The organism is Bradyrhizobium ivorense, assembly GCF_900696085.1.
Lineage (GTDB): Bacteria > Pseudomonadota > Alphaproteobacteria > Rhizobiales > Xanthobacteraceae > Bradyrhizobium > Bradyrhizobium ivorense.
On record NZ_CAADFC020000009.1, the window covers coordinates 346030 to 401434 of the forward strand.

Annotated in this window: 56 protein-coding genes and 1 riboswitch (2 of these 57 running past the window's edge); of the genes, 28 read left to right on the top strand and 28 right to left on the bottom strand. The window is 64.9% G+C overall.

Translation table 11 applies throughout. From position 1 onward, the window contains the following. The 7 genes from CI41S_RS14015 to CI41S_RS14045 form a co-directional block, all read right to left on the bottom strand. Nucleotides 1–222, bottom strand: partial view of a flavin reductase family protein gene (locus CI41S_RS14015; protein WP_139486300.1) — the start only. Its footprint begins 369 nt before the window's first position; the window shows 222 of its 591 coding nt (coding positions 1–222); its start codon is at nt 220–222; its stop codon lies off the left edge, out of view. Between the two features lie 7 nt (nt 223–229). Beyond that, the gene (locus CI41S_RS14020) at nt 230–1069 is read right to left on the bottom strand and encodes an ATP-binding cassette domain-containing protein (RefSeq protein ID WP_139486301.1); all 840 of its coding nucleotides are present in this window, start codon (nt 1067–1069) and stop codon (nt 230–232) included. A 9-nt stretch (nt 1070–1078) separates the two neighbouring features. After that, complete coding sequence (ssuC, locus tag CI41S_RS14025) at nt 1079–1885, bottom strand: aliphatic sulfonate ABC transporter permease SsuC (RefSeq protein ID WP_139859701.1); 807 nt, start codon at nt 1883–1885, stop codon at nt 1079–1081. Continuing rightward, nucleotides 1882–3063, bottom strand: coding sequence for an FMNH2-dependent alkanesulfonate monooxygenase (gene ssuD / locus CI41S_RS14030; RefSeq protein WP_139859704.1), 1182 nt, complete (start codon nt 3061–3063; stop codon nt 1882–1884). Before ssuD ends, ssuC begins: the two co-directional genes overlap by 4 nt. After that, nucleotides 3045–3998 (bottom strand): sulfonate ABC transporter substrate-binding protein, encoded by a 954-nt coding sequence (locus tag CI41S_RS14035; RefSeq protein ID WP_139859706.1) that lies wholly within the window; start codon nt 3996–3998, stop codon nt 3045–3047. The genes ssuD and CI41S_RS14035 overlap by 19 nt, the downstream gene beginning before the upstream one ends. A 29-nt stretch (nt 3999–4027) precedes the next feature. Next, nucleotides 4028–4978 (bottom strand): sulfonate ABC transporter substrate-binding protein, encoded by a 951-nt coding sequence (locus CI41S_RS14040; protein WP_139859708.1) that lies wholly within the window; start codon nt 4976–4978, stop codon nt 4028–4030. 475 nt (nt 4979–5453) lie between these two features. Further along, the gene (locus CI41S_RS14045) at nt 5454–6659 is read right to left on the bottom strand and encodes an LLM class flavin-dependent oxidoreductase (protein WP_139859710.1); all 1206 of its coding nucleotides are present in this window, start codon (nt 6657–6659) and stop codon (nt 5454–5456) included. Nucleotides 6660–6868: 209 nt separating this feature from the next. On the opposite strand from CI41S_RS14045, the gene CI41S_RS14050 reads away from it, so the two are divergent. From CI41S_RS14050 to msrB, 3 genes are all read left to right on the top strand, one after another. Beyond that, the gene (locus CI41S_RS14050; protein WP_139486306.1) at nt 6869–7978 is read left to right on the top strand and encodes an ATP-dependent DNA helicase; all 1110 of its coding nucleotides are present in this window, start codon (nt 6869–6871) and stop codon (nt 7976–7978) included. Between the two features lie 290 nt (nt 7979–8268). Further along, nucleotides 8269–8985, top strand: coding sequence for a peptide-methionine (S)-S-oxide reductase MsrA (gene msrA, locus CI41S_RS14055; RefSeq protein ID WP_139859712.1), 717 nt, complete (start codon nt 8269–8271; stop codon nt 8983–8985). Between the two features lie 111 nt (nt 8986–9096). Continuing rightward, complete coding sequence (gene msrB / locus CI41S_RS14060; RefSeq protein ID WP_139859715.1) at nt 9097–9510, top strand: peptide-methionine (R)-S-oxide reductase MsrB; 414 nt, start codon at nt 9097–9099, stop codon at nt 9508–9510. 18 nt (nt 9511–9528) lie between these two features. Here the strand turns inward: msrB and CI41S_RS14065 are convergent, their stop codons facing one another. After that, complete coding sequence (locus CI41S_RS14065; protein WP_139859717.1) at nt 9529–9807, bottom strand: hypothetical protein; 279 nt, start codon at nt 9805–9807, stop codon at nt 9529–9531. A 55-nt stretch (nt 9808–9862) separates the two neighbouring features. Between CI41S_RS14065 and CI41S_RS14070 the strand changes: the two genes are divergently transcribed. From CI41S_RS14070 to CI41S_RS14080, 3 genes are all read left to right on the top strand, one after another. Then, complete coding sequence (locus tag CI41S_RS14070; RefSeq protein WP_244626507.1) at nt 9863–10174, top strand: hypothetical protein; 312 nt, start codon at nt 9863–9865, stop codon at nt 10172–10174. Between the two features lie 253 nt (nt 10175–10427). Further along, nucleotides 10428–10592, top strand: a complete 165-nt coding sequence (locus CI41S_RS14075) for a DUF3309 family protein (RefSeq protein ID WP_139486309.1) — start codon at nt 10428–10430, stop codon at nt 10590–10592. A gap of 221 nt (nt 10593–10813) precedes the next feature. Next, nucleotides 10814–11104, top strand: a complete 291-nt coding sequence (locus CI41S_RS14080; protein ID WP_016844322.1) for a hypothetical protein — start codon at nt 10814–10816, stop codon at nt 11102–11104. Between the two features lie 75 nt (nt 11105–11179). On the opposite strand, the gene CI41S_RS14085 is transcribed toward CI41S_RS14080, so the two are convergent. The 4 genes from CI41S_RS14085 to CI41S_RS14100 form a co-directional block, all read right to left on the bottom strand. Next, nucleotides 11180–11716, bottom strand: a complete 537-nt coding sequence (locus CI41S_RS14085; RefSeq protein WP_139859920.1) for a DUF4112 domain-containing protein — start codon at nt 11714–11716, stop codon at nt 11180–11182. 232 nt (nt 11717–11948) lie between these two features. Next, nucleotides 11949–12380, bottom strand: coding sequence for a DUF5413 family protein (locus tag CI41S_RS14090; protein ID WP_139859719.1), 432 nt, complete (start codon nt 12378–12380; stop codon nt 11949–11951). A 112-nt stretch (nt 12381–12492) separates the two neighbouring features. After that, nucleotides 12493–14049: a hypothetical protein gene (locus CI41S_RS14095; RefSeq protein ID WP_139859721.1), complete on the bottom strand. Its 1557-nt coding sequence runs from the start codon at nt 14047–14049 to the stop codon at nt 12493–12495. Nucleotides 14050–14084: 35 nt separating this feature from the next. Further along, complete coding sequence (locus CI41S_RS14100) at nt 14085–15377, bottom strand: adenylosuccinate synthase (protein WP_139859723.1); 1293 nt, start codon at nt 15375–15377, stop codon at nt 14085–14087. A 347-nt stretch (nt 15378–15724) separates the two neighbouring features. Between CI41S_RS14100 and ybaK the strand changes: the two genes are divergently transcribed. Continuing rightward, nucleotides 15725–16207, top strand: coding sequence for a Cys-tRNA(Pro) deacylase (gene ybaK / locus CI41S_RS14105; protein WP_139859726.1), 483 nt, complete (start codon nt 15725–15727; stop codon nt 16205–16207). Between the two features lie 138 nt (nt 16208–16345). Here ybaK and CI41S_RS14110 read toward each other — a convergent pair whose 3' ends face one another. Further along, nucleotides 16346–16606, bottom strand: a complete 261-nt coding sequence (locus tag CI41S_RS14110) for a hypothetical protein (protein ID WP_139486314.1) — start codon at nt 16604–16606, stop codon at nt 16346–16348. A 122-nt stretch (nt 16607–16728) separates the two neighbouring features. Here CI41S_RS14110 and CI41S_RS14115 point away from each other — a divergent pair, with 122 nt between their 5' ends. From CI41S_RS14115 to CI41S_RS14125, 3 genes are all read left to right on the top strand, one after another. Then, on the top strand, nt 16729–17502 hold the full coding sequence (locus CI41S_RS14115; RefSeq protein WP_139859728.1) for a LuxR family transcriptional regulator: 774 nt from the start codon (nt 16729–16731) through the stop codon (nt 17500–17502). A gap of 360 nt (nt 17503–17862) precedes the next feature. Then, nucleotides 17863–18930, top strand: a complete 1068-nt coding sequence (locus CI41S_RS14120) for a LysR family transcriptional regulator (RefSeq protein WP_244626508.1) — start codon at nt 17863–17865, stop codon at nt 18928–18930. Beyond that, nucleotides 18927–19271 carry a hypothetical protein gene (locus tag CI41S_RS14125; RefSeq protein ID WP_139859730.1) on the top strand — a complete coding sequence of 115 codons (345 nt, stop codon included), beginning with the start codon at nt 18927–18929 and terminating at the stop codon, nt 19269–19271. Before CI41S_RS14120 ends, CI41S_RS14125 begins: the two co-directional genes overlap by 4 nt. A gap of 191 nt (nt 19272–19462) precedes the next feature. Here CI41S_RS14125 and CI41S_RS14130 read toward each other — a convergent pair whose 3' ends face one another. From CI41S_RS14130 to CI41S_RS14140, 3 genes are all read right to left on the bottom strand, one after another. Then, the gene (locus tag CI41S_RS14130; protein ID WP_139859732.1) at nt 19463–20215 is read right to left on the bottom strand and encodes a transposase family protein; all 753 of its coding nucleotides are present in this window, start codon (nt 20213–20215) and stop codon (nt 19463–19465) included. Between the two features lie 14 nt (nt 20216–20229). Then, a complete protein-coding gene (locus CI41S_RS14135; protein ID WP_139859734.1) occupies nt 20230–20814 on the bottom strand; it encodes a helix-turn-helix domain-containing protein in 585 nt (194 codons plus the stop codon). A gap of 283 nt (nt 20815–21097) precedes the next feature. Next, nucleotides 21098–21790: an ArsR/SmtB family transcription factor gene (locus tag CI41S_RS14140; RefSeq protein WP_139859737.1), complete on the bottom strand. Its 693-nt coding sequence runs from the start codon at nt 21788–21790 to the stop codon at nt 21098–21100. Between the two features lie 298 nt (nt 21791–22088). On the opposite strand from CI41S_RS14140, the gene CI41S_RS14145 reads away from it, so the two are divergent. Both CI41S_RS14145 and CI41S_RS14150 read left to right on the top strand, forming a co-directional pair. Continuing rightward, a complete protein-coding gene (locus CI41S_RS14145; RefSeq protein ID WP_210241785.1) occupies nt 22089–22541 on the top strand; it encodes a DMT family transporter in 453 nt (150 codons plus the stop codon). A gap of 275 nt (nt 22542–22816) precedes the next feature. Further along, complete coding sequence (locus tag CI41S_RS14150) at nt 22817–23110, top strand: HdeA/HdeB family chaperone (RefSeq protein ID WP_139859739.1); 294 nt, start codon at nt 22817–22819, stop codon at nt 23108–23110. 890 nt (nt 23111–24000) lie between these two features. On the opposite strand, the gene CI41S_RS14155 is transcribed toward CI41S_RS14150, so the two are convergent. Then, nucleotides 24001–24465: a PaaI family thioesterase gene (locus CI41S_RS14155; protein ID WP_139484760.1), complete on the bottom strand. Its 465-nt coding sequence runs from the start codon at nt 24463–24465 to the stop codon at nt 24001–24003. A gap of 258 nt (nt 24466–24723) precedes the next feature. Then, on the bottom strand, nt 24724–26199 hold the full coding sequence (locus tag CI41S_RS14160; protein ID WP_172628031.1) for an amidase: 1476 nt from the start codon (nt 26197–26199) through the stop codon (nt 24724–24726). Between the two features lie 146 nt (nt 26200–26345). On the opposite strand from CI41S_RS14160, the gene CI41S_RS14165 reads away from it, so the two are divergent. The 3 genes from CI41S_RS14165 to CI41S_RS14175 all read left to right on the top strand — a co-directional run bounded on the left by CI41S_RS14165 (nt 26346) and on the right by CI41S_RS14175 (nt 27229). Further along, nucleotides 26346–26477: a peptidylprolyl isomerase gene (locus CI41S_RS14165; RefSeq protein WP_139484761.1), complete on the top strand. Its 132-nt coding sequence runs from the start codon at nt 26346–26348 to the stop codon at nt 26475–26477. A 98-nt stretch (nt 26478–26575) separates the two neighbouring features. Next, nucleotides 26576–26896, top strand: a complete 321-nt coding sequence (locus CI41S_RS14170; protein ID WP_139859741.1) for a hypothetical protein — start codon at nt 26576–26578, stop codon at nt 26894–26896. A gap of 102 nt (nt 26897–26998) precedes the next feature. Next, nucleotides 26999–27229: a hypothetical protein gene (locus CI41S_RS14175; protein ID WP_139859743.1), complete on the top strand. Its 231-nt coding sequence runs from the start codon at nt 26999–27001 to the stop codon at nt 27227–27229. 28 nt (nt 27230–27257) lie between these two features. Here the strand turns inward: CI41S_RS14175 and CI41S_RS45315 are convergent, their stop codons facing one another. Next, the gene (locus CI41S_RS45315; protein WP_430650018.1) at nt 27258–27656 is read right to left on the bottom strand and encodes a hypothetical protein; all 399 of its coding nucleotides are present in this window, start codon (nt 27654–27656) and stop codon (nt 27258–27260) included. A gap of 708 nt (nt 27657–28364) precedes the next feature. On the opposite strand from CI41S_RS45315, the gene recA reads away from it, so the two are divergent. The 4 genes from recA to CI41S_RS14200 all read left to right on the top strand — a co-directional run bounded on the left by recA (nt 28365) and on the right by CI41S_RS14200 (nt 32580). Beyond that, entirely contained in the window at nt 28365–29453 is a 1089-nt protein-coding gene (gene recA, locus CI41S_RS14185) for a recombinase RecA (RefSeq protein ID WP_139484768.1), read from the top strand. 95 nt (nt 29454–29548) lie between these two features. Further along, nucleotides 29549–30556 (top strand): hypothetical protein, encoded by a 1008-nt coding sequence (locus CI41S_RS14190; protein ID WP_244626509.1) that lies wholly within the window; start codon nt 29549–29551, stop codon nt 30554–30556. 18 nt (nt 30557–30574) lie between these two features. Beyond that, on the top strand, nt 30575–31567 hold the full coding sequence (locus tag CI41S_RS14195) for a hypothetical protein (RefSeq protein ID WP_139484769.1): 993 nt from the start codon (nt 30575–30577) through the stop codon (nt 31565–31567). Between the two features lie 26 nt (nt 31568–31593). Further along, entirely contained in the window at nt 31594–32580 is a 987-nt protein-coding gene (locus tag CI41S_RS14200; protein ID WP_244626510.1) for a hypothetical protein, read from the top strand. Between the two features lie 37 nt (nt 32581–32617). On the opposite strand, the gene CI41S_RS14205 is transcribed toward CI41S_RS14200, so the two are convergent. The 4 genes from CI41S_RS14205 to gcvT form a co-directional block, all read right to left on the bottom strand. Beyond that, a complete protein-coding gene (locus tag CI41S_RS14205; RefSeq protein ID WP_139484770.1) occupies nt 32618–33055 on the bottom strand; it encodes an acyl-CoA thioesterase in 438 nt (145 codons plus the stop codon). A gap of 183 nt (nt 33056–33238) precedes the next feature. Continuing rightward, nucleotides 33239–36127, bottom strand: a complete 2889-nt coding sequence (gcvP, locus tag CI41S_RS14210) for an aminomethyl-transferring glycine dehydrogenase (protein ID WP_139859746.1) — start codon at nt 36125–36127, stop codon at nt 33239–33241. 10 nt (nt 36128–36137) lie between these two features. Next, nucleotides 36138–36503 carry a glycine cleavage system protein GcvH gene (gene gcvH, locus CI41S_RS14215; protein WP_139484772.1) on the bottom strand — a complete coding sequence of 122 codons (366 nt, stop codon included), beginning with the start codon at nt 36501–36503 and terminating at the stop codon, nt 36138–36140. Between the two features lie 9 nt (nt 36504–36512). Next, entirely contained in the window at nt 36513–37658 is a 1146-nt protein-coding gene (gene gcvT, locus CI41S_RS14220) for a glycine cleavage system aminomethyltransferase GcvT (RefSeq protein WP_172628032.1), read from the bottom strand. Nucleotides 37659–37799: 141 nt separating this feature from the next. Then, nucleotides 37800–37889, bottom strand: a riboswitch (glycine riboswitch). A gap of 202 nt (nt 37890–38091) precedes the next feature. On the opposite strand from gcvT, the gene alaS reads away from it, so the two are divergent. Then, on the top strand, nt 38092–40764 hold the full coding sequence (gene alaS, locus CI41S_RS14225) for an alanine--tRNA ligase (RefSeq protein ID WP_172628033.1): 2673 nt from the start codon (nt 38092–38094) through the stop codon (nt 40762–40764). A gap of 15 nt (nt 40765–40779) precedes the next feature. Next, nucleotides 40780–42033: a cyclic nucleotide-gated ion channel gene (locus CI41S_RS14230; protein ID WP_139859751.1), complete on the top strand. Its 1254-nt coding sequence runs from the start codon at nt 40780–40782 to the stop codon at nt 42031–42033. Nucleotides 42034–42259: 226 nt separating this feature from the next. Here the strand turns inward: CI41S_RS14230 and CI41S_RS14235 are convergent, their stop codons facing one another. Then, nucleotides 42260–43141, bottom strand: a complete 882-nt coding sequence (locus tag CI41S_RS14235) for a LysR family transcriptional regulator (RefSeq protein WP_139859754.1) — start codon at nt 43139–43141, stop codon at nt 42260–42262. A gap of 128 nt (nt 43142–43269) precedes the next feature. Here CI41S_RS14235 and CI41S_RS14240 point away from each other — a divergent pair, with 128 nt between their 5' ends. Then, entirely contained in the window at nt 43270–43923 is a 654-nt protein-coding gene (locus tag CI41S_RS14240; RefSeq protein ID WP_139859756.1) for a hydrolase, read from the top strand. A 125-nt stretch (nt 43924–44048) separates the two neighbouring features. Here CI41S_RS14240 and CI41S_RS14245 read toward each other — a convergent pair whose 3' ends face one another. The 3 genes from CI41S_RS14245 to CI41S_RS14255 form a co-directional block, all read right to left on the bottom strand. Next, nucleotides 44049–44558: a DUF3455 domain-containing protein gene (locus tag CI41S_RS14245; protein ID WP_172628034.1), complete on the bottom strand. Its 510-nt coding sequence runs from the start codon at nt 44556–44558 to the stop codon at nt 44049–44051. A gap of 35 nt (nt 44559–44593) precedes the next feature. Next, complete coding sequence (locus CI41S_RS14250; RefSeq protein WP_139484777.1) at nt 44594–45805, bottom strand: NADP-dependent isocitrate dehydrogenase; 1212 nt, start codon at nt 45803–45805, stop codon at nt 44594–44596. Between the two features lie 234 nt (nt 45806–46039). Then, on the bottom strand, nt 46040–47743 hold the full coding sequence (locus CI41S_RS14255; protein ID WP_244626511.1) for an alpha/beta hydrolase family protein: 1704 nt from the start codon (nt 47741–47743) through the stop codon (nt 46040–46042). A 338-nt stretch (nt 47744–48081) separates the two neighbouring features. Between CI41S_RS14255 and CI41S_RS14260 the strand changes: the two genes are divergently transcribed. Both CI41S_RS14260 and CI41S_RS14265 read left to right on the top strand, forming a co-directional pair. Next, the gene (locus CI41S_RS14260) at nt 48082–49281 is read left to right on the top strand and encodes a TrmJ/YjtD family RNA methyltransferase (RefSeq protein ID WP_139859761.1); all 1200 of its coding nucleotides are present in this window, start codon (nt 48082–48084) and stop codon (nt 49279–49281) included. A gap of 288 nt (nt 49282–49569) precedes the next feature. Next, a complete protein-coding gene (locus CI41S_RS14265) occupies nt 49570–50298 on the top strand; it encodes an SDR family oxidoreductase (RefSeq protein WP_139859764.1) in 729 nt (242 codons plus the stop codon). Nucleotides 50299–50643: 345 nt separating this feature from the next. Here CI41S_RS14265 and CI41S_RS14270 read toward each other — a convergent pair whose 3' ends face one another. After that, on the bottom strand, nt 50644–51306 hold the full coding sequence (locus tag CI41S_RS14270) for a TetR/AcrR family transcriptional regulator (protein WP_139859766.1): 663 nt from the start codon (nt 51304–51306) through the stop codon (nt 50644–50646). A 277-nt stretch (nt 51307–51583) separates the two neighbouring features. On the opposite strand from CI41S_RS14270, the gene CI41S_RS14275 reads away from it, so the two are divergent. From CI41S_RS14275 to CI41S_RS14290, 4 genes are all read left to right on the top strand, one after another. Continuing rightward, nucleotides 51584–52126: an OsmC family protein gene (locus CI41S_RS14275; RefSeq protein WP_139484781.1), complete on the top strand. Its 543-nt coding sequence runs from the start codon at nt 51584–51586 to the stop codon at nt 52124–52126. A 51-nt stretch (nt 52127–52177) separates the two neighbouring features. Further along, complete coding sequence (locus CI41S_RS14280) at nt 52178–53293, top strand: acyl-CoA dehydrogenase family protein (protein ID WP_172628035.1); 1116 nt, start codon at nt 52178–52180, stop codon at nt 53291–53293. A 49-nt stretch (nt 53294–53342) separates the two neighbouring features. Continuing rightward, nucleotides 53343–54221: a sulfurtransferase gene (locus CI41S_RS14285; protein WP_139859770.1), complete on the top strand. Its 879-nt coding sequence runs from the start codon at nt 53343–53345 to the stop codon at nt 54219–54221. A 106-nt stretch (nt 54222–54327) separates the two neighbouring features. Next, nucleotides 54328–55405: the 5' portion of a CmpA/NrtA family ABC transporter substrate-binding protein gene (locus CI41S_RS14290; protein ID WP_139859772.1), read on the top strand. The gene runs 311 nt beyond the window's last position; only the first 1078 of its 1389 coding nucleotides appear in the window; it begins with the start codon at nt 54328–54330; the stop codon falls past the right edge of the window.

A 55405-nucleotide genomic window follows, 5' to 3' on the forward strand; every position in this document is an offset into this window, starting at 1 on the left:
CGCGATCAGCGGATAGGACGAGGCGGTGCGGTTGATGCTGACCATCAACGACGGCGGATCGACCGACAGCGACGACACCGAGCTCACCGTCATCCCCGAGATGTCCTTGCCCCGCCCGGCCGTGATGACGCTGACCCCGCCGGTGAGGTGGCGCATCGCGCCGCGAAATTCGGCAGCGGAAACGGCAGAGTCGATCGCGATGTTGCGCACGACGGGGTTCATGACGGCCTCACTGCGTGTCTTCACTGCCTTCGAGCAGATGCTTCAGGATCTCGCCCTCCAGCGCGGCAAGCTCCGCCGAGCCGCGGCGGCGCGGCCGCGGCAGATCGACCGTGACATCCTGGGCAATGCGGCCGTCCTCGATGACCAGCACGCGGTCGGCGAGCGCAACCGCCTCGGCGACGTCATGCGTGACGAGGATCGCGGAAAAGCCCTGGTCGCGCCAGACGCGCTCGAGCAGTTGCTGCATGGAGATCCGGGTCAGCGCATCGAGCGCGCCGAGCGGCTCGTCAAACGCCAGCACGCGCGGCTGGCTGACCAGCGCCCGCGCCAGCGCCACGCGCTGCTTCTGGCCGCCCGACAACACCGAGGGCCACTGCCCGCGCTTGTCGCCGAGCCCGACCTCGACCAGCGCGTGCTCGGCGCGCGCCTGCGCATCGGCCGACGCGCGCTCGCGCCCGAGGCCGACCTCGACATTGGAGAGCACGCGCGCCCATGGCAGCAAACGCGGCTCCTGGAACATGACGCGGACGTCCTGCGCCCGCGGCTCCTCGCCGAAGGCGATGCTCCCCGCCGTCGGCTTGTCGAGACCGGCAATCAGCCGCAGCAGCGTGCTCTTGCCGCAGCCGGAGCGGCCGACGATCGCAACGAACTGGCCGGCGGGGATGTGTAGGTCGATGCCGCGCAGCACCTCATTGTCGCCGAACGACTTTCGCAGGCCGCGGATGGTCAGCGACAGCCCGCGAGCCGCATTGTCCGGAGCGCGCCGCAGATGCTGCACCTCGGCGATGAAGTTGGCACGCGCAACCGGCCGGGCATCCACGGGTTGGAAACGAAGCGCTTCTTGCATTCTTCACTCTCACTTGTTCTGGAAGGCGGGATGCCAGGCCAGCGTCAGCCGCTCCAGCGCCCGCGAGGCGCTGTCGGCGAGCTTGCCGAGCAAGGCGTAGATCAGGATCGAGAGCACGACGACGTCGATCAGCATGAACTCGCGCGCCTGCATCGCCATGTAGCCGAGGCCGGACGAGGCCGCGATGGTCTCGGCGACGATCAAGGTCAGCCACATGATGCCGAGCGCAAAGCGCAGGCCGACGAAGATCGACGGCAGCGCGCCGGGGAAGATCACCCGGCGGAACAATTCGCCGTCGCTCATGCCGTAGATGCGGCCCATCTCGATCAGCTGCGGATCGACGGTGCGGATGCCGTGCAGCGTGTTGAGATAGATCGGGAAGAACACCCCGAGCGCCACCAAAAACAGCTTTGCCGACTCGTCAATGCCGAACCACAGGATGACCAGCGGGATCAGCGCCAGATGCGGGATGTTGCGCACCATCTGCAGCGTGGTGTCGGTGAGCTTTGCCGACAGCTGCGACAGGCCGTTGGCGAGCCCGAAGGCGAAGCCGATGCTGCCGCCGATCAAAAAGCCGATCGAGGCACGCCAGAAGCTGACCCAGATGTTCTTGATCAATTCGCCCGACAGCAGCAGCTTCCATCCAGCCACTGCGACGTCGCTCGGCGCCGGCAGCACGCGCGAGGGCACAAAGCCGGTGACGCAGGCAAGCTGCCAGATCAGGATGATGGCGAGCGGCACGATCCACGGGATCAGGCCATCGACCTTCGGCAGCTTCGGTGCGCCGACGCGCGGGAGAGAATCAATCAAGCTCATGATTGCGATGCCTGTTTCTGCGGACGGTAGTCGTTGCCGATGGTTTCACCGAACGGCCCGGTGTTGACGCGGATCGGCGTCACATTGCCCGGCTGCGCCAGCGACAGCAGCGGGAACACCAGCTCGGCGAAGCGATAGGCCTCTTCGAGATGCGGGTAGCCCGACATGATGAAGGTATCGATGCCGATGTCCTGATACTCCTTGATCCGCGCGGCGACGGTCTGGGGATCGCCGACCAGCGCGGTGCCGGCCCCGCCGCGCACCAGGCCGACGCCGGCCCACAGGTTCGGGCTGATCTCGAGCTTGTCACGGCGGCCGCCATGCAGCTCGGCCATGCGCTGCTGGCCGACCGAGTCCATCCGGCCGAAGATCTTCTGCGCGGCGGCAATGGTGTCGTCGGTGACGTACTGGATCAATTCGTCGGCGGCGCGCCAGGCCTCCGCGTTGGTCTCGCGCACGATGACGTGCAGGCGGATACCGAACGACAGCTTGCGGCCGCGCTGCGCGGCGATCGCCTTCACCTTCGCGACCTTCTCGGCAACCTGCGCCGGCGGCTCGCCCCAAGTGAGGTACTTGTCGACGGTGTCGGCCGCGACGTCGATGCCGGCGTCCGACGAGCCGCCGAAATAGAGCGGCGGCCGCGGCGACTGCACCGGATTGAACAGCAGGCGGCCGTCCTCGATCCGGATGTGCTTGCCCTCGACGTTGACGGTCTTGCCGGCAAGCAGATCGCTGTAGACGTTGAGGAACTCGCGCGTGACCGCGTAGCGCTCGTCATGGTCGAGGAAAATGCCGTCGCCCTTGTTTTCGATCGGATCGCCGCCGGTGACGACATTGATCAGCAGACGGCCGTGGGAGAGCCGGTCCAAGGTCGCGGTCATGCGTGCGGCAACGCTTGGCGATTGCAGGCCGGGCCTGACCGCCACGAGATAGCGCAGCCGTTCGGTCCACGGCGCGACGGCGGAGGCCACCACCCAGGAATCCTCGCAGCTGCGCCCGGTCGGCAGCAGCACGCCGTAATAGCCGAGCTGATCGGCGGCCTGCGCGATCTGGCGCAGATAGTTGAAGTTCACCTCGCGGCCGCCGATCGACGTGCCGAGATAGCGGCTGTCACCGTGGGTCGGCAGGAACCAGAGGATGTTGGCGTTGTCTTTGCTGCTCACGTGCCCGGCCTCCATGCGACGTCGGAAATCTTGATCTGTTTGGGAATCAGGCCCAGTGCGAAGAACGTGTCGGCGATCTGCTGCTGGTCGGCGATCACGGTATCGTTGAGCGGCTTGATGCCGTAGGACTGGCGCTTCAGCGCGACCTCGACCACCGGCACCGACAGGCCGATCGTCGGCGCGAGCTGCTCGGCGACGGCGTGGATATCGTGCTTCGCCCAGTCATCGACCTCGCTGAGCTGCGCCAGCACGACGTCGACGACCTTGGGATCGCTCTGCAGGAACTTCTTCGAGGAGAAATAGAACTGGTAGTTCGCGACGATGCCGGTGCCGTCGGCGAGAATGCGGGCGCCGGTGGCGGCTTCCGCCGCCGACTGGAACGGATCCCAGATCACCCAGGCGTCGACCGCGCCGCGTTCGAACGCCGCGCGGGCATCGGCGGGCGCCAGGAACGCCGGCTCGATCTCGGAATATTTGACGCCGGCCTTCTCCAGCGCCTTGACCAGGAGATAGTGGACGTTGGAGCCCTTGTTGAGCGCGACCTTCTTGCCCTTTAGATCAGCCACCGATTTGATCGGGCTGTCCTTCTGCACCAGGATCGCCTCGCCCTTCGGCGCGGCCGGCTCATAGGCGACATACTGGATCGGCGCACCGGCGGCCTGCGCGAACACCGGCGGCGCCTCGCCGGTGTTGCCGAAATCGATCGCGCCGACATTGAGCGCTTCGAGCAGCGGCGGCCCCGAGGGAAACTCGGTCCAGACCGCCTTGTAGCCGACCGCCTTGAGTTTCTCCTCGAGCGTCCCCTTGCTCTTCAACAGCACCAGCTTGCCGTATTTCTGGTAGCCGATGCGGACGACCTTGTCCTCGCCATAGGAGGCGCCGACGGTCGCGGCGACCATGCTGACCGACAGCACCGCGTAGGCAATCCAGCGTCGAAACAAACGCGTCATGTGAGGTCCTCGGATCAATGAGTGCGGGATCAGGTCTGCGGGTTGCGCCAGACGATGTCGCGGACGGCAATCTGCCGCGGGATCAGGCCCAGCTTGAAGAAGCGGTCGGCGACGCCCTGCTGGGTCGCGATGATGTCGGCGGTCACCGGACCGACCGCAAAGCCGGCCCGCCGCGCCGCGATGGTCTGGATATCGAGCGGCACGCCGGTGACCGCGGCGAGCGATTGCGCGACCTCGTCGGGATGCGCCTGCGCCCAGGCCGCCGTCGCCGTCGTGACATCGACGATCTGCTGCAGGACCTGGCCGCGGGTCTTCGCGAAGTCGCGATTGGCGATGTAGAACGAGTTGGTCTTGGTGATGTCGCGCGTCTTGACCAGGATGCGACCGTTCTGCCTGGTCTCGGCGATTGCAAAATAGGGATCCCAGATCGCCCAGGCATCGATGCCGCCATTCGCAAAGGCGGGGCCGGCGTCCGGCGGCGTCAGATAGACCGGCGTGATGTCGTCATAGGTCAGTCCGGCCTTCTCCAACGTCTGGATCACGACGTTATGCGCACTGGACCCCTTGGTGAAACCGACGCGCTTGCCCTTGAGATCCGCGATGCTGCTGATCGTCGAGTTCTGCGGCACCAGGATGCCCGAGCCGTTGATGATGGGCTGCGCCGCGGCATAAACGATGGCGGCACCGACGGCCTGCGCGAAGATCGGCGGGGAATCGCCGACGGCGCCGTAATCGACACTGCCGACATTCATCGCCTCCATCATCGGCGGGCCCGAGGAGAACTCGACCCATTTCACGCTGATGCCCTGCGGCCTGAAATGATTTTCCAAGGCTTCGCGCTGGCGCGTGATGACGAGCACGCCGTTCTTCTGATAGCCGATACGAATCTCCTTCGCGTCCGCCTGTGCCTGCGCGCGCCCCGACAGCGCGGCGGCCGCAACGGAGCCGAGCGACAGATTGAGGAACTCACGACGCTTCATTCCAAAACTCTCCTGACGATCAAGCGCGATGGCCGCGCGATCATGCGATGTCAGGGATGATGGGACGTGCGAATGAAGCTGTCGAGCGCTGCACAAAAATAGCGATGCCAGCGCTTCGGTCCGGGCATCGCGCGTGTCGTTTCTTTCAAGCCGCTGTGTGGGTGTAGCGAATTATTTTCCTCACGAGATCGCGAGGTTGCGGCACAGAAACGTTTTCGAGCGGAGCGGTCGCCGGTTAGCGCGAAGACTACGCGTCAGAACAAGGAATCTTAAGCTGCACCCTCTCTTCACCCTCCCCTGGAGGGGGAGGGTCGGTTCGCATGAAGCGAAGCGCAATGCGAACCGGGGTGGGGTGATCTCTCAACACGAGGACTGCTCGGGTGGAGAGACCGTCACCCCACCCCGCCGCTCATTTCATTCGCGTCGACCCTCCCCCTCCAGGGGAGGGTGATCGGAGCGATGCTTCAGCAATCGATCAGCCTGCGGCGGCCGACTTCGGAGCGACGCTGACCGCGAGCTTGCCGTAGCGATCGGTGAACGCCTCGGTGTCGATCTCCTCGAGCTGGATCGCGCCGGACAGCACGCCCCGCTTCCACGCCTCGTGCTCGGGATCGTGCTGGAACTCCGGCATCACTTCCTTGGCGAACAGTTCGAGCGACTCGCAGATATGCTCATGGCTGTTCTTGCCGGCCTGGTTGAGCAGGATCACCTGGTCGATATGCGAGGTGCGGAAGCGCCGCAGCTTCCTGGCGATGGTCTCCGGCGAGCCGATCAGGCCGCCGCGCAGCGCGGCCTCCTGTGCCTCGGGATTTTCGCGCTTCCACTTGTTGTACTCGTCCCACATGTTGACCGTGCCCGGCGCCGGCCGCTGCCGGTTCTGCGCCTGGCCGTAATAGCGCAGCGCGAACTGGAAGAAGGTGGCGCCGTCGGCGCGGCGGCGCGCCTCCTCGTCGGTCTCGGCGCACATGAAGAACGAGACCAGCGCCATGTTCGGATTGATCTCGTAGTCGGCGAGCTTGTTCAGCCGTTTGGTGATCGCGTTGTAATAGGCGTGCACCCAGGCGTGCGCGGCGTCGGCGCTGACGAACTGGAAGCCGAGCGCGCCAAAGCCGTTCTGCCCGGCACGCTCGATGGTCGGCAGCTGCGAGCACGCCATCCAGAGCGGCGGGTGCGGCTTCTGCACCGGCTTCGGCACCACGTTGCGCAAGGGGATGTCGAAATACTTACCGTGATGCTCGGTGCCGACCTTGGTGAACATCGGGAAGATCGCCTCGACGGCTTCCTCGAACACCTCGCGCTTGGTCTCCATGTCGCGGCCGAATGGCGTGAGCTCGGTGATCGAGGCGCTCTCGCCCATGCCGAACTCGCAGCGGCCGTTGCTGAGGAGATCGAGCACCGCGACGCGCTCGGCGACGCGCGCCGGATGATTGGTGGTGAGCTGGAAGATGCCGTGGCCGAGCCGGATGTTTTTGGTGCGCTGACTCGCCGCGGCGAGGAAGGATTCCGGCGCCGGCGAGTGCGAATATTCCTCGAGGAAGTGATGCTCCACCACCCAGGCGTAGTCGTAGCCGAGGCGGTCGGCGGTCTCCAATTGGGTCAGCGCGTTCTGGTAGAGGCGGAGCTCGTCGCCGTCGTTCCAGGGACGCGGCAGTTGCAGCTCGTAAAAGATGCCGAATTTCATCAGGTCACTCCCGAGGTCGCGTCTTGTTGCGGTCCCGACCTCTTGTTGTTTTCGGCAAGTGTAGTGCCGCCTCGACCCAAGTCTAGCCTCGGACGCGAAACTCCAATTCCGCGCAGCGGAAGCTGACTTGATCGAAACGCATGAATGTTTAGCTTGTGTTCGCCCGAGTCGCGGCGTTACCCGTCACGTGCTCATTCCTCCGAAAGCTCATGACCACCTTTACGCCGCATCAGGACATCGCGTTGAAAGCCGTCGCCGACTGGCTCAAGGCCAAGCCCGGCCAGGGCGGCACGCCGCCGGTGTTTCGGCTGTTCGGCTATGCCGGAACCGGCAAGACCACGCTGGCCCGCCACATCGCCGAGGGCGTCGACGGCGAGGTCAAGTTCGCGGCCTTCACCGGCAAGGCGGCGCTGGTGATGCGCAACAAGGGCTGCGACAACGCCTCCACCATCCATTCGCTGATCTACCGCGCCCGCGAGTCCGGCGTCGAGCAGCCGAGCTTTGAGCTCTGGGACGACGCGCCGGCGTCGAAGGCAAAGCTGATCGTGATCGACGAGTGCTCGATGGTCGATGCCGAGCTCGGCCGCGATTTGATGTCGTTCGAGTGCCCGCTCCTGGTGCTCGGCGATCCCGCGCAATTGCCGCCGATCCAGGGCGGCGGCTTCTTCACCGACGCCGAGCCCGACGCGATGCTGACCGAGGTGCACCGCCAGGCGCAGGACGATCCGATCGTGCGGATGTCGATGGACATCCGCGAGGGCCGCGAGCTCGAGATCGGCCGCCACGGCGAGAGCGAGGTGGTGTCGCGCAAGGAGCTCGATCCGGACCGGGTGATGGGCGCCGACCAGGTGCTGGTCGGCCGCAACAACACCCGCCGCGCCTACAACATGCGGGTGCGGCAACGGCAGAACATCGAGGATCCGTTGCCAGTGGCCGGCGACAAGCTGGTCTGCCTGCGCAACAACCGCAAGAAGGGCCTGTTCAACGGCGGGCTGTGGCGGGTGAAAGCGCGGGCGCAGTCGAAATCCAAGATCATCACCATGCGCGTGATGCCGGACGAGGATTTTGGCTACAAGGTCACCAAGGTTTCAGTGCGCGGCGAATGCTTCGACGGCGGCATCGAGGGCATCCCGTGGGAGCAGCGCAAGCCCTATGACGAGTTCGACTACGGCTATGTGCTGACCGTGCACAAGTCGCAGGGCTCGCAATGGGACGACGTCGTGCTGTTTGACGAAAGCTTTGCGTTCCAGGATTCGCGGGCAAGGTGGCTGTACACGGGAATCACGCGGGCGGCGAAGCGGCTCAGCATCGTGGTGTAGCCACCGTCATTCCGGGGCGATGCGTTAGCATCGAACCCTCAGGTGCGCGATTGCGCACCGAGAATCTCGAGATTCCGGGTCTGGTCCTTCGGACCATCCCGGAATGACGCTTTTTGAACGGCCCGCTACTTCCTTGAATCGCGGGCCTTTTCCTCACGGAACCGTGTGGCTGCGGCCGTAACAAAACGCCCTTTGCCCCGTATCTTGGGAGCGTCGGAGCGAGCCGGCCCGATTGCGAATGCCGGCTTCCGCTCTAAACTGGCCCCCAAATCCGATCCCACGAGGAACCCATGCCCAGCCGTTCCCTCAGCCGCCTCACGCTTTGCGCCGCCGCGATCGGCGCGCTGGCCGTTGCCGCCTTTGCCGTTGCGCCCTCGGTTGCCGCCGAGGACGCCGTGATCATCCCGCCGCCCGCGGCGGACGCGCAGGAGACCGGGCTGAAGACCGCGGTGCTTGCCGGCGGCTGCTTCTGGGGCGTGCAGGGCGTGTTCCAGCACACCGCCGGCATCGCCAGCGCGGTGTCCGGCTACTCCGGTGGCAGCAAGGCGACCGCCGACTACAGCATGGTCTCGACCGGCTCGACCGGCCACGCGGAATCCGTCGAGATCAAGTACGACCCGCAGAAGATTTCCTACGGCAAGATCCTGCAGATCTTCTTCTCCGTCGTGCACGACCCGACCCAGCTCAACCGCCAGGGCCCCGACAGCGGCACGCAGTATCGCTCGGCGATCTTTACCACCAACGCCGAGCAAAAGAAGGTGGCGGACGCCTATATCGCCCAGCTCAACGCGGCGAAGGTCTACAAGAAGCCGATCGTGACCAAGGTCGGCGCGCTGGAGGCGTTCTATCCGGCGGAGAGCTATCACCAGGACTATCTGACGCTGCACCCGAGTCAGCCCTATATTGCCTATAACGACATCCCGAAGGTCGAGAACCTGAAGAAGATCTTTGCGGAGAACTACATCGAGAAGCCGACGCTGGTGAATGCCGCCAAGGCTACCAACTAGGAGAACAGTCTCCGTCATTGCGAGGAGCGAAGCGACGAAGCAATCCATTCTGCGTCCCTGACACTGGATTGCTTCGCTTCGCTCGCAATGACGACCAACAACGGAGTTTCCATGTCCGACACCAAGACCGACGGCAAGATCCGCAAGAGCGAGGCCGAGTGGCGCAAGGAATTGACGCCGATGCAGTATGCCGTGCTGCGCGAGAAGGCGACCGAGCGGCCGTTCACCGGCGAATACGAGCATGATCCCCGCAAGGGCACCTATGTCTGCGCCGGCTGCGGGCAGACGCTGTTCGAGTCCGACCAGAAGTTCGACTCCGGCTGCGGCTGGCCGAGCTTCTCGAAGCCCGCGGTGGAGAGCCATGTCGACGAGGAGCAGGACACCACCCACGGCATGATCCGCACCGAGGTGCTGTGCTCGAAATGCGACGGCCATCTCGGCCACGTCTTCAATGACGGCCCCGGCCCGACCGGGCTGCGCTACTGCATCAACTCGGCGGCGCTGAAGCTGAACGAGAAGAAGTAGGCCCGGTACCACCACCCGTCATGCGCGGGCTTGCAGTGCCTCGGCGAAGCCTCTTGGCGCAGCCGGGACCCGCGCATCCATCAAACAAAGGAATCTCTTGCTGCGATGGATTGCCGGGTCAAGCCCGGCAATGACGAGCTGGGGCTGCAAATAGCCCGCCATCGCGTCGAACGTATTGCCCGCCCCGCGCGACCAAGAACCGGTCGCGCGGGGTTTTGTTTTGGCCGCGCGGCTCCCCGCGCGAAACCCCAAGGACAATTTCAAAGACAATTTCAAGGACAGTTTGATGCCCAGCATTCCCAGAAAGCTTTTGATTGGTCTCGGACTTGCCAGCCTCATCATGGAGAGCGTCGTGAGCCTACCTGCCTTTGCCGCCGACAAGGTCTCGCTGTTCAAGGTCGTCACCAGCAAGGATGAGATCGTGATCGGGCTGACCGATGCCGAGCTCGCGCAGGTCGAGGGCCAGAATGCCGGCGGGGTCGCTAAGATGCTGGTCGCCAAGGGCTCGCTGAGCGTCTGGCAATATGCCGTGCACAAATCCGCCGCCGGCGACCTCGAGCAGGCGCCGCTGCACAAGGTCGGCCTGATCGCCAGCGACTCGCTGCGCGTCGAGCCGTATGCGACGACGCTGAAGGTGCTGCCGATCGACGACAGCAAGAAGTGACGGCAACGGGATTGTCGTCGCGATCGTCATCCCGGGGCAGTCCGCAGAACTGAACCCGGAATCTCGAGATTCTCAGGTGCGCAACTGCGCACCGGAGGTCGGTGCTGCGCATCGCCCCGGAATGACGGCGGACTCACACACCCCGGAATGACCACGAAGTTCTCGTCCCGCCGCGCGGAATGTGGTTTGCTGAGGTCCGCGGGGCCGTCGGCGTCTCGCCGGGCGGCTGCCGCCTCCTTACGAGGAGGGCGCCATGTCGCTCGGACTGATCCTGATCATCCTCCTGGTGATAATCTTGCTTGGCGGCTATAGCGGCCGGATCCGCGGCTATGGCTATGGGCTCGGCCACTCCGGAATGGGGCTTTTCGGGGTGATTTTGATCGTGGTAGCGATCCTGGCCTGGCTCGACAAGATATGACGGCCTTAAGTTATTGAAATAAAATGACTTATCCGGCCGGTTCCGGCGCTATGCGCAGATTCATCATGTGCCTTGCCGGGCCAGTTCTGGGGTCGCATTTCTGTCAAATGGGCCTATATTAGAGGGCGAAATGACACGTCGGCGTGCCGCCGTTTGCCGCCTGTCGTGCCAAAAATCCCTTTCACCGCCCTAGCGCCAAAAACACAAAGAGGTCGTCGACCATGCGTCCCCTGCGTCCGTTCAACTACAACACGTCCGCCGAGCTGTTTCCTGCCGCGATCCGCAAGAAGAAGCGGGCCGGCTTCGCCTATCGCCGCTTTGGCACCGCTGCCGAAGCCGTGCAGTTCGCGATGGAGCAGTTGCCGGCGGATTCGCTGAACGGCGCCTATCTGCAGGTCGAGGAAGCGCGCTTTGACCAGAACGGCATCCGCTCGCTCTATGAGAGCGAGGCCTTCCCGCTGCCGCGCCGTCCGCGCCCTGCCGCCAGCCAGACCGACGCCGACGCCGCATAACGGCTTCGTCCCTCTTCAACGAAAAGCCCTCGGATCGATCCGGGGGCTTTTGTTTTGACGGGTGAAGGTGGCGCGTTACAGGCGCGGCTGCTTGTCGAGCCAGCGCCGCAGCATCCGCACGTTGCGGACGTTGGCGCGGAACATGACGTCGAACGCATCGCCCGCCACCGGCACCATGCCGACCACGCCGTCCACCGCGACATTGGCGAGCATCCGCGCCGTGATGTGCCAGGGTGCGCCGAGCAAACGGGCCTCGCGCACCAGCCACAGCGAGATCGCCGTGGTGATGATGTCGCCGATCACCGGGATCAGGCCGATCAGCCCGTCGATGCCGTAGCGCACATTGGTGCCCGGCACGATGAAGGCGACATCGAGCAGCTTTGCAATCATCTCCAGCCGCTCGAGCCGCTGCTCGCGCGTCAGATTGCCGAACGGGTTGGCGGTGGCGTTGCGGAAGTCGAACTGAAAGCCCTCGAACTGCTGGAACGGCGCGGCATCCGACAGCTCGCGCCCGTCCTGGTCGATGACCTTGCCGCGCGCCTGCGTTCCGCCGAACGGCGGCCGCGATCGCGTGGCGTGAGGTGAAAAAATGTCGTCCTCGGGCATGGCCATCACATGGGTAACGCATTCCGCCGCTGCAAGTTGCGGCACATTACCACTGTGTCATCTGCTCTGCTCCTTCTCCCCGCTTGCGGGGAGAAGGTCGGGATGAGGGGGACTTTCCGCGAAGTCGGTGAGAGACGCTGTGCGGAGAGTCCCCCTCACCCGAAATTCAAGCTGCGCTTGAATTTCGACCTCTCCCGGCAAGCGGGGCGAGGTACACCCTGCTTCTCGCATGATGGGATCAGTGCTGCGCCGCCGCCGCCGGCTGATACAGTTCCTCGGCATATTTGTGCGCCAGCCACGAGGTGAGCGTGGCCGGGATGAAGCCGACCAGCCCGTACAGGATGAACTGCGTCGGCCCGCTCTCGGAGCCGTGCGAGGCATACATCAGCGCCGTGCCGGTGAACGCCAGCGCCGCGACGATCAGCATCCGCACCACGGGCGCGACGCGCCTGACATGCATCAGGATGTCGTCGATCGCGCCGAGCATCAGCGCCGGCACGATGCCGAACAGATAGTTGTATTGCAGCGATTTCAGGAACACGGCGAACAGCTTTGCCACCTCGCCGCTGTTGGTCTCGGTCCAGTAGCCGGACTGGTAGGTGTTCGCCAGCAACAGCAGGAAGCCGGCGATGAACGGCCCAATGGCTGCGAAGATGATGTAGCGTTTCATGGCCTGCCCTCGCCCGACGTCAAACGAGTGTAGCGCAGTCCTACGACGGTTCTAGGGGAAATTCGTTCCGCGCTGCCAGGCCGCGTTTGCGCGGAATGAGAGGCGAGGCCCCTCACTCGCCCCATGCCGCGAAGGCTTCGTTGAAGGCGCGCTCGCCCGGAGCGCCCTTTTCGATCGCGATGATGGCGCGGCGCTGGTTGGTGTAGACCAGCGGCACGTCGAACCAGGAGCGCTCCTTGAGGAGCTGCAGGTTGCGCGAGCGGTCGAGGTCGACGTTGGAGAGGCCGACCAGGAAGAAGCCGTCGGTGACCTTGACCGCGAGGCCGGACAGCGGCGTGCCGCGCGCCTGCTCGTTCGACTTCATCAGGATGCCCGGCACGTTGCCGACGCCGCCATTGGCGAAATCCTGCGGCAGGATGAAGGTCAATTCTGCGGTGTGGCTTGCCGGCAGCGATGAATCGGTGTTGCGGCGGAACGACATCGTCATCTTGAACTTGCGATCGGGGATGTCGATGTCGGCGCGCACGGCGATATCAGGCTTCTGGTTGCCGGACGCCTTGACCTGCTCCGTGCGCCACACCACCGAGCCGACATACTGCTTGCCCTTCGGATCGGACGGATCCTCGTCATAGAGCACGACGCGCTGCGCCACCGGGGCGACCGGTTCGCCCGACGCCGAGGGCTGGCCGACGCGGTCGGCGATCTTCGGCTTGGTTGCGGGCGCCGAGGCATCCTTCGGCGCTTCGACGGCAGGCTGCGATTTGAACAGGCTGCTGGCGAAGATCATCGCGTCCTGGCGATAGAGAATGCCGACACCGACCAGGATCAGCAGAATGCCGATCACGATCGCGGTCTTGAACGGGAACGTCGAGCCGAGCCGCGGCTTCTTCGGCTCACGCTCGCCATTGCCGATCCGCGATCGCGGCGGCGGCGCCTGCGACGGCTGCGGCGCGTAGCGCTCGGCCTCCTCGGCCGCCTCGTCGTAGGCGTATTGCGCGTCGGGATCGGCGCCGCGGTTCTCCAGGCTCGGCTCGAGTCGGTCGAATTCCGGCGAGGGCGACGGCACGTTGGCGTAGGTCTTGCGCGCGTTGCGGCTGGCCTGCGCCGCGGCGCGGCCGAGATCGTCGGCGTCGGCCGTGATGTCGCGGAAGCCGCGGACACCGGGGGCAGCCGGCGGCGGTGCCCCCTCCGGGCCACGGCGCGGCGGACCACCCGGCCGTGGCGGCGATGACTGCGACTCCGGGGCCGACGGGAGCGGCGGGTTTTGCGGGCGCGGCGGGGTCGGCGGCGCATCGGGTCGCAGATTGCGCGGCGGGCGCGGTTCGCCGGGCGGCGGGTTCGACAGCCGCGGACGCACCGGCTCGGCGGAAGTGCCCTCCGGCGGCCGGGCGTTGGCCCGGCGCGGCGCATCATTGCCGCGGGCGGCACCGCCCGGACGGGAGGCCTCGCGGGCGCGCTGGGCGGCTTCCGCCTCGACCTTGCGGACGGCCTCCTCCAGCGACAGCCGCTCGCGGGTGATCTCGGATTCCGACAGCGGCGGCTGCACGCCGCGGAGCTGCTGAATCAGCGCCGTGCGCGCCCGCGCGTACAGCGCGCGGCGGGCTTCGCCGGGGGCGTTGGGGTCCAATCCGGCAATGGCACGGGCGATCAGCGGGTAGTAGTCAGCCATTTCCACACAATTGGTGGGATATAGGTAATATCCCGTTAAGCCTCGAACGGATTCTGTACCAGAATAGTATCCTCACGTTCCGGGCTGGTGGACAACAGGGCGATCGGACACCCCACCAGCTCCTCGACCCGGCGGACGTATTTGATGGCCTGGGCCGGCAGATCCGCCCAGGACCGGGCGTTGGCCGTCGGCTGCTTCCATCCTTCGATGGTCTCGTAGATCGGCTCGACGCGGGCCTGCGCGCCCTCGCCGGCCGGCAAATGATCGATTTCCTTGCCATCGAGCCGGTAGCCGACGCAAACTTGGATGCTGTCGAACCCGTCCAGAATATCGAGCTTGGTCAGCGCCAGCCCGCCAATTCCACAGGTCCGGACAGTCTGTCGCACCAGCATGGCGTCGAACCAGCCGACCCGCCGCTTGCGCCCGGTGTTGACGCCGAATTCCTTGCCGCGGCGGCCGATCTCCTCGCCGATCTCGTCCTTCAGCTCGGTCGGGAACGGGCCCTGGCCGACCCGGGTGGTGTAGGCCTTGCAGATCCCGAGCACATAGCCGACGGCGCCCGGTCCCATGCCGGTGCCGGTCGCGGCCTGGGCCGCCACCGTGTTGGACGAGGTCACATAGGGATAGGTGCCGTGGTCGACGTCGAGCAGCGCGCCCTGGGCGCCCTCGAACAGGATGCGCTTGCCCTCGCGGCGCTTGAGGTCGAGCAGCCGCCACACCGTCTCGGCATAGGGCAAGAGCTTGGGCGCCATCGCCGACAGCTCGGCCAGAATGCCCCTGCCGTCGATCTCCTCCAGATTGAGGCCGCGGCGCAGCGCGTTGTGGTGCGCCAGCAGGCGGTCGATCTTGTGCGGCAGGGTGTCGAGGTCGGCGAGGTCCATCAGGCGGATGGCGCGCCGGCCGACCTTGTCCTCATAGGCCGGGCCGATGCCGCGGCGGGTGGTGCCGATCGAGGTGATGGCATTGGAGGATTCGCGCAGCGAATCGAGCTCGCGATGCAGCGGCAGGATCAGGGTCACATTCTCGGCGATGCGCAGGTTCTCGGGCCCCACCGCGACGCCCTGCCCCTTCAGTTTGGCCACCTCGTCGAGGAAGGCCTGCGGGTCGAACACCACGCCGTTGCCGATCACGGCGAGCTTGTGCGGCCGCAGCACGCCGGACGGCAGCAGCGCCAGCTTGTAGGTCTCGCCATTGATCACGAGCGTATGGCCGGCATTGTGGCCGCCCTGGAAGCGCACGACGATGTCGGCCTGTTCCGACAGCCAGTCGACGATCTTGCCCTTCCCCTCGTCGCCCCACTGGGCGCCGACGACGACAACATTGGCCATTTCGAAGCTGTTCCCTTCAGGTGTTTTCAGACCATGATCGCGGCGAAAACGCGTCCGCTCGCGTTCGATCATGCGCTTATGCCCAGCCCAATCCGCGGCCAGGCCACGCGCAGGCAAGGCGCCTACCGGATAAAGGAAGCGGCCCGGCTGCGCAAGCAAGAAGGCCGCCTTTTAAGCCTTTTGGATAGGGTCCAACTCCTTGATATCCCCTGAAAATCCCGGGGCAGGCAAGCCCGCCCCACGCTGGCGAGAATTTAATGTTGGGGCGGCCGCGGTGGACCATATGGATCATTGATCGCACTGCCCATTGCGGCGATCATTCCGCTTTCATGAAATCAGTTTGATCCATGCCCAATTCCACACCCGCCACCATGGCCCTGCGCAGGCTCGGCATCGCCTTCAAGCTTCACACCTATGTCTACGATTCCGATGCCGAGAGCATCGGGCTGCAGGCGGCGCAGGCGCTCGGCGTCGAGCCGGACCGGATGCTGAAGACACTGATGGTGGAGGTCGACGGCAAGCCGGTCTGCGCGGTGGTGCCGTCCGACTGCGAGCTCAGCATGAAGAAGCTCGCCGCAGCGTTCGGCGGCAAGTCGGCGAAGATGATGCGCCCGGCCGACGCCGAGCGGCTCACCGGCTACCATGTCGGCGGCATCAGCCCGTTCGGCCAGAAGAAGCGCGCGCCGACCGCGATCGACGAGTCCGCCCTCACCCACGTCACCGTCTTCGTCAATGGCGGCCAGCGCGGTCTGCAGATCGAGATCGATCCGAACGACGCCGCGCTTGCCGCAGGCGCGACGATGAAAGCCCTGACCGCGACGCGCGACTAGAGCATGATCCGGAAAAGTGGGAACCGGTTTTCCGAAAGGATCATGCTCAAATAAAGGGAGAGCTGAGATCATGATCGCATCATGATCTCAGCTGGGCGCGGGCCTTCACGTCACCGCTGCAAGGTCACGACTGCAACGTCACGGCTGCGTGCGCGCCCACAGCATCGCTTCGACGATCGCCTCGCGCAGCTTGGGCCGCACTTCGTTCGAGCATTCGATCAGCGCGAGGATTGCATTGGCGCGGGCGGCATAGCGCTCGCGGCGGTCGAGCGCCTCATCGTCCGGCGCCGGGTCTTTCAGAATGTCCATCAGGATTTCGCTTTTCGTCGCGAGGTCGGCGACCAGTGGGAAGGCTTCGATGCATGCCGAGGCAACGTATCCGGGCTGAACTCGCTTCACGCATCACCCCCTGATAGCCGCGCAGCAACGCTGACCGGCAAGCTGCTGCCGCCTCCAGATGTCGCCTCATCTGGGACAGAAGCCGACAATTGTGATACCCCCCGAATCCGGGGGTTTGAGCGATGGGTCTCGACGACGCAATCTCGACCATTGAGACATCGGCGACGATGGACGAGCTTCGCCGGTCGCTGCACCGGATCATCCAGGATTACGGCTTCTCCGGCTTTGGCTTCATCGATGCCGGCCGGCCGGAACTCGATCTGCCGTATCACACCGGCACCTACCCACCGGCATGGGAACGCACCTACATCCAGAACGACTTCGTGCATTGCGATCCGGCGCTGGCGCGCTCGCGGCGGACCAACACGCCGTTCACCTGGAGCAGCCTGAAGCTGCCGGAACGCAACGGGCGCAAGCGGCCGCCCGAGGTCAGGACGATGGATGCCGCCCGCGAGTTCGGCTTCAAGGACGGCTTCGTCGTGCCGTTGCACTATCGCGACCGGTTCGGCGCGGTGCACTCCAGCTCGACCGTGTTCTTCTGGGAGGACGAGCCGCAGAGCTTCGACAAGCTCATGAACCGCTCCCGGCACGAGCTGCATCTCGTGATGATCTACTGGGTGCAGCGGGCGATGGACATCGTGGGTCGCGACCAGCGCAACGCGCCGGCCATCCTGAAGCCTGCCGACGCCGCCGCGACGATCAAGCTCACGGGCCGCGAGCGCGAGGCGATGGCGTGGGCGGCGCGCGGCAAGACCGTGGCCGACACCGCGCAGATCCTCGGCCTCTCGCCGGAGACGGTGGAGGGCTTCATCAAGCAGGCGCTGCGCAAGCTCGATGCGTCCAACAAGACGCACGGCGTCGCCAAGAGCATCGCGCTCGGCATTATCGATTTCTGACATCGGCTGCACGACCACATCGCACCCTTACAGCTGCTTGCGCGCCGGCGGCATCGCCTCGACAACCGCATCGTGCAAATTCGGCCGCGATCGCCCGGAACATTCCGTAACGGTCCGAATTGTACCGGCGCGCGTCGCCAACCGTGCGCGCCGGTCTTCGGCTTCTTGCGCTTCTTGGGCCGGTGCCTGCAGTTGCATCAGGTCCACCCATGCGTCCGCGCATGTCGCAAGATTGTCGAGCAGAGGGAACGCTTCGATAGAGGTCGAGGCCGCAGGTCCGGGCTGGGTTCGTCTCACGCTTCACCCCCTGATTGCATTCGCGCGCGGTCTTGATAATAAGGTGCAGCCCGGATGAATTGTATGCGAACATCTCAGACCATGGGTGCGCACTCCGGTGCGCGCCAGGCCCGGCTCACCGATTGGGACACGGTGCGGATCTTTCTGCAGGTCGCCCGGGTCGGCAGCTTTCGGGCCGCCGCGGCCGAGCTCAACGTCTCCGCGAATTTTCTCAAGAAGCGGATCTCTCAACTCGAGGATACCTATCAAACGCGGCTGCTGACGCGCCATGTCGACGGCGTCAGGCTGACGCCGGAAGGCGCCCGCGTGCTCGAAGAAGCACGGCAGATGGAAGAGGCGTCGTTCCGGCTCGACCGCATGCTCAACCAGGTGGCGCCGGCGCTCAACGGCGAGGTCCGGCTTGCCGTCACCGAAGGTCTCGGCACGTTCTGGCTGGTGCCGCGACTGGTCGAATTCCAGCGCGCCCATCGCGGGCTATTGGTCGACCTGAAATGCGAGATGCGCCCGGCCGATCTGCTGCGGCTCGAAGCCGACGCCGCGATCCAGCTCGAACGGCCGGAGCAACCGGATATCAAGCGGCTGAAGCTCGGCCGGCTGCACATCATGCCGTTCGTCAGCCAGTCCTATGTCGACCTCTACGGCATGCCGAAGAGCGCCGACGACATCAAGCAGAACCACCGCATCGTGCTGCAGGACGCCGAGCAGACCAAGGGCCGGGAATTGTACGAGAAGCATCTCGGACGCGAGCAGGTCGGCTTCGTCGCGATGCGCAACAACGTCTCGACGGCGCATTTCTGGTCGGTCGCGAAAGGCGCCGGGATCGGCTGGCTGCCGACCTACGTTCCCACCCTCGGCGATCCGCTGCTGCCGCTCGATATCGGCTTCAAGTTCGAGTTCGACATCTGGCTCGCCTATCATCCCGACGCGCACCGCATTCCGCGCGTGCGGCAGCTGATCGACTGGATCATCCAGGCCTTCGACGGCCGCAAATATCCCTGGTTCCGGGACGAGTTCGTCCATCCCAACGATCTCCTGAAGTCGTATCAGGGCGAGCAGCTGATCAACATGTTCGCCGGCTTTATCTCCGGGCGCCGGGGATCGCTTGATGAAGATCGGGTGGGCGCGCCATGAGCACATCGCACGACGAACAGATCGATCGGCTGGTGCAGGAGCGGTGGCGCGCGATCGGGCTGTCGCAGCGTGACGTCGCCGAGGTGCTCGGCACGACTCCAGCCAAGGTCGGCGCCGGCGGCGCGGCCCGGATCGACGATCGCCGCCTGACGGCGCTCGCCAGGATGCTGGGACCGTCGACCGAGCTCCCTGCGGATGTCACGCCGTCGCTGCAGTCCCTGCTCGAGCTGCGGATGCTGCGGGTGTTCCGCGAGGTGCAGAGTTCCGACACCAAGCGGATCCTGATCGAGCTCGCCGCGCAGATCGTCCGCCGCCAGGTGACGCCGCCCGAGGCCGGCTAGGACCTGATCCGGCCGCCAAGCAAAATGCCGAAAAACAACCCCATGCAAAGTAGCCGGGCGGGCTGCCGGCGTTCGATATGGCCACTGTCCATAGCGGGTGAAGATGTCGTGTTTTTGTAGCTCGTGATCTGTCGCCTTCGTTTTGGAGTTTTGGGCGCCCCCGGAAGGCGTGGACGGGAGCGCCGGGTTTGTCATGCCATGGATGGAGCGGTCTGGTCAGCCCTGCGGGCGGGTTTCTTTGTTCGATTTGAAGCCCGTTTCTCCGTCCCGACCCGCGTTGTCTCGACGGCGGCGCGCGCAGGAGCGGTCAAGGACGCGCGCTTGCGCGCCCGCCAGGGCTTGTCCTTGACGGCTCCGAGCACGCTGCCAGGCTGAGATGCGTCGGGGCTGATCTGCTGTCCGTTGGCGCTAAACCTCGCCAATCGATGCGGGCCGAGGAACACGCTGACGGTGCCATCGGGATACTCATGCACCCGCACCAGGGCCCTGACGAAGTGAGGCCTCAGCCGGCTCTCCGGCAACTGCAGCCGGCGACCTTTCCATGCGACGGTATTGTCGTTGGCGACGGTTCGCTCCTCGATCACGCACAGCGCCTCGCGCCAGGCCTCGTGGCGGTCGGCAACGAAGGCGGTGCCTTGCTGTTCGGCCTTGATCGCAAATGCGGCGTTGTGTTCGGCGATGTAATGCGCCTTCAACCACGCATTGGCGGCTTCGACCGTCTTGATCCCGGCGAGCCGCAGCTCCTTTGGCAGGCGGTCCTGCAGCGTGCCAAACAGCCGCTCGGAGCGTCCCCGCGCCTGCGGCGAATAGGCCGCGATATGCTCGATCCCAAGATGCGACAAAGCCCGTCCCACCTGGGTTTGTTGCGTCTTCGAGACCTTCTCGCCAGCCTTCGGGGTAAGGAAATAATGGCTGCCGCGATCGGTGTAGAGCGCACAGAACAAGCCGCGCTCGCCAATCACCTCGCGCAGGGCCAGGAACGTCGAGGCGTGCCTTCTTCCTCGACCAGCAGCATCGAGTAGACCTCGCTGGTCGCATCGTCCATCGTCACGATCAGGTCCATCGCCGGCAGATCCTCGATCCAGACGTGGCGCGATCCGTCCTGGTGCAGCAGCATCCCCGGCAGCGGCCGGCGTGGGCGCTTCTTACGGTGCGCCGAACGCTTCGGCGCCTTCCGTACCAGGCCCGCCGCCTGCAGCGCGAGCTTCGTCACCGTATAGCCCAGCACATAGTCATGCCGCTTTTGCAACTGCTCGTGGAAGTGCTTCACCGTGAAGTCCGCGTACTTGTCCCGGAACAGTCCCAGCATCCGCTCCAGCTCTTCCTCCGGTGCCCGCCGCGGCGATCGCCGTCCCATGCGCCGGTCCACCAGCCCGATATCGCCCTCCGCCTCATAACGCTCCGCCCAGCGTTGGAAGGTCCGAACACTGACCCCGAGAAACTCCGCAGCCGCCTCCTGCGTCAGTTCCCTCGCTTCCGTCCGTTCCAGCAAATCTGAAAACCGCATCCGTCGTACACCCTCGTGAATGGATGCCGTGCCCATCGTGCCCCCTTTGTCCCGGGGCACCAAAAACACGACACTTCACGAGCTACAAACAGGCGACAGATCACGAGCTACTGACACGTTCGACATGGCGGCTTGACACGTCGGGCAAGTCAGGGGTAGTCTTCCAATATTCCGAAATTGTGCCAGGCGCCGGCTCGCTCCCGCAGAGCGAATGATGACAGGTTGAATCGGCCGGGAGGCATTTGCTGCACCTTCCGCAAGCGGGAGAGGAGCGAAGGTTCTTCGCGGATACAATTGCAGCCCAGGGCATGCGCTCGGGCTAGACGGTCATGCCGAACCGCTCCCTGAAGCCTTTGATGCCAGGGGGCGTGATTGCAATGGCTCGCGTGCCGGGCAGGCGCCGTACCCAGCCCAAATCGAAGCAACGTGTGGCGAATGCCGCGGCGACGGCGCCACCCAAGTGTGGCCTTTGCTCACTCCAGTCGAGGCACGATCGGCAAAATTGACGCTTCGAGCCTTGTACCGCCGCCAGATCGATGCCGAAATCGGAAAGCGATTTCGTCCCACGTGCCGTAAGGAGACCGCCATCCCTCGAAAGCACGATCAGCTTCTGCTTTATGAAGGCCTGGGTCAGCCCCACTCCTAATTTTCCGGCAAAGTGGTCGTAACAGGTTCGCGCATCGCGCAATGTCTGCTCACGCTCCGAGAGCGCATGCGAGCGCGACGGACGCACCGCGGTTATCGCAATCGCCATCACTGCTTCCAGCGCTTGCCCCACAAGCGGTCCCGCCAGTCGGAAATACCGGTTACGACCTCGCCTCTCGGGAGTGATCAACTGACCGTCCGTCAATTTCGCCAGATGCCAACTCGCAGTCTGCGGCGTAACGCCCGCAACTCCCGCCAGTTCGGTCGCACTGTGGCTACAACCATCCAGGAGCGTACAGAGTATCACTGCGCGCGCCTGGTCGCCGATGATGTCCCCGACTTCCGCCAGCTTGTTAGGACTGCTCATGACCGGAGTGTACGGAGGTCACGCAGGAATAGTCCAGAGATTATGCTTCGAGCGCGGTCGAAGTAAATCCGGTTGCGACACATGCGAAGGTCGGCGCATCCAATGTGCAGGACACGCGCGATCCGTCGACGAGTCGTTTTTGTCGTCCGTGCGAGGAATGCCGAGCCACGGAGGGCGAAGCAATTGATCGAGGCCACGCAGAGCCGCGAAGCGGCCCGGCGATCGAGAACGGCACGCCGAGCAATATCGTCTCACATCTCCAGGGAGCCGTCCGGTGACATCGCCACGGAGCAACAACATGACGTCCGCATCTGGTACTTTTCTGCTCTCCTTTCTCATGCTTGTGACCGGAGTCTGCATTCCGATCATGGCCGCGTGGAACTCGAGGCTTGGCTCCGAGCTCGGGAGTCCCTGGGCGGCCGCCTTCATTCTTTTCGTTCTCGGCTCCATCGTCTGCGGTATTGCCATGATCTTCCTTGGCTTGCCGAAGCACGACTGGTTCAGCGCGACGCCGCTCTATTACGCAGGCGGACTGGTTGTCTCTCTGTACATCCTGGGGATCACATGGACGGCGCCGCGCATCGGCGTTGCCAACGCCGTGTTTTTCGTGCTGCTCGGGCAGATTGCGTCGGCCGCGCTCATAGATCAGTTCGGTGCGTTCGGTGCGCTGAAGTCGTCGCTCACCACGACGCGCATCATTGGCATCGCGTTCATGCTCGTTGGAACATTTCTCGCACGACGTATCGCATGATGCCGGCGCGGCGAGCCTCGGTGCCGGGTGAATGGATCGGCGGACGAGCTTTTACCAAATTGAAAACAGGAATCGGAGCGGCGCGGAGCCGTTCGTGCCGTCACAATTCTCAAACACGACTTCTCAATCCGCGCATCGAAGCGATGTTCGGAGCAATGTGTGGGATGCCTCACTTGCTCCGGCCGCGATGCCTCGTTTACGACTCCGCGCGCAGAAGCGCTGGGGGCTCTCGGCGATCTGTTGTTTTCAGAATCCTTTGCTGACGGAGATTTCCGATGAAGACCACGGCCTCGATCCTGCTTGCCGCCGCGCTCGCGCTGTCGTCCGCGCCCGCCAGTGCCACCGTGCTCGATCTTTCCACCATGAGCTGCAAGCAGTTCGTCGAAGGCGGCGACGACACCATCAAGATGGTGCTGGTCTGGATGGACGGCTGGTACAAGGGCGATTCCGACGAGGCGATCATCGACACCGACGTGTTCGTCGAGAACGCCAAGAAGTTCGGCACCTATTGCGGAAAGAATCCGACCATCAGCATCGTCAACGCCGCCGAGGCGGTGCTCGGCAAGTAAGCTTGCAGCGTCGTCCCGGCGAGACCCATAACCATCGAAGGTCATGGTTACTCCGTCACAAGCTCTCAGGGTGACGGTGTTGGTTTGCTCAGCTTGCTCGGTGTCATCACCCGGCTTGACCGGGTGATCCAGTATTCCAGAGACGCCGGTGATAGAAGCGAGAGGCGGCGGCGTACTGGATCGCCCGGTCAAGCCGGGCGATGACAGCGGTGGGTGAGGACAAAGCTTCACACCCTCTCAGGGTGACGGATTGGTTGCTCGGCTTGCTCGGTGTCATCGCCCGCGAAAGCGGGCGATCCAGTATTCCAGAGACTGCAGTGCTTGAGCCGATAGGCCGCGGCGTACTGGATCGCCCGGTCCATGTGCGCAATTGCGCACAGGCCGGGCGATGACAGCTGCGTAGGATGGTTAGAGCGAAGCGAAACCCATCATCTCAATGCGCGGCACGAAGTTGATGGGTTTCGCTGCGCTCTACCCATCCTACGGGCTACGCAATCGCCTCAAGGGAGCGTGAGCTTCGAAGGATCGACGGCAACCAGCCGGGCCGATTCATCCTTCGAGACGCGCGCAAGAGCGCGCTCCTCAGGATGACGGTGATGGGTGCTGCGGCTGTCTGATTCAACTGTCAAACAGCTTGCTCAGTGTCATCACCCGCGCATGCGGGTGATCCAGTATTCCAGAGACCGCGGTGATGGAATGAGAGGCCGCGGCGTACTGGATCGCCCGGTCCCGTCTACGCCAAGGCTTCGACGAGGCTTGCGATCTCGGGCGCGCCGGAGCTTTAGCGAAGGCGGCAAGCCGGGCGATGACAGCTGCGTAGGATGGTAGAGCGCAGCGAAACCCATCAGCTTCTCAGGATGAGGAGATACACCGTCTCTAATGCAAGAATCCTATCCCGGCAGCATCGCGAAGGCGCTCGAGACCATTGCCACCGGCTTGTTGTCGGCGGCGGAAAGCAGGGTGACGCGGCCGAAGCTCATGGTGCGGCCGAGGCGGACCACGCGGGCGTCGGCCAGCACGTCGGAGGCGGTCACCGCGCGCATGAAATGCGTGGTCTGGTCGACCGTGGTCATCGCGCGATAGCCCTTGTTGGCGGCGAGGTTGGCGATCACCATCGCGGTGTCGGCGAACGCCATCAGCGCCTGGCCGCTGACGGTGCCGCCGCTGCGGCAGAGCCGCTCGGAGAACGGCAGCCGCAGCACCGCGCCAGGCTGCCAGTCGGCGCCGCCGCCCGGAGGGGCTGCGAAGTCGAACTGCTCGACCGCCAGATTGAGATCCTGCACCCACGGCGCAAAGATCTCGCCGAGCGCGCGCCGCGCGTCCTCGATCCCGAATTCACCGGCCTGCTGCTGCATGACGTTCCGTTTCCTCTGAACTGTTGCTCGTGATTTATTCTAGCGCGGGACGGCAAGCAACGGACTCCGTTTACCTCGCCCCGCTTGCGGGGAGAGGTCGAAATTCAAGCGCAGCTTGAATTTCGGGTGAGGGGGAGTCTCCGCGAGTCCAACTGCCGCCATGTTGTGTGGAAGCAGCCCCTCACCCCAACCCTCTCCCCGTAAGAACGGGGCGAGGGAGCGCAGCGCCGTCGCCGTTCGACCCAACTTCATTTCGCTTCAGTTGCGCGTGACATGCACGCGCGGCGTCTTGCCGTCGTTCCATTTGCCGCCGATCGCGCGTTCGATCTGGGCGGCGAGTTGCAGCAGCAGCCCGTCGTCGGCCTGCTTTCCGATTGCCTGGATGCCGAGCGGCAGGCCGTGCTCGTTGGTCGCGAGCGGCAGCGAGATCGCGGGGATGCCGCAGAGATTGGCGAGCGGCGTGAAGGCGAAGTTGCGCCAGAGATTGCCGAACCAGTCCAGCACCGACGGATTGTCCGAGATGGTGAGATATTCCGTGGTGCCGACCTTCGGCGTCGGCAGCGCCGTGATCGGCGTCAGGATGATGTCCCAGTCCTCGAAGAAGGCGCCGAAGCGGCGCGAGGTGGTGTTGAACACGGCCTGCATGCGCGCCCGATCGGCGAAGCTGGTGTCCTTGCCGTGCTCCCAGATCCGGATGTTGATCGGCTCGATCAGCTCGGCCGGCGGGCGCGGCAGTCCGCGCGCCGCCAGCATGTTGCCGATCACGACCGCGAAATTGCTGATGTAGCAGGTGGTCTGCGCGGCGAACGCCGCCTGGTAGTCGATCGCGGGCAGGGCGTAATCGACCTGATGGCCGAGGCCCTCGAGGAAGCGTCCGACCCGTTCGAGCTCGGCCGAAATATGCGGCGTCGCGCGATAGTCGCCCCATTGGTGCGACAGTGCGATTTTGAGCCGGGCAGGGTCGCGCGCGATCATCGCGGTATACGGCTCCGCCGCGCTCCAGTACGGCATGAACTCGCCCGGCGCGCCGCCGCGGCAGGCATCGACGAAGGCCGCGGTGTCGCGCACCGAGCGCGACTGGCAGCCCTGGATCGAGACCAGGCCGGAGAGATCGGACAGATGCGGCGCGATCGAGAACACGCCGCGCGAGACCTTCAGCCCGATATTGCCGTTGACGCCGGCGGGAATCCGGATCGAGCCGCCGCCGTCGGTGGCATGCGCGATCGGCACCGCGCCGGCGGCGACCATCGCCGCGCTGCCGGCCGACGAGCCGCAGGTGGTGTAGTCGGTATTCCAGGGATTGCGCGTGACATAGACGGCGGGGTTTTCCGCCGAGCTGCAGACCCCGAATTCCGGCGTCGTGGTGCGGCCGATCAGATTGAGGCCGGCCTTGCGCAGCTTGGTGGTCAGGAAGGTGTCCTCTGCGGCGCGGTTGCCGCGCATCATCAGCGAGCCCATCTCCTGCAGCCGCCCCTTCAGCGTCGGGCCGAGATCCTTCATCAGGAAGGGCAGGCCGGCGAACGGGCCGTTGAGGTCGGCGCCGTCGCGCGCGGGGTCGGCGATGACGTCGTCGAACAGCTCGACCACGCCGGACAGCGCGCCATCGACCCTGGCTGTGGCGGCTGCGGCCTGCGCGGCCAATTCCCGCGGCGTCAGTTCGCCGTTCCGCACGCGCGCGGCGAGCGCCGTCCCGTCATGCCGCGCCCACTCGTCCCAGCTCATCGCCAAAGTCATGCCGTCGATTCCTTTTCTGCTTTGTTTCGCAACTGTAATTTGCGCTGGCGCAGGGTCAAATCAGCGCTCCGGGGGCGGGGCGCAGGGGCTTGAAAATGCCCCAGTTCTGGGGCCCTATGGCCGCCTGTTCAGGGGATGGGGTCGTCATGTTCCGTCGATTGGTGATGCTGGGCGGCGTGATCGCAATCGGGCTCGCGCTCAGCGGCTGCACCAAATGCGGTCCGATCTGGGACGACTGGATGCAGTCGCCGAAATCCTGCAAGTCAGACCATCTTTGAGGTCCTGCTTTGAAGATCTTGGCGCCTCTGCCAGGCGCGCTTGGCGACGGCTTTTTGGCGGTGATATACCCCCCACGGAAATGCAAGGGAGCGCCCTTATGAGAATTCTGAGCGCGGTCGCGGTCGCGGTGCTGCTGTCGGCGCCGGCCTATGCGCAGATGCCCAATGTCAACCTGATGCCTGAGGTCAAGACCAAGACCCAGGAGGAGAAGGATCAGGACGCCGCCAACCAGAAGGCCTATCAGGAGTCGCTGCGCAAGATTCCCGACGCCAAGACATCGGCCGATCCCTGGGGCGCGGTGCGCAACGACGCGCCGCCGAAGAAGGCCGTCGAGCATCCCGCCAAGCCGAAGACCAAGTCTGGAAGCACAGCGTCCGGCAGCGCAGCGTCCGGCAATACGGCGCAGCGCAGCCAGTAGCGTCCGGCGGCCGTTCCCGAATCGCGCGTCCCGCAGACTCGGATTCCGCCGGCGCCGGCCCTATATATCGGGGACGTCGTCAGTTGGTCCGGATTAGCGACAATGGTCTCTCGCCCGCGCGATCTCGCCAGCCGGATGGCCGCCCGGCGCAAGCCGGACGACGGCTATCTGCGCGAGACCTTCACCCTGCCGCGCGATCAGGCGCGCTCGCGGGCGCGCGACTTCCTGAACCGCTACCCGAAGGCCGCCTATATGAGCGCGGTCGAGAGCTGGCGCGAGCTGCCCGGCGGCGAGATCGAGTTCACGATGCGGCGGCTCGCCAGCGCCGACTGAAGGCGCCCCCGCTCGGGCCGATCCCGGCTCAGTCCTTGTCGCCGTTGCTGCGGGCCTGCTCGCGCCCGAGCTGCTTCAGCTCGCGGTCGATCCGCAGCTGCACCCGGCGGATCGCCAAGAGGTCGAGCTTTGCCTCGGTCTTGCCCGTGAAGACCCGGTTCCCGATCTGGAAGCGCCATTTCCAAACGCCGGCCATCACTTGGGTGACGCTGTATTCGATGCCCTTGTGGATCATCTGAAACTTCCCCAGCGACTCAGGGCGGCACGCGGCAATTAAACTATAAGTTGCATCCATAAAGCAAAACCCGCAAAGCGACAATGTTATGGAAATTCCGTCCGGGACCCGGTCCCGGATCCATCTGCTGGCGGCATCGTTGCCGCTTCCGGCGCGCCAATTCACGCCGGCCAGCATTGCTGTGACGAACACCGCTGAAATCCGCGTGTTCCACCGAAGGTTTAAGTAGTTTTTCGGGCTCTGGAACTTTGTTCTAGCCCGGAGAACTACGGACCGCGGCGCCCGCCGGCGCGGCCGCGCGCTGCCGGACAGCCGCTGGCTGTCGGAACCGGACGCGAGGCGGGCCGTGACGATGATCTAGGTGGAAGGCGGGCCGCCAACCGGGCCGGCCTTAACCATGTCCGTCGGTGCAGTGATTCTACGGACTCGCCAGAACCGCGCCGGCGGGGTTAGGTAAACGAAGTGTTGACGCACTAATTCTGTGACCAAATCATAATTTTGGATTTTGGGTCAAAGGGGCCGCCCTCGAGCGGCCCCTTCATTTTTTCGGAACTCCGTTCACCCGCGGAGAACCCCGGACGACCGGGGGGCGCCGTTGAGAACGTCTTGCGTCCCATAGCCAATGATGTGGCCAGAACATTCACCAAGCCGTCTCAGTAGCTCTACCGAGAACAACGGCTAACCCTTGGTTGCTGCTGGGTTAATGGCAATCCAGGCCGCTCCGAAAAGCAAAGCAGGACGCTGTGGATGGAGGCGGGCCGGCGTTTACTTGTTCGAAAGAACATATTGCGAACATAGAACAAACGTGGTACGCAGTTCCTCATCAACAAAAGCCTGCCACCCGGTCGCATCGTCCCGTTTTCCCGCTAGCGAATCCCCGCCATAAGGAGCACATCCCAAATGTCCGCCACCGCACTGCGTATCGTCGAAGGATCCTCCATGGACAAGTCCAAGGCGCTCTCTGCCGCGCTCTCCCAGATCGAGCGTCAGTTCGGCAAGGGCTCGGTGATGAAGCTCGGCAAGAACGATCGTTCGATGGACGTCGAGACGATTTCGTCGGGATCGCTCGGGCTCGATATCGCGCTTGGCGTCGGCGGCCTGCCGAAGGGGCGGATCGTCGAGATCTACGGGCCGGAATCCTCGGGCAAGACCACGCTGGCGCTGCACACGGTGGCGGAAGGCCAGAAGAAGGGCGGCATCTGCGCCTTCATCGACGCCGAACATGCGCTCGATCCGGTCTATGCCCGCAAGCTCGGTGTCAACATCGACGAGCTCCTGATCTCGCAGCCCGACACCGGCGAGCAGGCGCTTGAGATCGCCGACACCTTGGTGCGCTCCGGCGCGGTTGACGTGCTGGTGATCGACTCGGTCGCGGCGCTGGTGCCGAAGGCCGAGCTCGAGGGCGAGATGGGCGATGCGCTGCCGGGCCTGCAGGCCCGCTTGATGAGCCAGGCGCTGCGCAAGCTCACCGCCTCGATCAACAAGTCCAACACCATGGTGATCTTCATCAACCAGATCCGCATGAAGATCGGCGTGATGTACGGCTCGCCGGAGACCACCACCGGCGGCAACGCGCTGAAATTTTACGCCTCGGTCCGCCTCGACATCCGCCGCATCGGCGCCATCAAGGAGCGCGACGAAGTGGTCGGCAACACCACCCGCGTCAAGGTGGTGAAGAACAAGCTGGCGCCGCCCTTCAAGCAGGTCGAGTTCGACATCATGTACGGCGAGGGCGTCTCCAAGATGGGCGAGATCCTCGACCTCGGCGTCAAGGCCGGCCTGGTCGAGAAATCCGGCGCCTGGTTCTCCTATGACAGCCAGCGGCTCGGCCAGGGCCGCGAGAATTCCAAGGCGTTTTTGCGCTCCAACCCCGACATCACCGCGAAGATCGAAGCCGCGATCCGGCAGAACTCCGGCCTGATCTCCGAGCAGATCCTGGCCGGCACGCCCGAGAGCGACGCCGACGGCGATGAGCCGACCGAAGAGTAAGCCTCGAGGCCGCATAAGTTCGCTGCAAGCGGGCGCTGAGGACGTTGAGTTGCCGACGTCTTCGGCGCCCGTTTCGTTTTGCGCGGGATGTTGGGATGCTGAATGAGCGGCCGATGAAGCGTTTGATTTTGACCAGTTCGTCCGGCACCGACTTGGAACGTGCAGGGCTTGCCGCGAGCGTCGCTTCAGTCTGGTTTCGGTTCGTCTGGGGACCGTTGCCCTCACCGCAGCAGCTGGACGCCTATTTCGGCGCGGGAAGCGATCAGAGTCCTGGCGATCAGAGCCCCGGCGATCACTGGTCCGATTGGTTTCCCCGGAGTCGCGAGCGCGACGCCGTCAGGGATCTTACGTTCATCGAATATTGCGCATCATTCGATCGCATCGAGCTCTGGTTCGATCCGGACCCGAACGATCAAATGCAACTGGCCTGCTTGCTCGATCATGTCCGATCGCATCCCGAGACGGTGGCCAAGTTGGAATTGCGTCTGGTCGGCTTCGATCTGATGATGATAGAGCCGACGTGGAAGGGGTGGAGCGAAGTGCCGCTGGTCAAGGTCCGGCCGGCGCATGTCGAAGCCGCCAGCAAAGTGTGGCGGGCCTATTGCGCCTCGACCCCCGAAGCCAGCTTCGACGTGCTCCCGCACGACCTGAGCGCGTTTCCCTTGCTGCGGCCCGCGCTGCTCGACTTGCTTCAGGAACTTCCGTGGAGCGGATCGGGACTTGGCGCGACCGAAATGCGGCTGCTCGAGCTGATCGGGGCGGGCTTCATGAGCACCAATACGCTGTTCTACCTGCGCGGCTTTCGCCAGCGCGGCGTGTTCAACGATAAGGAAATCGGCACGCTGCTCCAGGGTCTGGCGCACGGGCCGCGGCCGGCGATCGCCGGGCTCGACGACGAGTTGCGCGTCATCGACCCGGAAAATCGACGCGCTCGCGTGGAAGCCTATCGGCGAAGCCGCTTGACCGTGACCGAATTCGGCAAGGCGGTCCTCGCCGGCGCCGACGATTTCAGCCGTCACAATCCGATCGACCGCTGGTGGGGCGGCACGCATCTCACCAACGACAATCTCTGGCGCTGGAATTTGGCGCTGACCAAATCGTAGCGGAGCCGATTGAGGATCATGTCCAGGCTCATCCTCACCTTTACCGATAGCGGCGCCGGCGGCCTGAAGACAGCGAGGCTCGCGGATTGCGTGATCGGTATTGAGCATCGCTTCGTTTGGGGGCGGCTGCCCGCATCGGACGAACTCGATCTCTCGCTCTCGCGGCGCCCGATCGAGCGCCACGACCCGTCACCTCACTGGCTGGACAATCTCACCGGTGCCCCGTTTGCGGACGCGCGTGATCACGGCCTTGGATTGATCGAATTCTGCGAGCGCTTCGATGCGGTCGATCTCTGGGTCGATCCCGATCCCAATTCGCAATTGCAACTGGTCTGGCTGCTGGACTTTTTGCGTCTGCACCCGAACATCACGTCCCGCCTTGCCATTTTGCCGGCGGACCGCGTCATTGGCGATCAACAGCCGGGCGACCTTTCCGCGCAACAGCTGCGGCTTGCTCCTGTCCATAGCGATCACCTCGACATCGCCAGCGCGGCGTGGGCGGCCTGGCGCGCGCCGACGCCGGAATCCTGGTTCGGTCTGTTGCAGCAGGATTTGGGCGAGCTTCCGCGCCTGCGGGATTCGGTCATTGCGCTGCTGGAAGAGCTTCCCTTGCGCAACTGCGGAGTAGGCGCGACGGAAATGCGCATGCTGGAGCTGATCTCGGCGGGATATTTGCATCCGTACGACCTGTTTCCCGGTCACGAGAAACCCAACGAGCGGTGCACGTTCGGCTATTGGGAGGTTGGAGCCCTGCTGGATGGATTGGCCCGGTGTTCGATGCCTGCCGTATCGGGCCTCGACGAGGGGCCTTTCGACCTCGCCATGCACGATGCGCCCGATCGTCACGAGCGCTACAGCCGAAGCCGGCTTGCACTGACTGAACTTGGCAAGGCGGTCCTCGCCGGCGCCGACGATTTCAGCCGCCACAATCCGATCGACCGCTGGTGGGGCGGCACGCATCTCACCAACGACAATCTCTGGCGCTGGAATTTGGCGCTGACCAAATCGTAGCGTCGTCAAACTGAGCGAGCGGTGCCGTGACAACTCTGATCCTGGCGACGGACGACATCGGGTGCGACAGACTCAGGCGAGCTGGAAAGGCGGACGTTGTCATCGGCCTGAGGCATCGGTTTGTTTGGCGAAAGCTGCCATCCCCATCGGAGCTTGCAGGTTCGCTGGAGGCGCGTTCGGCAAAACATGGCGTGCTCGGCTCGCATTGGCTCGACGATCACCGTCCAAAGCGGCTTGAACCATTCAGCAAGGACCTCGGCCTGATCGAGTTATGCGCCCGCTGTGACAGCATTGAGCTGTGGGTCGATCCCCGGCCCAACGACCAATTGATTCTGATCTGGCTGCTTGATGTTCTGCGGCCGTACCGGGACATCCTGTCACGGCTCAGCATCGTCCAGACCGACGCTGAGACCGGCAACTTTCTGCCTGAAAGCCTGGCAGAATGGCAGTTGCCGAAACTGCCAGTAACTGACGACCGTCTCAGGCTGGCAAGCCGGGCTTGGCGCGCCTATCGCGCGCCGACGCCCGAGCCTTGCTTCGCTCTCCTCATGGAGGACCTTGCTGCGATTCCGCGGCTTCGCGCCGCGCTCATTGCGCTTCTCGAAGAGATTCCTGGATCGCGGACCGGGTTGGGTGCGACCGAGTACAGGATATTGGACCTGGTGTCCGACGGTTGCGAAAAGCCGACAGGACTTGCCTCCGAAACGTATCGGAGGTGCCCGGTTTTCAATCTCCGGGAGATTGAATCTCTGCTGGATGGTCTCGCTTATTGCCTGACACCGGCTCTCTCAGGGTTCAACAGCGAGCTCGAAGCACCCGATGATGTCAAGGCCCGGTACGAGCGACACTTATGGAGCCGGTTGTCGTTGACCGATTTCGGCGAAGAGGTTTTGGAGCACGAGCTGAACTTCCGGCGCCACAATCCGATCAGCCGCTGGTGGGGAGGCACCGAGCTGATCAATAGCCGGCTCTGGCAATGGGATACTGACCGCAGGTGCCTGATTGCTCCTTAGAACTCAACTCGCGCAACGCTTGGCGCGCCGCGCGCAGCTACCCCTCCGCCAGCGCCTTTTCCCGGCTCGCGATCAGCGCCCGCAAATCCTCGGTCACCGCGACTGACTGATGGGTCTTCTGGTCGGTGGCGACCCAGATGATCTCGCCGGTGGCGCGCAGGTCGTCCGAGCCTTTGGCGAAGATCGCGAGCGCAAGGTTGATCGAGGAGCGGCCGATCCGCGCGACGCGCACGCAGACCTCGATGTCCTCGTCAAAGCGGATCGGCGCCTTGTATTCGACCACCGTCTTCACGGTGTGGAAGTCGATGCCGGTGCGCGCGACCTCGCCGAGATAGTCGTAGCCGAGCGCGCGAAAATACTCCGTGATCGCGGTGTCGAAGTAGGTCAAATAGTGGGCGTTGAACACCACGGCCTGCGCGTCGACCTCGGAATAGCGGACGCGGAACGGGAAATGAAACCAGAATTCCTCGCGCATGGCTCCTCCTGCCGCGGCTTCGTTGGCCGCGTAATCAGCCGGACGTTATAATAGCAGATCGTAGGATGCGTAGAGCGAAGCGAAACCCATCAATTGCGCCCGCGCGGCGAGATGATGGGTTTCGCCAACGGGGCCGCGCGCTGCGCGGACCCGTCGGCTCTACCCATCCTACAACATATTCCGCTATTCCGCCGCCTGCGCGTAATCCGCGACCGGCGGGCACGAGCACACCAGGTTGCGATCGCCGTAGACGTTGTCGACGCGGCCGACCGGGCTCCAGTATTTGTCAGAGCGCGACACGCCGGCCGGGAAGCAACCCTCGGCGCGGCTGTAGGCGCGATCCCAGCCATCGTCGGCGATGTCGTGCACGGTGTGCGGTGCGTGGCGCAGCGGCGAGGCCTCGATTGTCCAGCGGCCCTTCTCGACCTCGGCGATCTCGTTGCGGATCGCGATCATGGCATCGCAGAAGCGGTCGATCTCGATCTTGGATTCCGATTCGGTCGGCTCGATCATCAGCGTACCGGCGACCGGGAAACTCATGGTCGGGGCGTGGAAGCCGTAGTCGATCAGCCGCTTTGCGATATCGTCGACGGTGACGCCGCTGGAGGTCTTCAGCGGCCGCGGGTCGACGATGCACTCATGCGCGACGCGGCCGCGGGCGTTGCGATACAGCACCGGGAAGTGCGGCTGCAGCCGAGCCGCGATGTAGTTGGCGTTGAGGATCGCCACTTCCGTGGCGCGCGTCAGCCCTTCGCCGCCCATCATCAGGATGTAGATGTAGGAGATGGTCAGGATCGAGGCCGAGCCGAACGGCGCCGCCGACACCGGGCCGATCGGGTGCGCAATGTCGGCGTCGGTCGCGGGATGGCGATTCTCAGGATGACTTGGGAGATAGGGCGCAAGATGCGCTTTGACGCCGATCGGGCCCATGCCGGGGCCGCCGCCGCCATGCGGGATGCAGAAGGTCTTGTGCAGGTTGAGATGGCTGACATCGGCGCCGTAGTCGCCGGGCCGCGACAGGCCGACCTGCGCATTCATGTTGGCGCCGTCGAGATAGACCTGTCCGCCATGCGCGTGCACGACCTCGCAGATCTCGCTGATATGCTCCTCGAACACGCCGTGGGTCGAGGGATAGGTGATCATGACAGCTGCGAGGTTGGCGGAATGCTTTTCCGCCTTGGCGCGCAGGTCGTTGACGTCGACGTCGCCGCGCGCATCGCACGCCACCACCACGACATCCATGCCGACCATCGCGGCCGAGGCCGGGTTGGTGCCGTGCGCGGAGGAGGGGATCAGGCAGACTTTGCGGTGCGGCTCGCCGCGCGCCAGATGATAGCCGCGGATCGCAAGCAGCCCGGCATATTCGCCCTGCGCGCCGGAGTTCGGCTGCAGCGACACCGCGTCATAGCCGGTGATGTCGCACAGCCACTGCTCCAGCCGCTTGAACAGCGCGTGATAGCCCTTGGCCTGATCCACTGGGGCGAACGGATGCAGCTGGCCGAACGCCGGCCAGGTCAGCGGGATCATTTCCGTGGTGGCGTTCAGCTTCATGGTGCAGGAGCCGAGCGGGATCATCGCGCGGTCGAGCGCGAGGTCGCGGTCTGAGAGCTTGCGCATGTAGCGCAGCAGCTCGGTCTCCGAGCGATGGGTGTTGAACACCGGATGGGTGAGGAAGGCGCTGGTCCGCTTCAGGTCCTTCGGCAGCGCCTCGCGCGCGGTCGCCTCGATTTCGGCAAAGACGAGCTTGCCGCCGAAAACCCGCCATACGGTTTCGACCGTCTCCGGCGTCGAGGTCTCGTCGAGCGCGATGCCGAGCGTCGTCTCGCCGATCCGCAGATTGATCCGCTCCGCCAGCGCGCGGGCGATCAGCTCGTGCTGCCTGGCGCCGACCTCGACGGTCACGGTGTCGAAGAAGGCCTCGCTGGTTGGGGCAAAGCCGAGCTTGCGCAGGCCGGCGGCGAGCACCGCGGCGCGGCGATGCACGCTGCGCGCGATGTGGGTCAGACCCTCGGGGCCGTGATACACCGCGTACATCGAGGCGATCACGGCCAGCAGCACCTGCGCGGTGCAGATGTTGGAGGTCGCCTTCTCGCGGCGGATATGCTGCTCGCGGGTCTGCAATGCGAGGCGATAGGCCGGCAGCCCGCGCGAATCCACCGACAGGCCGACGATGCGGCCGGGCAGCGAGCGCTTCAGCGCATCGCGCACCGCCATGTAGGCGGCATGCGGCCCGCCATAGCCCATCGGCACGCCGAAGCGCTGCGCCGAGCCGACCGCGATGTCGGCGCCGAGCTCGCCGGGCGAGGCGAGAACGGTCAGCGCCAGCAGGTCGGCCGCGACGATCGCCAGCGCGCCTTTGGCGCGCAGTGCGGCGATGGCGGGCTTGAGGTCGCGCACCGCGCCCGACGTGCCCGGATATTGCAGCAGCGCGCCGATCACGTCGGCCTTGTCGAGCTCGGTGAGGGGATCGCCGACGACCAGCGCCCAGCCCAGCGGCGCGGCGCGGGTGCGCATCACCGCCAGCGTCTGCGGATGCACCTCCGTGTCGACGAAGAACAGTTTTGACTTCACCTGCGAATGCCGTTCGGCGAGCGCCATCGCTTCCGCCGCCGCGGTCGCCTCGTCGAGCAGCGAGGCGTTGGCGACGTCGAGCCCGGTGAGATCGCAGATCATGGTCTGGAAGTTGAACAGCGCCTCCAGCCGGCCCTGGCTGATCTCGGGCTGATACGGCGTATAGGCGGTGTACCAGGCCGGATTCTCCAGAATGTTGCGCTGGATCACCGCGGGCAGGATGGTGCCGGAATAGCCCTGGCCGATCAGCGAGGTGAACACCTGGTTCTGGTTCGCAAGCTCGCTCATGTGGGCGAGCGCCTCGGTCTCGCTCAGCGCGCGCCCGAGATCGAGCGGCGCCTGCTGCCGGATCGAGGCGGGCAGGGTTTCGCTCATCAGCACCTGCAGGCTCGCGGCGCCGACCGTCTCCAGCATCGCGTTGATGTCGCGCGGCGAGGGGCCGATGTGGCGGCGGACGAAATCGGTGGCGGCTTCGTTGATCGGCTTGAAGGGTGCGTTCATGGCATCATCCTCAGGCGGTGTGCGCGGCGTAGGCGGCCTCATCCATCAGGCCGCCGAGCTCGCTCTTGTCCGATATCTTCATCTTGAAGAACCAGGCCTTGCCGGCGGCGTCCGAATTGACCAGAGCGGGCTCGGCGACGAGCGTGTCGTTGACCTCGACCACCTCGCCGGTGATCGGCGCATAGACGTCGGACGCCGCCTTGACGGATTCGACGACGGCGGCGGCCTCGGCCTTCTTCAGGCTGCGGCCGACCTTGGGCAGTTCGACGAACACGACGTCGCCGAGCTGCGATTGCGCGTAGTCGGTGATGCCGATGGTCGCGACGTCACCCTCGATGCGGAGCCATTCGTGGTCGGACGTGTAGAGCGTCGTCATTGTTGATCCTCAGCGTTTGTAGGTATTGGGAACGAAAGGCGTGGCGGCGACCTTGAGCGGCAGCCGCTGGCCGCGCACTTCGGCGAAAACCGTGGTGCCTGTGGCAGAAAGCGATGTCGGCAGATAGCCCATCGCGACCGGCGCATTGAGGCTCGGGCCAAAGCCGCCCGAGGTCACCTTGCCGATCGGCTCGGTCGAGGCCGGATCGGCGAACAGGATCGCGCCCTCGCGCACCGGGGCGCGACCGTCCGGCCGCAGCCCGACGCGGCGGCGCGATGCGCCCTGCGCGAATTGGGCGAGGATCTTGTCGGCGCCGGGAAAGCCGCCGGCGCGCCCGCCGCCATTGCGGCGGACCTTTTGCACCGACCATTCCAGCGCACCCTCGACTGGCGTGGTCGTGGTGTCGATGTCGTGGCCGTACAGGCACAGACCGGCCTCGAGCCGCAGGCTGTCGCGGGCACCGAGCCCGATCGGCAGCACGTCGGGATTGTCGAGCAGGGCGGTGACCAGCGCCTCGGCCTTGTCCGCCGGCACGGAAATCTCAAAACCGTCCTCGCCGGTATAGCCGGAGCGCGAGACGAAACAGTCGATGCCGGCGACGCGGCGCGGGCCGGCATCCATGAATTTCATCGAACCGACATCCGGGCAGAATTTCGCCAGCGCCGATTCGGCCTTCGGTCCCTGCAGCGCGATCAGCGCGCGGTCGGCCAGCGCCACGATCTCGCAGGCGTCGGAGAGGTGCGCGCGCAGATGCGCCTCGTCCTCGTCCTTGCAGGCGGCGTTGACCACCAGGAACAAATGGTCGCCGAAATTCGCGACCATGAGGTCGTCGAGCAGCCCGCCGTCTTCATTGGTGAATTGCGCGTAGCGCTGCCGTCCCGGCGCGATGCCCAAAATATCCTGCGGCACCAGTTTCTCCAGCGCGAGCGCGGCGTCCGCGAGCTTGCCGGATTTCGGCCGCAGCGCCAGCTGGCCCATGTGGGAGACGTCGAACAGCCCGGCGTTGCTGCGGGTGTGCAGGTGCTCCTTCAGCACGCCGGCGGCGTATTGCACCGGCATGTCATAGCCGGCGAACGGCACCATCTTGGCCCCACGCGCGATGTGCAGCGCGTGCAGCGGGGTCTGTTTCAGCGGGGAAGTTTCGCGCGCAAGCATCACAGGGCCCTCGCGGTTCCCGCGGGGACCTATTTCCCCTTGAGAAACCTGCAGAAAGCCCCATCTGTCGCTTTGCCTGAGAGTATTATCCCGTCGGCGGACGCATCGGGGTCGAACCCCAGCGCCTCTTTCCAGATGTCAGACGTCACGCGGTCCTTTTGCCTGAGAGTTTCCGGGGCGGTTGCTCCTTCGGCGCCGGCGGGTAGGGCCGGTCTCTCCCGACGTGACGGGGTAACAGATAAGATGGAAACACGACGCCACCAAGGCTGTCAACGCAGCCGCAGCAACTATCCCATGCGGTGTTGTGTGCTGCGGCAAGCTTATGATCCGCCTGCACAGTTTCTGGACACCGCCGCCCGCAATGTCTAAAAGCGTTCGGCCGGAAAAATACGGTATTTTGCGCCCGACCGGCCCATTTTCCGATTGGATGAACATGAGCAGCGTCAACGACATCAGGTCGACATTTCTGAACTACTTCAAGGACAACGGCCACGAGATCGTGGCGTCGTCACCCTTGGTGCCGCGCAATGACCCGACCTTGATGTTCAACAATGCCGGCATGGTGCAGTTCAAGAACGTCTTCACCGGGATCGAGAAGCGTCCCTATCAGCGCGCCACCACGGCGCAGAAATGCGTGCGCGCCGGCGGCAAGCACAACGACCTCGACAATGTCGGCTACACCGCGCGCCATCTCACCTTCTTCGAGATGCTCGGCAACTTCTCGTTCGGCGATTACTTCAAGGAGCGCGCGATCGAGCTCGCCTGGAACCTGATCACGAAGGAGTTCGGGCTGAGCAAGGACAAGCTGCTGGTCACCGTCTACCACGACGACGACGAGGCGGCGGGCCACTGGAAGAAGATCGCCGGCTTCAGCGACGACCGCATCATCCGCATCGCGACCTCGGACAACTTCTGGGCGATGGGCGATACCGGCCCGTGCGGGCCGTGCTCCGAAATCTTCATCGATCGCGGCGAGCACATCTGGGGCGGGCCTCCGGGCACGCCGGAAGAGGACGGCGATCGCTTCCTGGAATTCTGGAACCTGGTGTTCATGCAGTACGAGCAGGTGACGAAGGAGGAGCGCGTCGCGCTGCCGCGTCCCTCGATCGACACCGGCATGGGACTGGAGCGGATGGCCTCCATCCTGCAGGGCGTCGAGAGCGTGTTCGAGAGCGACCTGTTCCGCAACCTGATCGATGCGGCATCGTCGGCGCTCGGCCATGGGCCGAACGCGCAGAACGTGGCGTCGTACCGGGTGATCGCGGACCATCTGCGTTCGTCGGCTTTCCTGATCGCCGATGGCGTGCTGCCGTCGAACGAGGGCCGCGGCTATGTGCTGCGCCGGATCATGCGCCGCGCGATGCGCCATGCGCAGCTGCTCGGCGCGAGCGAGCCGCTGATGCATCGGCTGGTCTGGGCGCTGGTCCGCGAGATGGGCCAGGCCTATCCGGATCTGGTGCGCGCCGAGAAGCTGATCGAGGAGACGCTACGGCTGGAAGAGACACGGTTCCGCAAGACCCTGGTGCGCGGATTGTCGCTGCTCGACGAGAAGAGCGCCGGCCTCAAGAAGGGCGACATGTTCGATGGCGACACCGCCTTCACGCTGTACGACACCTATGGCTTCCCGCTCGACCTGACCCAGGACGCGCTGAAGTCGCGCGGCATCAGCGTCGACCAGGCGGCGTTCAGCGACGCGATGGAGCGCCAGCGCATCAAGGCGCGTGCGTCCTGGGCGGGCTCCGGCGAGGCGGCGAGCGAAGCGATCTGGTTCCCGCTCCGCGAGAAGCTCGGCGCGACGGAGTTTCTGGGCTACGAGACCGAGAGCGCGGAAGGCGCGGTGACGGCGCTGGTCAAGGACGGCGCCGAGGTCGACAGCCTCAAGCAAGGTGAGACCGGCGCGATCCTGCTGAACCAGACGCCGTTCTATGCGGAGTCCGGCGGCCAGGTCGGCGACATCGGCGTGCTCACCGGCGAGGGCGTCACCTTCCGCGTCACCGAGACGCAGAAGAAGGCCGGCGACCTGTTCGTGCATCTCGGCACGGTGGAGCAGGGCACGCTGAAGGTCGGCACCGCGCTGCAGCTCGAGGTCGACCACGCCAGGCGCTCGTCGATCCGCGCCAACCATTCCGCGACGCACCTCCTGCACGAGGCGCTGCGCCAGGTGCTCGGCGATCACATCGCGCAGCGCGGCTCGCTGGTCGCGCCCGACCGGCTGCGCTTCGACTTCGTGCATCCGAAGCCGATCACGGCCGAGGAACTCGCCCGCGTCGAGGACATCGCCAACGACGTCGTGCTGGAGAATGACGAGGTCACCACCCGCATCATGGCGGTGGACGACGCGCGCGAGGCCGGCGCCCGGGCGCTGTTCGGCGAGAAGTATGGCGACGAGGTCCGCGTCGTCTCGATGGGCAAGTCGGCCCGCGCGCACGGCCAGAACGCGCTCGGCTGGTCAGTCGAACTGTGCGGCGGCACCCATGTCCGCCGCACCGGCGATATCGGGTTGATCTCGGTGACCAGCGAAAGCGCGGTGGCGTCGGGCGTGCGCCGCATCGAGGCGCTGACCGGCCGCTACGCGCGCAAGCACGCCAACGATACCATGGCGCTGGCCAAGACCGCGGCGCTGGAGCTGCGCACCACGGTCGAGGACGTGCCGGCGCGCATCGCCGCGCTGGTCGAGGAGCGCAAGAAGCTCGAGCGCGATCTGTCGGACGCCCGCAAGAAGCTCGCGATGGGCGGCGGCAGCGCGTCGAACGGCACGGGCGCCGGGGTCCGCGAGGTCGGCAACGTCAAGCTGCTGGCGCGCGCGGTCGAGGGCGTCGAGACCAAGGATCTGAAGAGCCTGGTCGACGACGGCAAGAAGCAGATCGGCTCCGGCGTGGTCGCCATCGTCGGCGTCACCGAGGACGGCAAGGCCGGCATCGTGGTCGGCGTCACCGCCGATCTCACCTCGCGCTTCAACGCCGTCGAGCTGGTGCGCAAGGGCTCCGAAGCCCTCGGCGGCAAGGGCGGCGGCGGCCGGCCCGACATGGCGCAGGCCGGCGGGCCCGACGGCGCCAAGGCCAGCGCCGCATTGTCGGCGATCGAACAGGCGATGGCCGGCGCCTGACGGAGAGGCACGATCGTGACCACGGTTCCGGGCAAGCGCATTGGCAGCGACCCGGAGCTGCGGGAGCGACTCTACGAGCTGCTTGAACGCGATGACCTGCCGCATTCCGGCGGGTCGCGGTTTGCCCGCTTCATCGTCGCCATCATCGCCGCCGACGTGCTGGCGGCGATCCTGGCCTCGGAGCCCGAGATCGATGCCCGGTTCGGCTGGCTGCTGACGACGGTCGAGATCGGCGCCGTCGTCGCCTTCGCGCTGGAATATGCCGCGCGGCTCTGGAGCGTGGTCGGCCATTCCTTGCGTCACATGACGCCGCTCAGGGCGCGACTGGAATACGCGCTGTCAGCCCTCGGCCTGATCGATCTGCTGGCCTTCCTGCCGTCGGCGGTCGCGCTGGTGATCGGCGACAAGACCGCGCTGGTGCTGTTCGGCATGCTGCCGTTCCTCAAGCTGGTGCGCTATTCGCCGGCGCTGCGCTCGCTGCTCGCGGCGCTGCACGCCGAGCGGCGCACGCTGTTCGGCTGCCTCGTGATCCTGACCGGCGCGGTGCTGCTGTTCGCCGCGCTGCTCTATGCCATCGAGCACAAGGTGCAGCCGGACAAGTTCGGCACCATGCCGCAGGCGATGTGGTGGGCGATCGTGACGCTCGGCACCGTCGGCTATGGCGACGTCGTGCCGGTGACGCCGCTCGGGCGGATCGTCACGGTGTTCGCGATCGTGGTCGGCTTTGCGATGATCGCGCTGCCGGTCGCGATCGTCTCGACCGCGTTTGCCGAGGAGGTGCGGCGCCGCGATTTCGTCGTGACCTGGGGCATGCTGGCGCGGGTGCCGCTGTTCGCCCATCTCGGCGCCGCCGAGATCGCCGACATCATGCGGCTGCTGCGGGCGCAGACCATCGAGCCGGGCGAGGTGCTGGTGCGGCGCGGGGACGCGGCGTCGTCGATGTACTTCATCACCTCGGGCGAGGTCGAGATCGACCTGCCGGGCCAGCGGGTGCGGCTGTCCGACGGCAGCTTCTTCGGCGAGATCGCGCTGCTCCGGCGCACCAAGCGCTCGGGCACCGTGACGGCAATCCACAAGAGCAGGCTGCTGGTGCTCGATGCGCAGGATTTTCATGCGTTGATCGAGCGCATGCCGGCGCTCGCGGCGCATGTGAAGGAGACCGCGGAGGCGCGGCTCGCCGACACCGTCGTGGCCGGCGGCGGCGATGTCGCACCCGGCGAGATCGCGCACGCGGCGCCGGCGGAAACCGACGGCGGCAATCGGGATTAGGGTGCGTCCTCATGAATTTGGGACGCCGCTTTCGGGGGCGAAGGGGACACGCGACCCGACTCCAGCAATATCGTCTTGTGACCCGAAGTGGACCTATGCGGTGCGTGAGGTGAACGCCAGCACGGAGCCTGGTGCTCGTCGTTCCGCCGATCGAAAGCGATTCCGTAGACCGGCGGGCATACGTCGTTCCCTTTCATGATTCGATGGATCATTCGGCAAAGGCGGCTCACGCAATGGGCGGATTTTCTTCGAGACGCTCGATCAACAATTCAGTGAGGGCCTGTACCTTCCGTGAGGGATGTTGGCCCGGCGGGCGAACGACGTATGCACCTGCCGAAGGTGGTGGATGGCGTTTCATGACGGCAACGAGCGCGCCGGATGCAATGTATTGATGGGTCACGCAATCGGGGAGCCAAGCGACGCCAAGTCCTGCTGCCGCGGCGACGGCGAGAGCTGTGCCGTTGTCGGCCTTGAAGCGCCCGCGCGGATGAACCGTGACGATTTCGTCTCCATTCATGAATTGCCAGGTTTCGGTGCCTTGCATCAGCGCTTCATGAGCGATGAGCTCGTCCAGCGTCTCCGGGACACCGTGCGCCTTGATATAGTCCGGGCTCGCGACAAGTTTTCCGTAGATCCGTCCGACACGTCTCGCGATCAGGTTGGAGTCTTGAAGATAGCCGACCCGAATGGCGCAATCGAATCCCTCGGCAACGATATCGACGAAGCGATCACTATAGGCAGTGTGAACGTGAAGCTGCGGGTGACGTCGCGCCATTTCCGCGATTATGGGAGCGAAGTGGGTCGGGCCGAAAGTAAGCGGCACAGATATTCGCAGGCGGCCGCGAAGATCGCCTGCGGGTCGGATGATTTCCTTGGCGGCTTCGATCTCGGCGCGGACTATGGCTGCATGGTTTCGAAACGTGACGCCGGCTTCCGTGAGAGCGGCGCCGCGGGTGGTTCTTGCAAGAAGCTGGACGCCTAGCTCCGTTTCAAGCCGGAGTAGCCGTCGGCTCACAATCGATTTCGAGACGCCGAGCCGGCGCGCAGCGCCCGAAATGCCTCCAGCATCGGCAACCTCGACGAATGTAGTCACGTCTTCAATGTCCAACTCGGCGTTCCCCACTTTGCGACACAGCTCGCCAGAATTGGGGCCTATCGTATCAGAAACAGGAATGACAAGTGTCTGGGCACGGCGCCGCAGCCGGCGCATGTCTCACCACAAGAGAGGATATGTTCATGAGCTTTCGTAATGGGCTTGCTTCGCTTCTTCGCCCTGAAGATTCGGTGCTCGTTCTGATCGACCACCAGCCTTACCAGCTTGCGAATCTGAACAGCCACGATCCGCACATGGTGGTCAACAATTCGACAGCGCTGGCGAAGGCCGCGAAGGCTTTCGGTGTTCCCACCATCTTGACGAGCGTGATCGCCGATCGCGGCGGTCTCATCTTCCCCCAGATCACCGATGTCTTCCCCGGTCAGGAGGTGATCGACCGGACGTTCATCAACACCTGGCAAGATCGAAAGGTGGTCGACGCGGTCAAGGCCACCGGCCGCAAGCAGCTCATCATCGCCGGCCTATGGACCGAAATTTGCGTTGCGATGCCGACCATCCAGGCGCTCGGCGAAGGTTGGGATGTGACGGTTGTCACCGATGCGTCCGGCGGCACTTCGGTCGAGGCCCACGAGGTCGCCATCCAGCGCATGATCGCGGCCGGCGCGAACATGATGACCTGGCTGGCAGTGGCTTCGGAGTGGCAGCGCGACTGGGCCCGGACAGAGCATGCCGCTGAGCTTTCGGAGCTGCTTGTGCAGCATGCCGCCGGCAGCGGCATCGCCTTCCTGTGGGAGCAGCAACTGCTCAATACACCGGTGTCGAGCACCGCACGCTGATCTAACCGGGGGTGACGAGAACCACTAAAGCGCGATGAGATTGGATCGAATCATCATCGCGCTTTAGCTCTTTGTTTGAGCATGATCTTTTCGGAAAACCGCTTCGCACTTTTCCGGATCATGCTCTAGTGTCCGTCGCCCTTGCGCAGGAAGACGTAATCCGCCGCATAGGGCGCGCCCGTCAGCGCGCCGGGCTTGTCGCAGGAGCCGTCGAGCTGGCCGCCCGAGGTGTTGATGCGCTGCACGGTGGTCACAGCGGACAGCACGCCCTCGCCGCGGTGGGAGATCACTGTAAGCTTCAGCCAGGGGATATCGGCGGCGGTGGCGCCGGGTGCGGTGCCGGCGGTGCGCCCGGTGACGGCGCTGCCGTCGACATGCTCCCAGTTCGGCCCGGCATAGTGCCGGCCGATGGTGCGGCCGCCCTCGATCAGGGTGGCGACCGGCTCGCGAAACGACCAGGCGAGCTTGCCGTCGGTGACCGGCTTGCACTCATAGACCTGGGCGCCCACGGCGTGGAGGGTGAGGACCACGGTCTCGCCCGGTGCCGCGATGGCGTCGGGCAGTGGATCGGCGGCCAGCGCCGCCGACCCGGTCAGCAACAGCGCTGCGAGCGTGACGCTCCTGAGAAGGGTCATGGTCACGCCCGCTGCTCTGTTCCGTGACGACGGCGTCAGGCCATCGCCTTCACGAGGTTGTCGGAGACCTTGTCGAGGAATCCGGTGGTCGAGAGCCAGCGCTGGTCGGCGCCGACCAGGAGCGCGAGATCCTTGGTCATGTAGCCTTCCTCGACGGTCGCGACGCAGACCTTCTCCAGCGTGGTGGCGAACTTCGCCAGCGCCTCGTTGTTGTCGAGCTTGGCGCGGTGGGCGAGGCCTCGGGTCCAGGCGAAGATCGAGGCGATCGAGTTGGTCGAGGTCTCCTTGCCCTTCTGGTGCTCGCGGTAGTGGCGGGTCACGGTGCCGTGGGCGGCTTCGGCTTCCACCGTCTTGCCGTCCGGGGTCAGCAGCACCGAGGTCATCAGGCCGAGCGAGCCGTAGCCCTGGGCCACGGTGTCGGACTGCACGTCGCCGTCGTAGTTCTTGCAGGCCCAGACATAGCCGCCGGACCATTTCAGCGCCGAGGCCACCATGTCGTCGATCAGGCGGTGCTCGTAGGTCAGGCCCTTGGCCTCGAATTCCTTCTTGAACTCGCGGTCGTAGATGTCCTGGAAGATGTCCTTGAAGCGGCCGTCATAGACCTTGAGGATCGTGTTCTTGGTCGACAGGTACACCGGATAGTTGCGCAGCAGGCCGTAGTTGAGCGAGGCGCGGGCGAAGTCGATGATGGAGTCGTCGAGATTGTACATCTCCATCGCGACGCCGGCGCCGGGCGCCTTGAACACTTCGCGCTCGATCACGGTGCCGTCCTCGCCGACGAACTTCAGCGACAGCGTGCCCTTGCCCGGGAACTTGATGTCGGTGGCGCGGTACTGGTCGCCATAGGCGTGGCGGCCGATGATGATCGGCTTGGTCCAGCCGGGAACCAGCCGCGGCACGTTCTTGCAGATGATCGGCTCGCGGAAGATCACGCCGCCGAGGATGTTGCGGATGGTGCCGTTCGGCGACTTCCACATCTGCTTGAGGCCGAATTCCTTCACCCGGGCCTCGTCCGGGGTGATGGTGGCGCACTTCACGCCGACGCCGACCTTCTTGATGGCTTCGGCGGCGTCGATGGTCACCTGGTCATTGGTTTCGTCGCGGTATTCCATCCCCAGATCGAAATACAGCAGCTCGACATCCAGGAACGGGTTGATCAGCTTGTCCTTGATGTACTGCCAGATGATCCGGGTCATCTCGTCGCCATCGAGTTCGACGACGGGGTTGGACACCTTGATTTTTGCCATGACGGAGAGGCCCTCTTGGGAATAGCGCACTGACGGCGGGAAGTGGATTCCCCCGCGCTATAGCACCGCCCGGGGGCGGGCGGAAGCGGACGGGGTATGCACTTTAAGCCCATCTTTTAGCCGAGAACCGCCATCTGACGGCGGCTCTCGGTCCGCTTTCTGGACGGGTTTTCTTCACGCGAACCGGTGCCCACCCCGGATCAAGTCCGGTGCCCGCTTCGCTTGAAAACCCTTCTAAAAAAGCACCTGAGTGGCCGTGCCGGCCACGATGTACCAGGTCACGAACAGGCCGGAGATCAGGGCGCCGGGCAGGCTCGATCCGGTCCGCCGCCAGGTGAAGGTGGCGATCACGGCCACGATCGCCAGCAGCGGCACGAACTGGATCGCGACAATGGTCGACAGCGGCACGAAGCCGGGGTCGGGGACCGGGTTGAACAGCTTTCCGGTCAGCCACAGCGTGCCGTATTGCAGCACCAGCAACACGATGAAGCCGAGCGTCAGGGCGAAGATGTTGGTGAGGTAGAGCGCCCCGCGCGGGGCGTCCATGGTCGAGAAATTCCGGTGCAGCAGGTGCAGCGCCACGACGAAAAACGCCGTGAACGGAATCAGATAGATCAGGAAGATGAGGAATTGCTTCGCGCTCATCAACTTCAGCGCGATGATCCAGAACCTGAAGTCGATCTTGAAGGCGAGGTCGGCGAGCCACAGCGCGGCATAGCCGACCGCAACCGAGGCCAGCGCGATCGCGATCGACTGCCCGACCAGGCCGGACCGGCTGGCGCGCTTCGGAGCGAGCCACATCAAGGCGAGCGTGATCAGGCCGTTGATGATGGCCCAGACCAGGATCTGGTTGGTGATGCCCTGCGGCAGCAATTTGCTCGGAGTCACGACGGTGCCGCCCAGCGCAAAGGCCGGGTAATAGGTCAGCGCCGGAATGAAGGCGGTCAGGATAAAGGCCGCGGTCCAGCGCCGGCCGCTCGCGGCCTGGTGCGGCGGCATGGTGCCGTCGTCGATCGCCGGCAGCCGCAGTCGGGAGAACATCGCCGCCTCCAGCAGCCCGTCGAAGGTGCCGATCACCAGCGCCACGAAGCCGAGCAGCGCGATCAAGGTGCCGATCTCCTTGCGGAACCAGATCTGGTCATCGACCGGGCGCGGCGTGCCGCCCTTCAGCGTGGTGGCGAACCAGTCCAGCGCAAAGCCGATCGCCTCCGACGAGATGTGCTCGGCAGGGTGGGTCATCGCCGGCGTGTACAGCACCCGCGCGGTGCCGACAGCCGGATCGCCATAGACCTTGCCGGGCTCGACCGGCCCTTGGGTGCCGAACAGCGCCCAGAGCTTTTGGCTTTTTGTCACGTCGCGGGCGAGGTCGACGCCCCACATCAGGGTGGAGAATTCCTCGTACTGCGCGAACACCAAAGCGGTGTTGCGCGGCCAGCTCGTGGTGCCGTCGGCGGCGAACGGCTTTCCGGTCGAGGAGCCCTCCAGCACCACCGACTTGTAGTCGTTGGGCATGGCAGCCGCCGCCGCCAGCACGGTCCAGCCGCCCATCGAATGGCCTTCGAGGCCGATGTTCTCCTTGTCGACGATCTCGAGGCTGCGCAGATAGGCGAGGCCGTCAGGGCCGCCAAACCCGTTGGCGAACGACGGCGGGTCGCTGTAGCCGTGGCCGGTCTGGTCGAGCGCCAGCACGACATAGCCGCGGCGGGCGAACTCGATGGCAAAGCCGTCCTGGGTCTCGCGCGAATTGATGTAGCCGTGGACCGCGAGGATGCCGGGCACCGGGATCTGCGGCGTGGCATTCGGCGGGATGTAGAGCAGGGCGCTCATGGTGTTGCCCTTGGCGCCCTTGAACCTGATGTCCTCGATCCGGATGCCGCCGGCGGTCTGGGTGAGGTAGGCGAGCAGCCCGCCGGCCACGATCAGAACCACGCCCAACATCGCCAGCGTCCATCTGCCCCGCATTGTCGTTCCCCGTGCCGTTTCTGCTGCTTCGGCCGTTAAACCGGCGCCTGAAGCCCGGCTTTACAGCTTCGCTTTGGTTGTGGTTGATAGCCTATCCGTGGCTGAAGCGCGCGCAAAGCGCAGTCCCCGCCTTGCACCATTGTGATTCCGGCTGAGGATTCGCAAGCGCCGCTAACCCTGTTATCTCCTTGGAGAAATCGGATTTGGCCAGGGCCGGCGCAGGGCTGCGGCCGATGCCCCGCATGAGATCTTGAATCAGTCTCCTCGGAAGCTGATTCAAAATCTTCAGATGTTGAATCAGAAGGTGAAGTGAGATGTCCGGCACCGACAAGACCAAGGCAGGGCACGACCTTGCCGGTCCCGTCGTCATCCTGGTCGAGCCGCAGCTTGGCGAGAACATCGGCATGGCCGCGCGCGCGATGGGCAATTTTGCGCTGACGCGGATGCGCATCGTCAACCCGCGCGACGGCTGGCCCAACATCGCGGCGCAGCGTGCCGCGGCCGGCGCCGACCACATCATCGGTTCCGTCGAGCTGTTCGACACCGTCGAGCAGGCGATCGCCGATCTGACACTGGTGTTCGCGACCACGGCCCGCGCCCACGACCAGGCCAAGCCGGTGGTCGGACCGGAGGCGGCGGCCGGCGAGATCGTCGGCCATGTCGCATCCGGCGGCGGCGCCGGCATCCTGTTCGGGCGGGAACGCGCCGGCCTGACCAACGAGGAGGTCGCGCTTGCCAACCGCATCATCACCTTCCCGGTCAACCCCGGCTTCGCCTCGCTCAATCTGGCGCAGGCGGTGCTGCTGATGGGGTATGAGTGGTTCAAGCTGTCGACATCAGGCGCGCTGCCGTTTGCGATGCCCGAGCGGTCCGAGCCGGCCTCCCAGCACCAGATGCAGGCGTTCTTCGATAACCTGGTCGCCGAGCTCGACAAGGTCGAGTTCCTGCGTCCGGCCGAGAAGCGCGACACCATGCTGGTGAACCTGCGCAACATCTTCACCCGGATGGACCCGACCAAGCAGGACATGCACACGCTGCACGGCGTGGTGATGGCGATCGCCGAGGGCCGCAAGGGACCGGCGAAGGGCGGCGTGCTCGACGGCGCCCAGGCGACGCGGCTGCGCGCGCTGCTCGCCGAGCAGGGCCACGGCGGCGCCACCGCCGACAGCAGCTCGACCGTCCGCGGCCTCGCCCGGCTGCTCCGCCGCAACCCGACCGATGCCGAGCGAATGCTGTGGCAGGCTTTGACAAAAGACCGCCGCTTCGCCGGCTTGTTCAAGCGCCAGACCCCGGTCGGTCGCCACATCCCCGACTTCGTCTCCTTCGTGCACCGCATCGCGATCGAGCTGGTCAACCGCGGCGAGAGCGAAGCCATCGCCATCGACCGCGCCAAGCGCCGCGCCTGGCTCGAGGCCCGGGACTATCGGGTGGTCGACATCGCGGTGGCCGACGTCGAGCGCGATCTCGACGGCGAGCTGGTGCGGTTGGAGGCGGGGCTCAAGCAAGGGCGGTGAGCTTACGATGGCGGGAGTTTTCTCGTGCGACGCGTAGCTGTCAGACCCGTCATCCTGAGGTGCGAGCCTCTTCGGCGAGCCTCGAAGGATCGACGGCCACCAGCCGGGCCGATTCATCCTTCGAGGCTCGCCGAAGAGGCTCGCACCTCCAGCGACAAAGGCGAAGCCTTTGCGCGGGGATGACGGTGATGGACCTTGGCGCGTGGATCTCCGCCGAGACCAGCTCGTTGCCCGTCGGATTGTTTTGCCGCACGCTGCGGCATGTGATCCGAACGAGGTGAAAATCCGATGGCGAGGGAACTGGAAGGCAGGGTCGCAGCGGTGACCGGGGCGGCGTCGGGCATCGGGCTGGCGAGCAGCGAGGCGATGCTGGCCGCAGGTGCGCGCGTCGTGATGGTCGATCGCGATGCGGCCGCGCTGCAGGCGCTGCGCAACAAGCATGGCGAGGCGGTGCTGCCGCTGGTGATCGACCTGCTCGATCCCGCCGACTGCGCGACGCTGCTGCCAAAAATCCTGGAGCAGGCGGGCCGGCTCGACATTTTTCATGCCAATGCCGGGAGCTATGTCGGCGGCGACCTGATCGACGCCGACAGCGCGGCGATCGACCGGATGCTGAATCTGAACGTCAACGTCGTGATGAAGAACGTCCACGACGTGCTGCCGCACATGATCGAGCGCGGCTCTGGCGACATCATCGTCACCAGCTCGCTTGCCGCGCATTTCCCGACGCCGTGGGAGCCGGTCTATGCCGCGTCGAAATGGGCGATCAACTGTTTCGTCCAGACCGTGCGCCGCCAGGTGTTCAGGCACGGCATTCGCGTCGGCTCGATCTCGCCTGGACCCGTCGTCACCGCGCTGCTCGCCGACTGGCCGGCGGAGAAGCTGCAGCAAGCGCGGGAGCAGGGCAGCCTGCTCGAGGCCGCCGACGTCGCCGAGGTCGTGCTGTTCATGCTGACCCGGCCGCGCGGCATGACCATCCGCGACGTCGTGATGCTGCCGACCAATTTCGATTTGTAGGGGATCGTCATTGCGAGGAGCGTTAGCGACAAAAATTGCGAAGCAATTTTGCGCTGAAGCGACGAAGCAATCCATGGTTCCGCGTATCCGCCCGATGGATTGCTTCGCTTGCGCTCGCAATGACGCGGATAGTGCCCTGGTGCGTCAGCCTGAGAGGACGTGAGGCTTTGTCCTCACTCACCGCTGTCATCGCCCGGCTTGACCGGGCGATCCAGTACGCCGCGGCCTCTCGGTTCAAGCACTACGGTCTCTGGAATACTGGATCACCCGCATCCGCGGGTGATGACACCGAGCAAGTTAAGCGAACCAACCCGTCACCCTGAAGAAGCGCATGGCGCCGAAGGACTAGACCGCGACCAGCTGCTCCGCCGCGCTGCCCGTGCGCTTCGTCTTCTTCGCCTTCGCCGGCGCGAACAGGTTGCTCGCGGCAAGCCCCGCCGTATCGGCAACGCCGGGATCACACGACACCATCGCGGCGACGATTGCGCCGTCGATCAACAACGCCAGTTGGTGCGCGAGCACCGCGGGCTCCGCGGCGCCCATCTCGGTTGCCAGCTTCTCGATATGCGCCAGCACCACCTTCTTGTGCTTCAGCGCGATATTGCGGAACTGCTTTGCGTCCTTGTCGTGCTCGGCGACCGCGTTGATGAAGGGACAGCCGTAGAACCGCTCCTCGGCGAACCAGCTCTTCAGCGCCGGAAAAATCCGCGCCAGCTTGGTCTGCGGATCGCCGCCGCCGGCCTCGATCGCGCCGATGAACCATTCGCGCCACTGCCTGCCTTCGCTCTCCAGCACCGCGTGCACGAGGTTGGTTTTCGAGCCGAACAGCTTGTAGAGCGTGGTCTTGGCGGTGCCGGCCTCGTCGATGATCGCATCGATGCCGGTGGCGTTGATGCCGTTCTTGCAGAACAGATGCGTGGCCGCGCTCAACAGGCGCCCGCGTGCGGATTCATCGTCGCCGGGGGCGAACGCCGCGGCAGGTTTTTTCTTCGCAGGCGATTTGCTCATGGGCGGCAGTAAATCGAACCGCGGCAAAATCATCAAGCCGCATCTTCACGGGCCGGTCATGCGCCCACCCATGCGAGCGGTCCTGCGCTCAAAATAATCGCGCGCTCGCGGCAGATGCATCGCCTTTGAGCAGTGGCGCGCTGGTCAATCGATGGGCACGACAGTCTAACCGCCTGCGCGGCTTCGGCTTTTGATTTGGCTCCACTCTGGCACGGCTTATGCAGGAAACAGACCGTTCGGTATCCTGACCCAATCCACCGTTCCAGGGAGAAAACTGATGACTGCTGTCGCTCAAAAAACCGCACTGACCGGCTGCCTCGCGCCGATCGACAGAGGCGGGCTCGAGCAGCTCATTGCCAACGGCAAGGCCAACCCGAAGGTGATCAAGACCTTGAAGTGCAAGACGGTGGCCGAGGGCAAGTTCCGCCACGCCAACTACATCCGCAACCTCGCGCCCTACATCGTCGATGAGCCGCCGGGCCTGCTCGGCGACGACACCGCGCCCAATCCGTCGGAAGCCTCGCTCGCCGCGCTCGGCTCCTGCCTTGCGGTCGGCCTGCACGCCAACGCCGTGCATCGCGGCTGGATCGTCAACAAGCTGGAGCTCGAGCTCGAGGGCGATCTCAATATCACCGCGGTGTGGGGCACCGGTGACGTCAGCGAGAAGCCGGTCGGCTTCACCGACGTCCGCGTCAAGGTCGACATGGAGTGCGAGGGCGTCTCGCAGGACGAAATCAACGCGCTGGTGGCGCATGTGAAGAAATGGTCGCCGGTCGCCAACACCTTCACCCGTCCGGTCAATCTCGAGGTCAGTGCGTAGCTCGGGCCAGGCCATCACTGCAGGCAATCACGGAAGGTGCGGAGACGATCGATGGGTTCATTGGCTTTATCGCGGGTCGCAGCTCAGGATCCCGCACCGACCATCACGGACGAGGTCGCGCGCCTCGCCCGGCAGGAGCTGGCACCGCTCGCAAACGCGATCGATGCCGGCGAAGTCTATCCCGCCGCATTCCTGCGCCGGATCGGTGAGGTCGGGGCGTGGAGCAGCCACGTGCCGCAGGAAGGACCGGCCGACCTGCGCTGGGCCATCCAGGCGATGGCCGCGATCGGCGAGGTCTGTGGCGCCACCGCGTTCATGGCGTGGTGCCAGAACACGCTGGTCTGGTACGCCGCCAACTCCACCAACGTGAAGCTCGCGTCGCGCTTCGGCAACTGCTTTTCCAGCGGCCGCGTGCTCGGCGGCACCGGGCTGTCCAACCCGATGAAGAGCTTTTTCGGCATCGAGCGGCTCAAGCTGAAAGGCCGCAAGGTCGACGGCGGCTATATCGTCCGCGGCGCGCTGCCCTGGGTGTCGAATCTCGGCCCCGGCCATTACTTCGGGACGATTTTCGAGCGCGAGGACGGCGAGCCCGGCGATACGGTGATGTTTCTCGCCGACTGCTCCGATCCCGCCATTACCCTGACGCCGTGCAAGCCGTTCCTGGCGATGGACGGCACCGGGACCTATGGCATCCAGTTCCGCGACGTGTTCGTGCCGGATGATCTGATCCTGGCCGAGCCGGCCGCGCCCTTCGTAAAGAAGATCCGCGCCGGCTTCATCCTGCTGCAGGTTGGCATGGGCCTCGGCCTGATGAAGGACTGCATCAACATCATGGACGAGGTCCATGCGCCGCTCGGCCACGTCAACCGCTATCTGCCGCAGCAGCCGACCCAGTTCCGCGAGCTCTACGCCGAGTTCGAGAAGGAGTCGATGGCGCTGGCGTGCGATCCCTACAATGCCGACGACAGCTACTGGCGCCGCGTCGTGGCGCTGCGGCTGCGCATCGGCGACGCCAGCGTCGCGGTCGCGCATGCGGCGATGCTGCATTGTGGCGCACGCGGCTACCTCAAAAGCCACCGCGCCCAGCGCCGGCTGCGCGAGGCCTATTTCGTCGCCATCGTCACCCCCGCCACCAAGCAGCTGCGCAAGATGCTGGCGGACGGGTGAGGGGAGAGTCCGGGACCACCAAGACTGCAACCACGCACAGGAGAGAGCCATGACGGAAGTTCTGATCACCGCCGGCGAACTAGCCGAGCTCGTCACCAAAGAGCCGTGTGTCATCATCGACACGCGGAATCCGGATGCCTATGCGGCGGGACACCTGCCCGGCGCGGTCAACGTGCATGACATCTTCACCTATCTGGCGACCTCGACGCCCGAGGGCATGCACGAGCTCAAGACAAAGTTCGCCGACGCGTTCGGCGCCGCCGGTCTTTCGGGCAAGGAGACCGCCGTGATCTACGAGCAGTCGATGAACTCGGGCTTCGGCCAGTCCTGCCGCGGCTATTACTTGCTGACGATGCTCGGCTATCCCAAGGTCAAGGTGCTGCATGGCGGCTTTGACGCCTGGAAGGCCACCGACCTTCCCGTCACCACCGACGTCGCGGTGCCGATCAAGGCCGCGTTCACGATCGTGCCGGAGGCCGGCGACATCATGATCGACGCCAAGGCGATGCTGGCGGCGCTCGACAAGCCCGGGGTCGCAATCCTCGACGTGCGCGACGTCGACGAGTGGATCGGCGAAAGCTCCTCGCCCTACGGCAAGGATTTCTGCCCGCGCAAGGGCCGCATCCCGGGTGCCGTGTGGCTGGAATGGTACCGCATGATGAAGCCGACCGCGGAAGGCCCGCGCTTCAAGTCGAAGGATGAGATATTGGCGGAATGCGCCACCGTCGGCATCTCGCAGACCACGCCAGTCTATCTCTACTGCTTCAAGGGCGCGCGCGCCTCGAACACTTTCCTGGCGCTGAAGAACGCCGGTGTGAAGGACGTGCGGATGTATTTCGGCTCCTGGAACGAATGGTCGCGCGACCCGTCGCTGCCGATTGACGAGGGGCTGCCGACGACTGCCGTCGTAACAGGCAAAGCGGCATAGAACGTGCATGTTGGTCACCGTCCAGCGGCGCAAAACGCAGCTGGGCGGTGAAAATTTGACCGACGCGCGATGTCCTGAGCGCTTCGGTGCGACAATGGGGCGCAGCATGTCTACCTTCGACGATCCGTTCGACGCCGACCGCGAACTCACCCGATCGACTTGCGTGTGCGGCCGGCATCGCTCCATTGCCGAGCACGAGCACGCCGAGCACGCGCTGCGCTGCGAACCGGTCGCGGTGAGCGAAGAGAAGCGCTACGAGGGCGTCGTCGCCTCGGCGGTGATGCGCGCGGTGTTTCCGCAGGATGCCGCGCGCCGCGCCTTCCTGAAATCCGTGGGAGCGGCGACCGCGCTCGCTGCGCTGTCGCAATTCTTTCCGCTGAAACTAGCTACCGAAGCGTTTGCCGACGCCGGTCCGCCGGAGAAGAAGGATCTCAAGGTCGGCTTCATTCCGATCACCTGCGCCACCCCGATCATCATGGCGGCGCCGCTCGGCTTCTATGCCAAGCAGGGGCTCAACGTCGACGTCGTGAAGACCGCCGGCTGGGCCGTGATCCGCGACAAGACCATCAACAAGGAATACGACGCCGCCCACATGCTGGCGCCGATGCCGATCGCGATCTCGCTCGGCCTTGGCGCCAACGCGATCCCGTTCACGGTGCCGGCGATCGAGAACATCAACGGCCAGGGCATCACGCTGGCGATCAAGCACAAGGACAAGCGCGACCCGAAGGACTGGAAGGGCATGAAGTTCGCCATTCCGTTCGACTATTCCATGCACAATTATCTGTTGCGCTATTATCTCGCCGAGCACGGGCTCGATCCTGATGTCGACGTGCAGCTCCGCTCGGTGCCGCCGCCGGAGATGGTCGCTAACCTGCGCGCCGACAACATCGACGGCTTCCTCGCACCCGACAACATCTGCCAGCGCGCGATCTATGACGGCGTCGGCTTCCTGCACATTCTGTCGAAGGAGATCTGGGACGGCCATCCCTGCTGCAGCTTTGCCGCGAGCCGCGAGTTCATCACCACGGCACCGAATTCCTTCGCGGCGCTGACCCGTGCGATCGTCGACGCGACCTCCTATGCGGCGAAGGCCGAGAACCGCAAGCAGATCGCGGAGGCGATCGCGCCGGCCAACTACATCAACGCGCCGGTCACGGTGCTGGAGCAGGTCCTGACCGGCA

What these genes read in the sequence shown, in the direction of transcription:
- CI41S_RS14065 (WP_139859717.1), bottom strand. Translation starts at nt 9,807, where the DNA reads ATGCTGGGCATCAAACTGTCCTTGAAATTGTCTTTGAAATTGTCCTTG.
- CI41S_RS14035 (WP_139859706.1), bottom strand. Translation starts at nt 3,998, where the DNA reads ATGACGCGTTTGTTTCGACGCTGGATTGCCTACGCGGTGCTGTCGGTC.
- CI41S_RS14275 (WP_139484781.1), top strand. Translation starts at nt 51,584, where the DNA reads ATGACTGCTGTCGCTCAAAAAACCGCACTGACCGGCTGCCTCGCGCCG.
- ybaK (WP_139859726.1), top strand. Translation starts at nt 15,725, where the DNA reads ATGCCCAATTCCACACCCGCCACCATGGCCCTGCGCAGGCTCGGCATC.
- CI41S_RS14100 (WP_139859723.1), bottom strand. Translation starts at nt 15,377, where the DNA reads ATGGCCAATGTTGTCGTCGTCGGCGCCCAGTGGGGCGACGAGGGGAAG.
- CI41S_RS14280 (WP_172628035.1), top strand. Translation starts at nt 52,178, where the DNA reads ATGGGTTCATTGGCTTTATCGCGGGTCGCAGCTCAGGATCCCGCACCG.
- CI41S_RS14195 (WP_139484769.1), top strand. Translation starts at nt 30,575, where the DNA reads ATGTCCAGGCTCATCCTCACCTTTACCGATAGCGGCGCCGGCGGCCTG.
- CI41S_RS14120 (WP_244626508.1), top strand. Translation starts at nt 17,863, where the DNA reads ATGCGAACATCTCAGACCATGGGTGCGCACTCCGGTGCGCGCCAGGCC.
- ssuD (WP_139859704.1), bottom strand. Translation starts at nt 3,063, where the DNA reads ATGGAGGCCGGGCACGTGAGCAGCAAAGACAACGCCAACATCCTCTGG.
- CI41S_RS14145 (WP_210241785.1), top strand. Translation starts at nt 22,089, where the DNA reads ATGACGTCCGCATCTGGTACTTTTCTGCTCTCCTTTCTCATGCTTGTG.
- CI41S_RS14115 (WP_139859728.1), top strand. Translation starts at nt 16,729, where the DNA reads ATGGGTCTCGACGACGCAATCTCGACCATTGAGACATCGGCGACGATG.
- CI41S_RS14050 (WP_139486306.1), top strand. Translation starts at nt 6,869, where the DNA reads ATGACCACCTTTACGCCGCATCAGGACATCGCGTTGAAAGCCGTCGCC.
- CI41S_RS14085 (WP_139859920.1), bottom strand. Translation starts at nt 11,716, where the DNA reads ATGGCCATGCCCGAGGACGACATTTTTTCACCTCACGCCACGCGATCG.
- CI41S_RS14285 (WP_139859770.1), top strand. Translation starts at nt 53,343, where the DNA reads ATGACGGAAGTTCTGATCACCGCCGGCGAACTAGCCGAGCTCGTCACC.
- CI41S_RS14135 (WP_139859734.1), bottom strand. Translation starts at nt 20,814, where the DNA reads ATGGGCACGGCATCCATTCACGAGGGTGTACGACGGATGCGGTTTTCA.
- msrB (WP_139859715.1), top strand. Translation starts at nt 9,097, where the DNA reads ATGTCCGACACCAAGACCGACGGCAAGATCCGCAAGAGCGAGGCCGAG.
- alaS (WP_172628033.1), top strand. Translation starts at nt 38,092, where the DNA reads ATGAGCAGCGTCAACGACATCAGGTCGACATTTCTGAACTACTTCAAG.
- CI41S_RS14190 (WP_244626509.1), top strand. Translation starts at nt 29,549, where the DNA reads ATGCTGAATGAGCGGCCGATGAAGCGTTTGATTTTGACCAGTTCGTCC.
- msrA (WP_139859712.1), top strand. Translation starts at nt 8,269, where the DNA reads ATGCCCAGCCGTTCCCTCAGCCGCCTCACGCTTTGCGCCGCCGCGATC.
- CI41S_RS14125 (WP_139859730.1), top strand. Translation starts at nt 18,927, where the DNA reads ATGAGCACATCGCACGACGAACAGATCGATCGGCTGGTGCAGGAGCGG.
- CI41S_RS14040 (WP_139859708.1), bottom strand. Translation starts at nt 4,978, where the DNA reads ATGAAGCGTCGTGAGTTCCTCAATCTGTCGCTCGGCTCCGTTGCGGCC.
- CI41S_RS14250 (WP_139484777.1), bottom strand. Translation starts at nt 45,805, where the DNA reads ATGGCAAAAATCAAGGTGTCCAACCCCGTCGTCGAACTCGATGGCGAC.
- CI41S_RS14260 (WP_139859761.1), top strand. Translation starts at nt 48,082, where the DNA reads ATGTCCGGCACCGACAAGACCAAGGCAGGGCACGACCTTGCCGGTCCC.
- CI41S_RS14240 (WP_139859756.1), top strand. Translation starts at nt 43,270, where the DNA reads ATGAGCTTTCGTAATGGGCTTGCTTCGCTTCTTCGCCCTGAAGATTCG.
- CI41S_RS14080 (WP_016844322.1), top strand. Translation starts at nt 10,814, where the DNA reads ATGCGTCCCCTGCGTCCGTTCAACTACAACACGTCCGCCGAGCTGTTT.
- CI41S_RS14205 (WP_139484770.1), bottom strand. Translation starts at nt 33,055, where the DNA reads ATGCGCGAGGAATTCTGGTTTCATTTCCCGTTCCGCGTCCGCTATTCC.
- recA (WP_139484768.1), top strand. Translation starts at nt 28,365, where the DNA reads ATGTCCGCCACCGCACTGCGTATCGTCGAAGGATCCTCCATGGACAAG.
- CI41S_RS14160 (WP_172628031.1), bottom strand. Translation starts at nt 26,199, where the DNA reads ATGACTTTGGCGATGAGCTGGGACGAGTGGGCGCGGCATGACGGGACG.
- CI41S_RS14150 (WP_139859739.1), top strand. Translation starts at nt 22,817, where the DNA reads ATGAAGACCACGGCCTCGATCCTGCTTGCCGCCGCGCTCGCGCTGTCG.
- CI41S_RS14265 (WP_139859764.1), top strand. Translation starts at nt 49,570, where the DNA reads ATGGCGAGGGAACTGGAAGGCAGGGTCGCAGCGGTGACCGGGGCGGCG.
- CI41S_RS14020 (WP_139486301.1), bottom strand. Translation starts at nt 1,069, where the DNA reads ATGCAAGAAGCGCTTCGTTTCCAACCCGTGGATGCCCGGCCGGTTGCG.
- gcvH (WP_139484772.1), bottom strand. Translation starts at nt 36,503, where the DNA reads ATGACGACGCTCTACACGTCCGACCACGAATGGCTCCGCATCGAGGGT.
- CI41S_RS14155 (WP_139484760.1), bottom strand. Translation starts at nt 24,465, where the DNA reads ATGCAGCAGCAGGCCGGTGAATTCGGGATCGAGGACGCGCGGCGCGCG.
- CI41S_RS14045 (WP_139859710.1), bottom strand. Translation starts at nt 6,659, where the DNA reads ATGAAATTCGGCATCTTTTACGAGCTGCAACTGCCGCGTCCCTGGAAC.
- CI41S_RS14170 (WP_139859741.1), top strand. Translation starts at nt 26,576, where the DNA reads ATGAGAATTCTGAGCGCGGTCGCGGTCGCGGTGCTGCTGTCGGCGCCG.
- gcvP (WP_139859746.1), bottom strand. Translation starts at nt 36,127, where the DNA reads ATGAACGCACCCTTCAAGCCGATCAACGAAGCCGCCACCGATTTCGTC.
- CI41S_RS14245 (WP_172628034.1), bottom strand. Translation starts at nt 44,558, where the DNA reads ATGACCCTTCTCAGGAGCGTCACGCTCGCAGCGCTGTTGCTGACCGGG.
- CI41S_RS14255 (WP_244626511.1), bottom strand. Translation starts at nt 47,743, where the DNA reads ATGTTGGGCGTGGTTCTGATCGTGGCCGGCGGGCTGCTCGCCTACCTC.
- CI41S_RS14090 (WP_139859719.1), bottom strand. Translation starts at nt 12,380, where the DNA reads ATGAAACGCTACATCATCTTCGCAGCCATTGGGCCGTTCATCGCCGGC.
- CI41S_RS14175 (WP_139859743.1), top strand. Translation starts at nt 26,999, where the DNA reads ATGGTCTCTCGCCCGCGCGATCTCGCCAGCCGGATGGCCGCCCGGCGC.
- CI41S_RS14165 (WP_139484761.1), top strand. Translation starts at nt 26,346, where the DNA reads ATGTTCCGTCGATTGGTGATGCTGGGCGGCGTGATCGCAATCGGGCTC.
- CI41S_RS14140 (WP_139859737.1), bottom strand. Translation starts at nt 21,790, where the DNA reads ATGAGCAGTCCTAACAAGCTGGCGGAAGTCGGGGACATCATCGGCGAC.
- CI41S_RS14270 (WP_139859766.1), bottom strand. Translation starts at nt 51,306, where the DNA reads ATGAGCAAATCGCCTGCGAAGAAAAAACCTGCCGCGGCGTTCGCCCCC.
- gcvT (WP_172628032.1), bottom strand. Translation starts at nt 37,658, where the DNA reads ATGCTTGCGCGCGAAACTTCCCCGCTGAAACAGACCCCGCTGCACGCG.
- ssuC (WP_139859701.1), bottom strand. Translation starts at nt 1,885, where the DNA reads ATGAGCTTGATTGATTCTCTCCCGCGCGTCGGCGCACCGAAGCTGCCG.
- CI41S_RS14095 (WP_139859721.1), bottom strand. Translation starts at nt 14,049, where the DNA reads ATGGCTGACTACTACCCGCTGATCGCCCGTGCCATTGCCGGATTGGAC.
- CI41S_RS14075 (WP_139486309.1), top strand. Translation starts at nt 10,428, where the DNA reads ATGTCGCTCGGACTGATCCTGATCATCCTCCTGGTGATAATCTTGCTT.